A 54,234-nucleotide genomic window follows, 5' to 3' on the forward strand; every position below is an offset into this window, starting at 1 on the left:
GTGCAGGCCTGGAGCTCTTCGAAGCCGCGGCCGAAGACGAAGGGGTCCCCGCCCTTGAGGCGGACGACGCGGCGGCCGGCGCGGGCGTGGGTGATGAGGAGGTCGTTGATGGTCTCCTGGGCCATGGAGCGGCCGCGGGGGAGTTTGGCGGCGTCGATGATCTCGACCTCGGGGGGCAGGGAGGCGAGCAGGGGTTGGGGGCCGAGGTGGTCGGCGAGGACGACGTCGGCGGTGGCCAGGGCCTGGCGGCCGCGCACGGTGATCAGCCCGGGGTCACCAGGGCCCCCACCCACCAGCACCACGCTGCCCGCGGGAGCCGGCCGGGCCGCGCGGTCGCGGATGCTGCCGTCGGTCAGCCCGGCGACGATCGCGTCCCGCACCCCGATCGCCCGCTGCGGGTCGCCGCCCCCGTGCACCCCCACCACCAGGTCGCCCTGCCGGCCGATCGCCGGGGTCCACACGCTGGAGGCGGCGCGGTCGTCGGCCCGCGCGCAGAAGATGCGGGCGTGCTCCGCCTCGTCGGCCACCGCGGCGTTCACCGCGGGGTCGTCGGTGGCGGCGACGGCGTACCAGGCACCGTCCAGGTCTCCGGGGCGGTAGGTGCGCCGGTGCCACGTCGTCCTGCCCGCCGCGGCCAGCGACTCGAGGGCCGGCGTGACCTCCGGGCTGACCACCGTCACCCGGGCGCGGGCCTCCAGCAGCCCGGCGACGCGCCGGTGGGCGACCCGGCCGCCGCCCACGACGACGACCGGCCGGTCGCGCAGTCGCAGGCCGACGGGGTAGACCGTGCCCGACTCGGGGGGCACCGGGGTGGCGTTCAGCGGATCTCCTCCGGGATGCCGGTCGGGATCTCCTCCGCGGAGCCCGGTCGAGGTGTCCGGGACAGGATCCCAGCGAGGTCCGCGGCGAAGGCCTGGGAGGTGCCGGGATCGCGCACGGCCACGCGCAGGTGGTCCGGGGTCAGGCCGGGGAACGAGTCGCCGCGGCGGACCGCCCAGCCGGCGGCGCGCAGGTCCGCGCGCACCCGGGCGCCGTCCGGTACGCGCAGCAGGACGAACGAGGAGCGGGGGTCGCCGAGGACCGCCACCTCCGGGGGCAGCACGGCGAGCAGCGTCGCCCGGTGACCGGTCAGCGCGACCGCCGCGTCGTGCGCCTCCGCGCGGGCCGCCGGGGTGGTGCAGGCGATCAGCGCGGCCAGCGCCGGGGTGCTCACCGGCCACGGGGGCTGCTGCCCGGCCAGGGCCGCGACGAGCTCCGGCGGCCCGAGGGCGTAGCCCACCCGGAGCCCGGCGAGGCCCCAGGTCTTGGTCAGGCTGCGCACCACGAGCAGGCCGGGCAGATCGGCCCGGCCGGCCAGGGACTGCGGTTCCCCGGGCACGGTGTCGGCGAACGCCTCGTCGACCACGAGCACCCGCCCCGGCCGCGCCAGCGCCGCGAGGTCGGCCGCCCGGTGCAGCACCGACGTCGGGTTGGTCGGGTTGCCGAGCACCACGAGGTCGGCGTCGTCGGGGACGACCGCGGGGTCCAGCCGGTAGCCGTCGGCCTCGCGGAGCAGCAGTCGGGTGACCGGGTGCCCAGCGGCCCGGAGCGCGGCCTCGGGCTCGGTGAACGAGGGGTGGACGACGACGGCGTGGCGGGGCCGCAGCGCCCGCGCCAGCAGCACGAACACCTCCGCGGCGCCGGCGGCCAGCAGCACCTCGGACGGGTCGCGGCCGTGCGCGGCGGCCACCGCGGCGCGGGCGGGGGAGAGGACGGGGTAGCCCGCGCTGTCGTCCAGCGCCTCCCGAAGCACCGCGCGCAGCCACGCCGGCGGGGTGCCGGCCCGCACGTTGACGGCGAGGTCGACGAGGCCGGGCGCCAGTTCGGCGTCGCCGTGGTGCCGCAGATCGGTCACGTCTCCTCTTCGCTGTCGCAACGGGCTCGGCGGCCATGAGACCACGTCGCGTGTAACAGGCGTGTGGCGTCGCGTGACCGACGCGTTCCTGCTCTTTGCGCCGTGCTCGTTCGCCTCCCCGTGGCTGACGCTCGGTGTGCTGTGGTCCACCCGGCCGGCTCCGCGGCTGATGGCGGTCGACCGGCGGCGGCGTCGCACGTGCGCACCGGCCTGGCGCTGACGCAGGCCGGGCGGGCGGCCTTCGACGCCCACGTCGCCGAGCTGCGGCGCATCACCGGGGGGTGACCGCCCGCACGCGCGCCCCGGCGCCCCGGCAGAGTGGTCGCCGACGGGTGGGCGGAGCGGGGGGCTGATGCGGGGCCGGTGGGGTGCGCTGCTCGACGCGGCCGCCGTCGTCGCCGGCGCCGTCGGGCTGGCCCTGCTGCTCGGGCTCGCCGGCCTGCCCTCGCCCGCCCTGTTCGGGGGCCTGGTCGCCGGGCTCGTCCGGGCCCTGGCGGTGCGCGCACCGGCCCGGGTGCCCGAGGGCCCGGGCACCGCTGCCCAGGCCGTCATCGGGGTGTCGATGGGTGCGCTGGTCGACGTCGGCACGCTGCGCGCGGTGGCCGCCGACTGGCTGCCGGTGCTGCTGGTCACCGTCGCGACGCTGCTGCTCAGCCTGGTGGCCGGGCTGGTGCTGCGGCTGCACCCGGGCATCACGCCGGTGACCGGGGCCTTCGCCATGATCGCCGGCGGCGCGTCCGGGATCGTCGTCATGGCCCGCGAGCTCGGCGCCGACGAGCGGATGGTCGCGGTGCTGCAGTACCTGCGCGTGCTGCTCATCGTCCTGCTCATGCCGGTCGTGGCCACCACCGCCTACGGCGCCGCCGCCGGGGCCGGGCCGGCCCCCGAGGGCTCCGGTGGGCCGGGGTGGCCGGCCGGCCTGGTGTTCACCGCGGCCTGCGCGGTGGTGGGCCTGGTCACGGGCCGGCTGCTGCGGGTGCCCGTCGCCGCGCTGCTCGGCCCGCTGGTGGTGGCCGCGGTGGCCGACCTGACCGGTCTCGCCGCCGGCGCGAGCGTGCCGGTGCCCGTGGAGAGCGCGGCCTTCCTCGTCATCGGCCTGCAGGTGGGCGTCAGCTTCACCCGCGGCAGCCTGCGCACCATCGGGCGGGTCCTGCCGCTGGCGCTGGCCATCGTGCTGGTCCTGGTGCTGGCGTGCGCCGGGCTCGGCGGCCTGCTGGCGGCGGCCACCGGGGCGAGCGCGCTCGACGGGTACCTGGCCACCACCCCCGGTGGTCTCTACGCGGTGCTGGCCACCGCCCGCGACACCGGCGCGGACACCACCTTCGTGCTGGCGGTGCAGGTGCTGCGGCTGTTCGTGATGCTCTTCAGCGCCCCGCTCGTGGCGCGCCTGCTCCGGCGGCCGGCGCCGGGCTGACCGGCCGATTCCCCGGTCCGCCGGGCGGGGGCCCTGACGTGCGCCGGTGACGCGCCTACCCTCGTGGACCGGCGCACGAGCGGGAGGAGAGCGGAGCTGTCCGAGGAGAACGCGGCCACCACGGGGGGCGGGGCCGACGACGCGGTGCTGCTGTTCGTCGGCGGCCCGCTCGACGGGCGCGTGCAGATCCGGGAGGCCCGGCACGGTGACCCGCTGCCGACGGTCACCCACGTCCACCTCCACGACGGGCCCAAGGTCGTGCACCGCTACGACCTCGAGCCGATCGGCGACGGCGTCGGCGTCTACAACCTGCGGCCCCCGGTGCGGCGGCCGGCGCGGGACGAGTCGGTCGCGGACTGACCCCGCGTCACCAGCGCTGTGCGCGGCGGGCCTCGGCCACGACGCGGTCGAACCGGGCCCGGTCCAGCGCGGCGCCCTCGCGGCGGACGGTCGCCGGGTCCAGCACCAGCAGCCGGTCCAGCCGCACCTCGCTGGGGCGGCCCTGCGGGTCCCAGCCGCCGGTGCCGATGTCGGTCCACGACCGGCCGTGGCGCGCCTCGTCGGTGGCGTCCCGGTCGTGGTCGCGGCTGGTGAGCATCAGGCCCAGGAGGTCGTCGTCCCGCCGGCCGATGACCAGCACCGGCCGGTCCTTGCCCCGGCCGTCGTCCTCCTCGTAGGGCACCCACGCCCACACGACCTCCCCGGGATCGGGGCGGCCGTCGTCGCGCGGGCGGTAGTCGACGTCGGGCGCGCCGGTGCGTCGTGGCCGGGCCGACGTCGCCGGGCGCCGGCGCACCTCGCCGGGCGTAGGGCTGCGCAGCAGGCGCAGCACGCGTCCGGCGGTCCGCGCCGCCGTCCGCCCGAGCCGCCGGAGAGAGGCCATGCCGAGCACCGTACGGAGCCCGCGCCGCCGCCGCGGGACGTGGCCGAGGACACAGGAGCATCACCGCTCGTCCCATGTGACCCATCGGCACCAATCGGTCACAGTCGGGGTTGGCCGGGGCGGTCCGGGGGCAACCATGGAGCTGCGGGAGCGTGGCGGCGCCCCGGGAGAGGGGGGCTCCACATGACTTCGGCCGAACCGGCGCGCCCCGCTGCCCCGCGGGCGCGGGAGGTCAAGGCGAGCGTGCTCGCGGCGTTCCAGCTGGTGGAGGACGCGCGCTACCTCGGCTCGAGCCGCAGACGACGCCGCCTGCGCATGCGCGCGATGGCCGAACGCGCCGTCGCCGACCGGAAGCTCGCCCGGGATCTGCGCGCCGGCTGAGGTCGGCTCCTCCTCACAGCTCCTGGGCGAGCTCCGCCCGGATGGTGGCGTCGTCGGGCAGGTCGTCGGCCAGCGCGCAGTGGTCCTTGAGCACCCGGCCGAACGGGGTGAGCACCTTGGGATCGATCCGCTTCGCCGGGTCCCACAGGCCCGAGCGCATGACCGACTTCGGGCACTGGAAGTACGCCCGCCGGACCTCCAGGACCAGCACCGACAGCGGCGCGCGCCCGAACTCGGCGAGGTCCAGCGGGAGGTCGCCGGGCGGGACGAGCGACGCCGTCCCGTACACGCGCAGCGTCTGCTCGACGCCGGGCACCAGGAACATCAGCGCGGCGCGCGGGTTCACCGCCACGTTGCGCAGGCTGTCCACCCGGTTGTTGCCCGGCCGGTCCGGCAGCACGAGCCGGTGCTCGTCGAGGACGTGGACGAACCCCGGGTCGCCCCCGCGAGGGGAGACGTCCGGCCAGCCCTCCGCGTCGGCGGTGGCCAGCGTCGCGAAGGGGGAGTGCGCGATGAACTCCCGGCAGTGGGTGTCCAGGCGGTCGATCACCTTGTCCAGCACCAGGCCACCCGGCGTCCGGTAGCCGGCGAGCACCGGGTCGTCGGTCGGCGGCGGAGGCAGCGGGGCGGCGGGCACGCGACGACGGTAGACGGTCGCCCGGCTAGCGTGGCGCCTCGTGCCGCAGGTGTGGAGCTCTCCCGTCCGATACGTCGAGTGCGACCAGCAGGGCGTCGTCTTCAACGCCCACTACCTGACGTGGGCCGACGAGGCGTCCAACAGGTGGTGGGCCGCGCACGGGCTCGACTGGGACGACCTGGTCGCCCGTGGCGTGGACCCGCTGGTCAAGGCGAGCTCGCTGGAGTGGATGTCGTCGGCCCGCTGGGGCGACACCGTCGTGGTGGACGCCGAGACGGAGAAGGTGGGCCGCACCAGCGTGACGGTGCGCTTCACCGTGCGCGTGGGCGAGCGGGTGTGCTGCGTCGTCCGCACCACCTACGTCGCGATCGCCGACGGCCGCGCCACCCCGTGGCCGGACGACGTGCGGGCGCGGCTCACCGAGGGCTGAAGCCCGAGCCCGGCGGAAGCAAGGGGAGGTCCGCGGGCGGCCCGTCCTCGATGAGCCGCCACAGCGCGTCGGTGTCGGCGTGCTCGGCGACGAGGTCGCCCAAGCGGTCCAGCCGGGCCTCGCGCACCGCCGCGAACTCCGTCGCCGGCGCCGGCACGAACCGGCGGCCGGTGATCCGGGCGACCTCGGTCAGGAAGGCGCGGCGGAAGCCGTCGTTCTCGAGCGCGCCGTGCCACGTCGTCCCGAAGACCGCGCCCACCCGGGCTCCGTCGAGGAAGGGCTCGGCGTCGCCGTCGACGGTGACGACCCCGTGGTGGATCTCGTAGCCGTGCACCGTCTCGCCGAGGGCGCTGCCCACCGGGCGGGCCAGCGTCTTCCCCGGGGCGAAGCGGACGTCCGCGGGCAGCAGTCCGAGCCCCGCCACCGTGCCCGCCCGCGACTCGACCTCGTCGGTGATCGTGCGCGCCAGCATCTGGTGGCCGCCGCAGATGCCGAGCACCGGCGTACCGTCCGCCGCCCGGCGCAGCACCGCGTCGGCGAGGCCGGTGCTGCGCAACCAGGCCAGGTCGGCGACGGTCGCGCGGCTGCCCGGCAGCACCACCAGGTCGGCGTCGGCGAGCTCCTCCGGACGGGTGGCGTACCGCACCAGCACCCCGGGCTCGGCGGCGAGCGCGTCGAGGTCGGTGAAGTTCGACAGGCGGGGCACGCGCGCCACCGCGACGCGCAGCACGTCCTCGCCGACGGGCGCCGTCCCCGACGGCGCCGTGGGCACGTTCAGCGAGTCCTCGACGTCGATCTCCAGCCCGGCGGCCCAGGGCAGGACCCCGAGGGTCGGCCGGCCGGTGAGCGCCGCGAGCTGGTCCAGCCCGGGGCGCAGCAGGCGGACGTCGCCGCGGAACTTGTTGACCAGGAAGCCGGCGACCAGCCGCTGGTCGGCCGGCGGCATGAGCGCCACCGTGCCGTGCAGGGCGGCGAAGACGCCGCCCCTGTCGATGTCGCCCACCACGACGACGGGCAGGCCGGCGGCGGTGGCGAGCCCCATGTTCGCGATGTCGTCGGCCCGCAGGTTGATCTCCGTGGGGGAGCCGGCGCCCTCGCAGACGACGACGTCGAACCTCGACCGCAGGTCGGCCAGCGACTGGAGCACCTGCTCCAGCAGGGCGGCCTTCATCGGCCGGTAGGAGAGCGCGGTCACGTCGGCCACGGGGCGGCCCAGGACCACGACCTGGCTGGAGTTCTCACCGCCTGGCTTGAGCAGCACCGGGTTCATGGCCGCCTCGGGCTCGACCCGGGCCGCCGCGGCCTGCATCACCTGGGCGCGCCCGATCTCGGCGCCGTCGAGGGTGACCATGGAGTTGTTGCTCATGTTCTGCGCCTTGAACGGGGTCACCGACACGCCCTGGCGCACCAGCCACCGGCAGATCCCCGCGGTGACGACCGACTTGCCGGCGTCGGAGGTCGTGCCGGCGACGAGGAGCGCCCCGCTCACGCCGTCTCGCGGGGGGCGTCCCAGCCGGCCTTCTCCTGCCCGGAGAGCTCCGCGATCGCCAGCATGATCCGGTCGGTCACCTCGCGGCGGGCGCGGTTGCGGTTGGCCTGGCCCGCGAACTCCGGGAAGGTCAGCGGCTCGCCGAAGGTGATGGCGATGCGGTGCGGCCGGGGCCAGCGGGCGCCGACCGGCTGCACCCGGTCGGTGCCGCGCACCGCGACCGGGACGACCGGGCAGTCGGCGGTCAGCGCCAGCCAGGCCACGCCGGTCTTGCCGCGGGCCAGTCGGCCGTCCTTGGAGCGGGTGCCCTCGGGGTAGAGGCCGAAGGCGGTGCCGCCCCGCAGGATCCCCAGGGCGGTGTCCAGGGCGGCCTGCGCGGCCCGGTGGGTCTCCCGCTCGACCGGGTAGGCGCCGAGGGCGGTGAACAGCGTGCGGGTGAGCCACCCGCCGACCCCCCGGCCGGTGAAGTACTCGGCCTTGGCCAGGTAGGCCACCCGGCGCGGGGCGGCCAGCGGGATCGCGATGCTGTCGATGAAGGACAGGTGGTTGCTGGCGAGGATCACCGGGCGGTCGAGCGGCACGTTCTCGCGGCCGGTGATGCGCGGCCGGCACAGGATGTGGAACAGCGGTCGCAGCACGAACGTGGCCAGGACGTAGAACATCGCGGGCTCCCCTCCTCGGCGGCTCCGGGAGCCGCGACCCCGGACACCGCGGGTTGGCCCCGATCCTGCCGGAACCCGGCCGGCGGCAGGTGGGCGGCTCCCTAGGCCGGTGGGCAGGCGTCGCGGAGGATGGCGCGCACGTCGTCGGGCAGGCCGCAGCGCCCCGTGGCCGAGTCGGTGATCGTCTGGGCGACGTCCCGCACCTTCCGGTGGGTGTTGCTGGAGATGTGCGCCAGCAGGTCGAACGCCGCCTGCTCGGCGCAGCCGGTGAGCAGCATGAGGATGCCCTTGGCCTGCTCGATGACCGCCCGGCTGACCATGGCCACCCGCAGCTGCTCGACCTCGGTCAGGAGCGCGTCCCTCCCGGCCGGGTCGGGTGCGGGGGGACGCGCGCCGGTGAGGTCGACGCAGAGGCCCTCCACCGCGCGCACCTCACCGGCGTCGTCCCGGTCCGGCTCGCCGACCAGCAGCACCGGCCGCGGCGTCCCGGTGGGGCGCCGCACGTGCGTCTCGACGGCGAACGGATGCCCGGCGGAGAGCGCGGCGAGCACCCGGGCGCCGTCGTCGGGCTCCTGGACGGCGAGCAGGGCCTCGGTGGAGGGCGCGGCGTCCGCGCCGATCAGCGCCTGCATCTCGGGGGACCACCACCACTGCCCGGTGTGCCGGTCGAAGCGGTAGCGGCCGGCGACCGGGGAGGACCGCGCGGGGTGCCGGGTGACGGTGCGGCGGGTGTCCTGGCCCCGGGCGTGGGGGGACCGGGTGTCGGGACGGGAACGGGGGAGCGCCGGTGACGACATGGTCGACCTCCTCGGCAGAGGCGTGCCGTTGCCGGCAGGCCCGGGCTGCCGGAGTCTCGACACCCCGGGGCCCCGGCCCCGCGAGGGGGACCGGACCTCCCGAATGCATGGACGGTACGTCCCCTCGGCGGTGCCTGCAGCAGCTGGGCTCAGACGACGGTGAGCGGGCGCGGCGGCGCGGCGGTGCGGGTGGTGGCGCGGGACTGCTGGTCCAGCCGGGCCAGCACGCCGACGGCCGCGCGGAGGCGCTCCGGGGGCAGCGTGAACGGCAGGCGGAGGTGGTCGTCGAAGGCGTGCCCGGTGCCGAACGCCCGGCCGTCGGCGAGGAGGAGGCCGACGTCGGCGGCGGCCGAGGTCAGCGCCGCCGAACTGGTCCCCGGCGGCAGGCGGCACCAGGCGGAGAGCCCGCCGGCGGGGGACGGCGCGGTCCATGCGGGCAGCTGCGCCGCCAGCTCGGCGAGGAGGACGCCGCGCCGCTCCCGGAGCTGGGCCCGCCGGTGCTCGAGGATCTCGTCCAGCTGCCGCACGAGCACGGTGGCCGCGAGCTGGTCGAGCACCCCGACCGAGAGCTGGCGGCGGCTGAGCGCCTGGCCCAGCCGGGCGGCGAGCGCCGGCTCCGTCCGGAGCCAGCCGATGCGCAGCCCACCCCACACCGCCTTGGACAGCCCGCCGACCGTGACCGTCGCCGCGTCGGGGACACCGGCGGCGAACGGCGGCGGGGGCGGGCCGTCCAGCTCCAGCCCGGCGGCGACCTCGTCGACCAGGGTGAGGACCCCGTGCTGCCAGAGGGTCGCTGCCACCCGTCGGCGGCCGGCCGCCGAGAGGCCCGCGCCGGTCGGGTTCGAGCAGTCGGGCATCAGGTAGGCCATGCGCGGGCTGCTCTGCCGCGCGACCAGCTGGGCGGTGCCGACGAGGGCGTCCGGATCGGCGGGATCGACCGCCGCGGGGACGCAGCGTCCCCCGGCCGCGGTGACCAGCCCCACCGCGCCGGGGTAGGTGGGGTGCTCGACCAGGACCCGGTCACCGGCCTCCAGCAGGGTGCCGAGGACGAGGGCGGCCGCGTCCCCGACGCCCGCGGTGATCACCACCTGCTCCGCGTCGGTCGGCAGGCCGCGCCCGGTGAACCAGGCGGCCACGGCCGACCGCAGCTGCGGCAGCCCGCTGGGCGCGTAGCCGTGGGCGCCCACGTGCGCCGGCAGCTCGCCGAGCGCCTGCTCGTAGGCCGGCAGGAGCTGCGGCGCCGCCTCTGGAGCGGCGTGCGCGAGGTCCAGCACCCCGGGGGTGGTGCTGGGCGGCGTCCAGCCGGACCGGACGTCGGGCAGCGCGGTCACCGTCCCCGACCCGTGCCGCGTGCGGGCGAACCCCTGCTCGCGCAGCACCCGGTAGGCCGAGGCGACGGTGACGCGGCTGAGGTCCAGCGCGGCGGCGAGCTCCCGCTCGGCGGGCAGCCGCACCCCGGCGGGGAGCGAGCCGGCGGCGAGCAGGTCGCGGACGCGGTGGGCCAGGCCCGTGTACCGGGGGGTGGTCAGCCCCTCCACGGGGCCGACGAGCGCGGCCAGCTCGCGGGCACCGGTGGACCGCTCTGGACCGGGTGGCATGCGGCCACCATGCCGGATTGGCCTGCCGAACGCCAGCCCGGGTAGTGCCACTGTGGGCGGCATGGATGAAGGTGGAACCGTCGCGTCTGTGCTCGTCCTGCTGGGGCTGGGACACCTCTCGGTGTCCACGCTCCTCGTGACGCTGCGGGGTGGCCGCGGACCGGGTGATCCGCCGGCCAGCCACCCCCGGGTGGACCCGGCCGGCTTCCCGGTGGTGCCCGCGCCCCGCGGCGCGGTGCGCGGCCGCCGTCAGGGGCGCGATCGGCGGGCCAGCGTCGCCAGGACCGCCGCGGCGGTCCACACCGCGCGGGAGAGGGCCACCGCGCGCGGGATGTCCGCGGTCGCCGGCGGCCGGCCGTCTCCCAGCGCCGGCCGCTCCTCGACCCGGCTGCCGTAGACGTTGCGGCCGCCCAGGCGCAGGCCCAGCGCGCCGGCCAGCGAGGCCTCGCAGCGCCCCGAGTTGGGGCTGGGGTGGGCGGCGCCGTCGCGCCGCCACACGCGCAGCGCTCCGGCGGCCGACCCGCCCACCAGCGGGGCGCAGCCGACCGTCAGCGCCGCCGTCAGCCGGGCGGGGACCCAGTTGGCGACGTCGTCCGCGCGGGCCGCGGCCCAGCCGAACCGGGCGTACCGCGCCGACCGGTGCCCGACCATGGCGTCGAGGGTGTTCACCGCCCGGTAGCCCAGCAGTCCCGGCACGCCCGCCACCGCTCCCCAGAACAGCGGGGCGACGGCGGCGTCGGAGGTGTTCTCGGCGACCGACTCCACCGTCGCGCGGGCCAGTTCGCCCTCCCCGAGCCCGCGCGGGTCGCGCCCGGCCAGCCCGGGCAGCGTGGCGCGGGCCGCGGGCAGGTCGCCGGCGGCCAGCGCCGCGTGCATGGAGCCGGCCACCCGCCCGAGCGACGTCCCGCCCAGGACGGCCCAGGTCGCGGCCGCCGTCACCACCGTGCGCAGAGCCGGGGAGGAACGGGTGGCGCGGTCGGCGGCCACGCCGAGCGCGGTCGCGCCCCCGACGACGACGGCCCAGTGGCCGAGGCCTGCGGCGCGGGAGTCGCGCCACGCGCGCCGCTCCAGCGCGGCGGCGGCGCGGCCCAGACCGGCCACCGGGTGACCCCGCCGGGGATCGGCGAGCGCCAGGTCGGCCAGCGCGCCGAGGCCCAGCCCCAGCGCGGTCGCGGGATCGGGGGTCGGGCGCACCCCGGCATCGTGCCAAGCGCCCGGCGGGGCCCGTCCGCCGGTGGGGCGTCCCTAGGATCGCCGCATGCGCTTGTTCGGCCGTTACGACGGCGTCGCCCGGCCGATCGTGACCTACGGCAGCGACCCCGTCCTGCACCGCCGCTGCACCGAGGTCACCGTCTTCGACGACGCGCTGCGGCGGCTGGTGCTCGACATGTTCGCCAGCATGGAGGCCGCCGACGGCGTCGGGCTGGCCGCCAACCAGATCGGCGTGGACGCCCGCGTCTTCGTCATCGACTGCCCGGACGCCGACGGCGAGGACGTCATCGGCTACGTGGTCAACCCCGTCCTGACGACGCTCCCGCCGGTCGGCGACGACCCGGCGGAGGAGGTGACCGAGGAGGGCTGCCTGTCGGTGCCCGGCCCCTACGCCGAGCTGCCACGTGCCTTCCGGGCACGGGTGGACGGCGTCGACCTGCACGGCGACCCGGTGACGATCGAGGCCACCGGCATGGCCGCCCGCTGCCTGCAGCACGAGGTGGACCACCTCGACGGCACCGTCTACGTCGACCGCCTCCCTGCCGAGCAGCGCGACCGGCTGCTGGCCGAGGCGGCCGGCCCGGGCGGTGAGCTCCCCGCCTGAGCGGCCTGCCGAAAACCAGGTGAGCGCGCGGGGCCGATCACCGAAGATCCTCGGTCGGCACCCGCACCACCAGAGAGAGGCACCACCGGTGACACCGCTGTCCGAGGCCGAGGTCCGGCGCTCGTTCGTCAACTGCTCGCGCGGCGAGGCGAGGACCCTCACGCTCCCGGAGGACTTCTGCGAGCTCGACTGGGCCGAGCACGAGGTGCTCGGCTGGCGCGACCCCAGGGCGCCGCTGCGGGGCTACCTGGTGGCGCAGGTCGACGACGGGACCGTCGGCATCGCCGTCCGGGCCGCCGAGAGCCGCATGTCCGGCCGGACGGCGGCGATGTGCCTGCTCTGCCAGACGGCGCAGTCCGGCGACGCCGTCTCGCTGTTCACCGCGCGCCGCACCGGGGACGCCGGCCGCAACGGCAACACCGTGGGCACCTACATCTGCGCGGACCTGCGCTGCTCCCCGCGGGTGCGCACGGAGATCCCTCCGTGGCTGCGCGACCGCGACCCCGGGGAGGTGGTCGCCGAGCGGGCCGCGCAGCTGCACGAGCGGATCGCCGGGTTCGTCGGCTCCGTACGGGGGCGCTGACAGCCGCGGGTGCGCGGCCCGGCGACGGGGTAGCGAGCCGCGCATGGCGCTCCCCAAGGTCCTCGTGCTCGTGCTCGCCGGTGGCAAGGGCAACCGGTTGGAACTGCTCACCGAGCAGCGGGCCAAGCCCGCCGTCCCGTTCGCCGGGGTCTACCGGCTGATCGACTTCCCGCTGTCGAACTGCGAGCACTCGTCGATCGCCGACGTGTGGGTGTCGGTGCAGTACCAGCCGCAGTCGGTGAACGAGCACCTGGGCGGCGGTCGCCCCTGGGACCTGGACCGCACGAACGGCGGCCTCATGATGCTGCCGCCGTTCCAGGGCAGCGAGCGGGGCGGTTTCACCGAGGGCACCGCCGACGGCTTGTGGCGGCAGTCCGAGCTGATCCGGCAGTTCGCGCCCGACGCGCTCGTGGTCGTGAGCTCCGACGCCGTCTACAAGTTGGACTACCGCGACGTCGTCGACAGCCACCTGGGCTCCGGTGCCGAGGTGACGATGGTGACCACCGAGGTCGAGGCGGACGACGCCTCCCGCTACGGCATCGTCGAGGTCGGTGAGGGGGGCCGGGTGACCGGCTACGCCTACAAGCCCGACGACCCGGCGACGACGACGGCGACCAACGAGGTGTTCGTCTTCTCCCCGGAGCCCACGCTGGACCGGCTGGAGGCGCTGAGCCGCGATGTCGGCGAGGACGGCCTGGAGGACCTCGGCGACCACCTGCTGCCGGCGCAGACCGAGGACGGGCTCGCCCGCGCCTACCCGCTGGACGGCTACTGGCGCGATGTCGGGACCATCGAGTCCTACTGGCGGACGAACCGCGAGTTCCTGGACGAGAAGCCGCCGCTGGACCTCGACGACCCGCGCTGGCCCGTGCACACCCGGGGCGGGCGGCACAGCGCCGCCCGGGTGCTCGACGACGGGAGGATCGAGAACAGCCTGCTCTCCGGCGGCACCCGGATCTCCGGCAACGTGCGCGGCTCGGCTCTCTCCCCGGGCGTGGTGGTCGAACGCGGCGCCACCGTCGTCGACTCGGTGCTGCTGCCGGGCGTCCGGGTCCGGGCCGGGGCGACCGTGACCCGCGCGGTGCTCGACGACGGGGTCGACGTCGGGAGCGGCGCGTCGGTCGGTGGGGACGGCGAGATCACGCTGGTCGGGCGCCGGGCCCGGGTGGCCGACGGCAGCGAGCTGGCCGCGGGCGCCCGCTACCCCGAACCGGAGGAGTGAGCGGGAAGTGCTCCTGCCCCGCCCGCGTTGCGCGGGGCATGATCCACCCCATCGACCTGCACTCGGAGTTCCTCCGCGCCGACCTGCTGCTGAACATGGGGCAGCCCGACGCGGCCGCGCGGATCCTGCAGCCGGTCGTCGACGCCGAGCCGCGCAACCAGGCGGCGCTGGAACTGCTCGCCCGCGCCTACTACGGCTCCGCGCAGCTGCGCCCGGCCGAGGACGCGCTGGCCCGGCTGGTGGAGCTCGCGCCCAGCAACGGCTGGGCGCGCCGCGCGCTGGCCCGCACCCTCGAACGGCAGAGCCGCGGCCAGGAGGCGGCGGTGCACCACCGTCTGGCCGACGCCCTCGGCGTCGCCTGACCGCGGTCCGCGAGCGGCCCGGGCGGTTCTGGGACGATGGCTCCCGGGGCCCGAGCCGCCCCGCCGCCCTGCCCGCGGCGAGCGCCCACCGCCTCGCCGGCCCGACACGAGCACCCGCTCGGCCAGGAGTACCGATGACCCGCCGCACCGTCCCGGGGGCGCTGCTCGCCCTCGCCCTGTCCGTCGTCCTGACCGCCTGCGGTGGGGAGGACGCGGCGCCGTCGGCGTCCGAGGACCCGACGTCGGTGGTCGCGGAGCAGATCAGCACCGACCTCTCGGAGGCCCCCGGGGTGCCCGCCTCCGACGCCCCCGCGCCGACCGAGCTCGTCGTCGAGGACGTCGTGCGGGGGAACGGGGCGGAGGCCGTGGAGGGCAGCACCGTCGCGGTCAAGTACGTGGGCGGGTTCTACGAGACCGGCGAGGAGTTCGACTCCTCCTGGAGCCGCGGGGCGGACGAGACGCTGCCGGTCACCCTCGGCGCCGGCCAGGTGATCCCGGGCTTCGACCAGGGGATCACCGGCATGCAGGTCGGTGGCCGGCGGGTCATCACCATCCCCAGCGAGCTCGGCTACGGTGACGCCGACCGCGGCCCCATCCCCGGCGGCTCGACGCTGGTGTTCGTGGTCGACCTGGTGGAGGTCAGCAGCTGACCAGCGGATGGCCTCGGACCTGCGCGCAGTGACGACACGCCGCGCCACGCCGGGAGGACACGCCGTCGTCGCGTCGGCCGGTGAGCCGGTGGGCACCTGCTCGCCATGAGCATCCTCGGAAAGTTGATGGGCACGGCGCAGAGCGCGACGCGGGGTGGGCGCGGCACGGGCAGGGCGGCGGCCGGGCGCGGCATGGGCCGCGCCACGAGCGCGCGCAGGGGCACCGGACGCGGCCGCCCGGCCCCCACCTCCGGCGGGGGCATCGGCCGCCTGGTGCAGGGTTTCCTGCGCCGCCGCTGAGCGGGGCGACGGGGCCCGGCCGCACGGCCGGGCCCCGTGCTCACTCGCAGATCTCCAGGCGGGTCACCGTGCCGTTGTGCGGGGTGACCGCCGGCATCGCGTCGGGCCCGAGCCCGGCCGCCACCGCCTGCGCGGCGCGGATGGTGTCGCCGTGGGTCACCAGCGCCACCACGTCGGCCGGGGGCTCGGCGCAGAGCTGGGTCAGGTAGGCGGCCACGCGCGCGTGCAACTCGGCAAGGCTCTCGCCGCCCTCGGCGGACCAGTGCGCGTCGGACCAGTCGACGACGTCCCACAGCTCCCGCGACGGCCGGCCCTCCAGCACCCCGTAGCCCTGCTCGCGCAGCGCCGGTGTCGTGGTGAAGGGCAGGCCCGTGGCGCGGGCGCAGTGCTCGGCGGTCTGCACCGCGCGCAGCAGGTCGCTGGAGAGCAGCACGCCCGGCCGCAGCCGGGCCAGCTCCGCGGCGGCCGCCTCGGCCTGCGTGTGACCCAGGGGGGTCAGCGGCACGTGGGCCACCTGGCCCTGCATGCGCCCGGCCGCGTTCCACTCGCTCTGCCCGTGGCGCACGAGCAGGAGGGTCAGCGGTCGGGCCATGGCAAGGAGGCAGCGTAGGGCAGGGGCCCGCGGACTCGCGCGGCCCGCCTCGTACCGTCGTGGTCGTGAGCATCCCCCTGCGTCCCGGCGCGGCCCGTGTCGCGACCGGGGCCGGTGCCCCCGACCCCCTCGTCCCGCTGCTCGAGCTGCCGGGCGTCCGGGACGCCGCCGACGCGGCGCGCGCGGGCGTCGACCGGCTGCTGAGGCACAAGGTGCTGCGCCGGGAGTCCGCGGGCGTGAGCACCGAGTCGGCGCTGCGCGGGGCGCGGGCCTCCGCGGCCCTGGCCGGCGTCGACGTGCCGCTCGCGGAGCTGCGGGCCGGTGGCGTCGACGACCCGGTGGTGCAGGGTGCGCTGCGCGTCTCCGCGGCGCTGGGCTCGATGGTCGAGACCTGGCCGCGGGCCCCGGGGCAGGTGATCGCCCGCCTGCACGTGCTGGCCGCCGCCGACCTCGCCGACCGGGCCGACCTCGGCCGGCCGGCCGCGCACGCCGGCCCCCGGCTGTCCGGCCTGTTCACCCTCGCCACCGGGACCACCACCGTGCCCGCCGTCCTGGTGGCCGCGCTGGTGCACGGCGAGCTGGCGGCGCTGGCCCCGTTCGGCGTGGCCGACGGCGTCGTCGCCCGGGGTGCGGCCCGGCTGACCGGCATCGCCCGCGGGCTGGACCCCAAGGCCGTGTCGGTGCCCGAGGTGGGCTTCGCCGAGCTCGGCCGGGACGCCTACGGCGAGGCGCTCGCCGGCTACGCGACCGGCACCCCCGAGGGCGTGGCCGCGTGGCTGGTGCACTGCTGCCGCGCCACCGAGCACGGGGCGCTGGAGGGCCTGGCCATCTGCGAGAGCCTCCTCCGCGGCTGAGACTGGGGGCATGCGCACCCTCGACGTCCCGGGGCTCGGCCCCGTCAGCCGCATCGGCCTGGGCACCTGGCAGTTCGGCTCCCGCGAGTGGGGGTACGGCGACAGCTACGCCGACGGCGCCGCCCGCGACATCGTGCGCCGGGCCCGTGAGCTCGGCATCACCCTGTTCGACACCGCCGAGATCTACGGCTTCGGGCGCAGCGAGCGGATCCTCGGCGAGGCGCTGGGGGAGGAGCGCGACCGCGTCGTCGTCGCCAGCAAGATCTTCCCGGTCGCGCCGTTCCCCCGTGTCGTCCGGCAGCGCTGGGCCGGCAGCGCCCGCCGCCTGGGCGTGGACCGCATCCCGCTCTACCAGGTGCACCAGCCCAACCCGGTGGTCCCCGACACGGTGACGATGCCGGGCCTGCGCGAGCTGCTGGACGAGGAGCGGATCGGCGCGGTCGGCGTCTCGAACTACTCGCTGGACCGCTGGCGGGCGGCGGACGCCGCGCTCGGCGCCCCGGTGGTCGCGAACCAGGTGCAGTTCTCCCTGGCTCACGCCGGCCCGCTGGAGGACCTGGTGCCCTTCGCCGAGCGCGAGGACCGGCTGGTCATCGCCTACAGCCCGCTCGCGCAGGGGCTGCTCGGCGGGAAGTACTCGGCCGACCACCGGCCCGGGGGCGTGCGCGCGGTCAACCCCCTGTTCGGCACGGAGAACCTACGCCGGGTCGCGCCGTTGCTCGACGTCCTCCGCCAGGTGTGCGACGCCCACGACGCGACGCCGGCGCAGGTGGCGCTGGCGTGGCTGGTCGCGCAGCCGCGGGTCGTGGTGATCCCCGGTGCCTCCAGCGTCGAGCAGCTGGAGTCCAACGCGGCGGCCGACGAGCTGGAGCTGGCCGGCGACGAGGTGGCGGCGCTGACCGCGGCCGCGCGCGCGTTCACGCCGGTGTCGGGGGTGCGGACCCTCGTGGACGGGCTCCGGGAGCGGTTCGGGCGCTGAGCGTCAGGCGCCGCGGTGGCGCCGCCGGCCGGGCACCGGGGCGGGACCGTCGGCGGGCAGCAGGCCGGCGCGCACGGCGCGGTGCCGGGCGTACCAGGCCAGCCCGACGACGGCGGCGCCGACGCCCATGGCGGCACCGGTGACCACCGGCGCGGGCGGCACGGAGAACCGGGCGCGCATGCTCACCGGCCGCTCGAAGCGCAGGACCGGCCAGCCGTGCTGGAGCGCTGCCTTGCGCAGCCCGCGGTCGGGGTTGACCGCCGTGGGGTGGCCGACCACGGAGAGCATCGGGAGGTCGGTGATCGAGTCGCTGTAGGCGTAGCAGTCGGCCAGGTCGTAGCCGCCCTCGGCGGCCAGCCGGCGGATCGCCTCGGCCTTGTTCTCGCCGTAGGCGTAGAACTCGATCTCGCCGGTGTAGCGCCCCTCCTCGGTGACCATCCGGGTGGCGACGACGCGGTCGACGCCGAGCATCTCGCCGATCGGCTCGACCATCTCCGCCCCGCTGCTGGAGACGATGACGATCTCCCGGCCGGCGGCGCGGTGCTCCTCGATCAGGTCGGCGGCCTCGGCGTAGACCAGCGGGTCGACGATCTCGTGGAGCGTCTCGCGGACGATCTCGTGCACCGTGCCGGCGTCCCAGCCGGTCACCATCGCGGTGAGCTGGGCGCGGAGGCGCTCCATCTGCTGGGCGTCGGCGCCGGCGAGGGAGAAGACCAACTGCGCGTACGCCGTCTTGAGCACCGCGCGGCGGTTGATCAGCCCGCCGTGGAAGAAGGGGCGGCCGAAGGCGAGCGTGCTGGACTTGGCGATGACCGTCTTGTCGAGGTCGAAGAACGCCGCGGAGCGGGACACGTCAGTCACGGTAGCTGGATCGGCAGGTAGCGCACCGGTGTGGACGGTGTCCACACCCGATGGGGTCATCCACAGTTCCGCTCGCGTTCTGGTGCCGTACGCCGGCCGTCCGATGGGCTCGCCCGGTGCCCGTCCCGACGCCGTCCCGGCCGCCCCGTCCCCTCGTGATCAGCAGCGACGAGGAGCTGCTCGACGAGCTGCTCCGGCTGATCGCGGCCGCCGGCGCCGAGGCCGAGCTCGCCACCGGTGGTCCCGCCCTGCGGCGCGCCCACCGGGAGGCGCCGCTGGTGCTGGTCGGCGCCGAGGCGCTGGGCGCCGGGGCGCTGCGGGCGCTGCCCCGCCGGCCGGGCGTGGTCGTCGTCGCCACCGCCGAGCTGCCCGCGGCCGGGTGGGCGGCGGCCGTCGAGGCCGGGGCGGAACGGGTCGCGGTGCTCCCTGCCGACGAGGGGTGGCTGCTCTCCCGCTGCGCCGCCGCCGTCCGGGCGCCGGCCGAGCGGGGGCGCCTGGTCGCGGTGGGCGGGGCCTGCGGTGGCGCGGGCGCCAGCACGGTGGCCGCCGCGGTCGCCCTCGCCGCCCCCGGGGGAGCGGTGCTGGTCGACGCCGACGCCTGGGGCGGCGGGCTCGACCTGCTGCTGGGGGCGGAGCTCGCCGAGGGGCTGCGCTGGCCCGAGCTCTCCGGCCTCCGCGGCGAGGTGGCGGGGGACGCGCTGCTGGCCGCGCTGCCCGGTCTGGGTGGCGTCCACCTCGTCTCGGTGGACCGCCGGGGCGCGGCGCCGATCCCCGATGCCGCGCTGACCGCGGTGGTCGGCGCCGGTCGCGCCACCGGCCGCTCCGTCGTCGTGGACCTGCCCCGCCCCGGGTGCGCCGGCCCGGGGCGCGGGGTGCAGGAGGTGCTGGCCGACGCCGACCTCGCCGTGCTCGTGGTGCCGGCCCGGCTGCGCGCTGCCACGGCCGCCCGGCAGCTGGTCGGGGCCGACGGCTCGCCGTGGTCGGCGGCGCGCCTGGTGGTGCGCACCCAGCCCGGCGGGCTGGCCCCCGGCGACGTCGCCGAGGTGGTGGGCCGGCCGGTGGTGGCCGAGCTGCCGCACGACCGGGGCGCGGTCGCGCGGGCCGAGCGGGGCCAGCCGCCGGGCGCCCAGCCCCGGTCGCCGGTCGCCGCCGTCGCCCGGCGGGTGCTCGCGGCGCTGTCCGGGGAGGTCGGCCGGTGAGCGAGCCGTCGCTGCTGGACCGGGTGCGGGCGCGGCTGGCCGTCACCGAGGAGGTCCCCTCGCAGGCGGGGGTCGCCGCGCTCGTCCGCGCCGAGTCCGGCGGCCTGCTGGGCGACCGCGACGTCCTGCTGGCGGCGCGCGACGCCGTCGACGAGCTGGCCGGGGCCGGGCCGCTGGAGCCGCTGCTGCGGCTGCCCGGGGTCACCGACGTCCTGGTCAACGGGCCCGGCGAGGTGTGGCTGGACCGCGGGGCCGGCCTGGAACGGGCCACCGGTGTCCGCTTCGCCGACGACGACGCGGTGCGCCGCCTGGCGGTGCGGCTGGCCGCGTCGGCCGGCCGCCGACTCGACGACGCCTCGCCGTGGGTCGACGTCGGCCTTCCCGGGGGCACCCGGCTGCACGCGGTCCTCCCGCCGGTGTCCGCCGGCGGCACCTGCCTGTCCCTGCGGGTGCTGCGCCGGTGCGCGCAGGCGCTGGCCGACCTGGAGGCGCGCGGAGCGCTGCCCGGCGAGAGCGCGGCGCTGGTGCGCGCGGTGGTGGCGCGGCGGGCGGCGTTCCTCGTCACCGGCGGGACCGGCTCGGGCAAGACCACCCTGCTCTCGGCGCTGCTGGGCGAGGTCGACCCGGCCGAGCGGCTGGTGCTCTGCGAGGACGCCGCCGAGCTGACCCCACCGCACCCGCACGTCGTGCGGCTGCTCACCCGGCCGCCGAACGTCGAGGGCGCGGGCGCGGTCGGCCTGCGGGACCTCGTGCGGCAGGCGCTGCGGATGCGGCCGGACCGGCTCGTCGTGGGGGAGGTGCGCGGGCCCGAGGTCGTCGACCTGCTGGCCGCGCTGAACACCGGTCACGACGGCGGCTGCGGCACCCTGCACGCCAACCGGGCCACCGAGGTGCCGGCGCGCCTGGAGGCCCTCGGGGTGGCGGCCGGGCTGGGGCGCGCGGCGGTGCACAGCCAGACCTCGGCGGCCCTCGACGTCGTGGTGCACCTGCGCCGGACGCCCGGTGGCCGGCGGGTGGCCGAGATCGGGCTGCTGCGCCGGGACGGGGAGCACGTCGTGGTCGAGCCGGGGTGGCGGGCCGACGGCGGGGCGTGCCCGGCCGGCGATGCGCTCCGGCGGCTGCTGGCCGGCCCGTGACCGCCGCGCTCCTGGCCGCGGCCGCCGCGGTGCTGCTGTGGCCCGACGGCCGGGCGATCGCCCGGCGCCGGCTGCTCCGGACCACCCGGGCCGCGGGGGCCCGGGGCCTCGGGCGGGTGCCGCTGCCGCTCGCCGCCGCGGTGGCCGCGGGCGGCGCGGGCGCGGCTCTCGGCACCCCGCTGGTGGCGGTGCTCGCCGCCGGCTGCGCCGCGCTCGCGGCGGCTGCCCGGCTGACCGGCCGGAGGGCGGCCGAGGACCTCGCGCGCCAGGCCGTGCTCGCCGACGCGCTGGCCGCCGTGGCGGCGGAGCTGCGCGCGGGCCGTGCGCTGGCGGAGGCGGTGCGCACGGCGGCGGCCGACTGCCCCGACCCCCGCTGCGCCGCGGGGCTGCTGCGCGCGGCCCGCGCTCCCGGGCCCGACGCCGCTGCAGGCGGCGACGGAGTGGGCGCGGCCCTGGCCCGGACGTCGGCCGCCATCGCGCTCAGCGCCCGCACCGGCTGCTCGCTCGCCGCGGTGGTCGCCGCGGTCGAGGACGACCTGCGGGCCCGGCTGCGCCGCCGCCGCGAGCTGCTGGTGGCCACCGCCGGCCCCCGCGCCAGCGCCAGGCTGCTGGCCGGCCTGCCCCTGCTCGGCCTGGCGATGGGCAGCGGGGTCGGGGCCGATCCGTGGCACGTGCTCACCCGGACCGGTGCCGGGCAGGGGCTGCTGGTGGCCGGGGTGCTGCTCGAGGTGGCCGGCATCGCCTGGACCGGCCGCCTGGTGCACCGGATCGCGCGGTGAGCGCCGCCCTGCCGGTGCTGCTGCTGGCCGCGGCGCTGGTGGTGTGGGCGCCCGGCGCGGCCGTGGCCGGCCGGCGGGTGCGCCGGCTGACCGCGCCCGGCCCCCCGGTCGCCGGCGCCCGGGACGCCCCGCCCGGGGCCCGTCGCTGGCTGCTCGCCGGGGCGGCGGGGGTGGCCGCGGGCCTGCTGCTCGACGGCGCCGTGGGCGCCTGCGCGGCGGTGGTGGTGACCGGCGCGGGGGAGCGGCTGCTGCGTGCGGCATCCCCCGACCGCGACGCCGAGGAGCGGGCGGCGCTCCTGCGGGAGCTACCGGTCGCCTGCGAGCTGCTCGCGGCCTGCCTGGGCGCGGGGCTACCCCTCTCCGGAGCGCTCGCCGCCGTCGCGGGGACGGTGCCCGAACCGCTCGGCCGCCGGCTGCACGGCGTCGCGGGGATGCAGCGCATGGGGGCCGAGCCGCGCCGGGCCTGGGCCGGGCAGCCGGCCGAGCTCGACGGCCTGGCCCGCGTGCTGGTGCGGGCGGGGGAGTCCGGCACCGCCGCGGTGCCGGCGCTGCACGCGCTCGCCGAGGAGACCCGGTCCGCGGCGCGCACGGAGGCGCAAGCGGCCGTGCAGCGGGCCGGGGTGTGGGTGCTCGCCCCGCTCGGGCTCTGCTTCCTCCCCGCCTTCGTCTGCCTGGGCGTGGTCCCGCTGGTCCTCGGCATCGCCGGCGACGTCTTCGGCTGACCGTCCACACCCACCGGCGCCGTCCACAGATCGCCCGCGGACCTGGGACCCGTCCCGCCCCGGACGGAGGCTTCGGGCACCGCCCCGCCGGGGCCCGACCGAGAGGACCGCCATGACCGTCGACCAGCCCGCCGACCAGCCCCTTCCCGACCCCGAGCCCGTCGCCGTTCCCGTTCCCGAGCCCGGGCGACGGCCCGGCCGTCTGGCCCGCCTGCGGAGCCGGGCGGAGGCCGGGATGAGCACCGCCGAGTACGCCGTCGGCACCGTGGCCGCGTGTGCCTTCGCCGCGGTCCTCTACCGGGTCGTCTCCGGCGACAGCGTCGTCGCCGGCCTCACCGAGCTGGTCGACGCCGCGCTGGCCACCCTCTCCTGAGCGTGGACCACCCAGCGGCCCGGCGGGCGGAGACCGGGATGGTCACGGCCGAGACCGCGGTCGTGCTGCCGGTCCTGCTGCTGGTGCTGGCCGGTGCCGTCGCCGCGGTCACCGTGGTCGGCGCCCAGCTGCGGTGCGTGGACGCCGCCCGGGAGGGCGCCCGGGCGGCGGCGCGGGGGGAGGACGCCGCGGTCGTCGCCGAGTGGGCGGGCCGGGCCGCGCCGCCCGGCGCCCGCACCGCGATCGCCGCCGGTGGCGACGAGCTCCGGGTCACGGTGGCGGCGGAGATCCGGCCCCTGGGGCCGCTGCCCTGGCGGGTCACCGTCACGGCGGAGGCCGTCGCGCGGCTGGAGCCGGCCGCAGGGTCCCCCGGATGAGCGGTGAACGGGGATCGGCCACCGCGTGGGTGCTCGTGCTCTCCGCCGTCCTGGTCGCGGTCACCACCGGGACGGTGCTGGTCGGCCTGGCCACGGTGGCCCGCCACCGGGCGGCGACGGCGGCCGACCTCGCCGCGCTGGCCGCGGCCGGGCAGGCGGTGTCCGGGGACCCGTCCCCGTGCACCGTGGCCGCCGAGGTCGCCCGAGCCAACGGCGCCGTGCTGATCACCTGCCGCGTCGAGCCGGGATCGGTCGTGGCGGTCGAGGTCGGCGTCGCCCTCCGGCTGGGCCGGCTCGGCGTGCACGACGCCGTCGGCCGGGCACGCGCCGGCCCGGTCGCCGCCGGGTCAGAAGACGCCGGGTCAGAAGACGCCGGGTCAGAAGACGAGGTCCTCCTCGGCCGGTCCGGGAACGCCGACGGCCGGCGCGGCGGCGGCCGGCCCGGCGTCGTCCTCGTCGTGGTCGGGGTCGTCCGCCCCCCGCTCGTCCGCGGCGGCCAGCTCGTCGAGCACGACGTCGAGCACCCGGACCGCGCCGGCCTTGTCGAGGGGGTCGTTGCCGTTGCCGCACTTGGGCGACTGCACGCACGAGGGGCAGCCGGCCTCGCACTCGCAGCTGGCGACGGTCGCCCGCGTGGCCTGCAACCACCGGCGCAGCGCCGCGTACCCGCGCTCGCTGAAGCCCGCGCCGCCGGGGTGCCCGTCGTAGACGAACACGGCCGCGGTGCCGGTGTCGGGGTGGACCGCCGTCGACAGCCCGCCGAGGTCCCACCGGTCGCACGTCGCCAGCAGCGGGAGGATGCCGATCGCCGCGTGCTCGGCGGCGTGCAGCGAGCCGGGCAGGGCCGCGTCGTCGACCTCGGCCCGCTCCACGGCGCGGTCCTCGAGGGTCAGCCACACCGCCTTGGTGCGCAGCTGGCGCGGCGGCAGGTCCAGCGGGAACTCCGCCAGCACCTCCCCGCTGCCCAGCCGGCGCCGCTGGTAGGCCACCACCTGGTTGGTCACGTCCACCACGCCGGTGTGCGCCGTGACCGTGCCCAGCCGCCGGGTCTGCTCGACCGAGACGATGGACAGGTCGGTCACGTCGCGCGCGACGGTGGTCCAGTCGGGGCTCTCGGGGTGCACGACCGCGCAGGCGTCCTCCACGTCGAACTCGTCGACGACGAAGGTGTCGCCGCGGTGCACGTAGAGCGCGCCCTCGTGCACCGTCGAGTGCGCGGCTCCGCCGTCCACGGTGCCCAGCAGCCGCCCGGTGCCCGCCTCGATGATCGCCACCGGCTCGTCGCCGCTGCCGCGGATGTCGACGTCGGGGCGGCCGCGCCCGGCCCAGTACCAGCCGGCCGGGCGCCGGCGCAGCTGGCCGGCGGCCACGAGCTCCTCCAGTTGCGCCTCGGCCACCGGACCGCCGAAGTCGGCGAGGTCCGCGGGCACCAGGGGGAGCTCGGCCGCGGCGCAGCACAGCTGCGGGCCGAGCACGTAGGGGTTGGCCGGGTCGGTGACGGTGGCCTCGACGGGACGGCCGAACACCGCCCGCGGGTGGTGGGCCAGGTAGTGGTCCAGCGGGTCGTCACGGGCGACGAAGACCACCAGCGACTCGCGCTGCGCCCGCCCGGCGCGGCCCGCCTGCTGCCACAGCGAGGCCAGCGTGCCGGGGTAGCCGGCGAGCACCACGGCGTCCAGCCCGGCGATGTCGATGCCGAGCTCGAGGGCGTTGGTGGTCGCCACGCCCAGCAGGGTCCCGGCCGAGAGCGCCCGCTCCAGCTCCCGGCGCTCCTCGGGCAGGTAGCCGCCGCGGTAGGAGTCGACCCGGCCCACCAGGTCGGCGCGGCCGCGGTCGTGCAGCAGCCGGCGGGCCTGCTCGGCCACCGACTCGGCGCTGCGGCGGGAGCGGACGAACGCCAGTGTGCGCGCGCCGCGCTCGACCAGGTCGGCGAGCAGCCCGGCGGCGTCGGCGGCGGCCGAGCGGCGCAGCGGCGCCCCGTGCTCGCCCGTCCGCTCCGTCAGCGGCGGCTCCCACAGCGCGAAGGTGGCGCCCGGGCGCGGGGAGCCGTCGTCGGTGACGGCGAGGACCTCCTCGCCGACCAGCCGGGTGGCCGCGGCGGCCGGGTCGGCGACGGTGGCCGACGCGAGCACGAACACCGGCTCGGCGCCGTAGCGCCGGCAGATCCGCCGCAGCCGGCGCAGCACGTGGCCGACGTGCGAGCCGAAGACGCCGCGGTAGGCGTGGCACTCGTCGATGACCACGTAGGCGACCCGCCGCAGCGTGCTCGACCAGCGCTGGTGGGCCGGCAGTATCCCGCGGTGCAGCATGTCGGGGTTGGTGACGATCCAGCGCGAGTGCCGCCGGACCCAGTCCCGCTCCTCCGCCGGGGTGTCGCCGTCGTAGGCGGCCGGCCGCACCGACGGGTCGGCGAGCGCCGCCACCGAGGCGAGCTGGTCCCTGGCGAGGGCCTTGGTGGGCGCCAGGTAGAGCACGCAGGCGCGCGGGTCCTCGGCCAGCCTGGTCAGGGCCGGCAGCTGGTAGGCAAGCGACTTCCCCGACGCGGTCCCGGTAGCGACGACGACGTGCCGGCCGTCGCGGGCGGCCTGCGCGGCCGCGACCTGGTGCTGCCAGGGGGCCTGCACGCCGCGGGCGACGAGCCGGTCGCGGAGACCGGGCTCCACCCACTCCGGCCAGCCGGCGGTGCGGCTCTCGCGCACCGGCAGGTGGTGGACGTGGGTGACCGGCTGCTCGTCCTCGGCCGTCCCGGCCAGCAGGGCCGCCAGCAGCTCCCCGCCGTTGGGTACCGGGCCGCCCGGCCCCCAGCCGCCCCCGGACCGGTCGTCCGTGCCGGGAGGGGGAGCCGACCGGACCGGGTGGAGCGTGGTCACGCGTCCCACTGTCACACCCGCGCGCAACTTGCCGTCGTCCCCGGGGGCCCGTGGACCCCGCGGGACGAGAAGGGGGTCGCAGAAAGTGTGATCTGCCTTACACTTCGCCGCGTTCCTGCTCCGGCGGTCCCGTCGGGGCGTCGCACGCCGACCTGCGCCCCGACCGGGAGCACGGTGCCTCCCGGGTGGCCGCCGATGCCTGGAGGATCCATGCCCGAGGGTTCGCTGTCCGGCGGGGAGACCGCGCTCGTCGCCGTCGTCCTCGTCATCTCCCTGGCCGCCCTGGTCTTCGCCGCCTACCTGGTCCGCGCGGTCCTCGCCGCCGACCAGGGCACGGAGAAGATGCAGGAGATCGCGCGGGCGGTGCAGGAGGGAGCGGCGGCGTACCTGCGCCGGCAGTTCCGCACCCTCGCGGTCTTCGCCGTCATCGTCTTCGCGGTGCTGCTGGTCCTCCCGGTGGCCGAGGGCGGTCTGGGCACGCGGCTGGGCCGGGCGGTGTTCTTCCTCGTCGGCGCGCTGTTCTCGGCGCTGGTGGGCTTCATCGGGATGACGCTGGCCACCCGCGGCAACGTGCGGATGGCCGCGGCGGCGCAGGGTGGCGGCTACCGCCCGGCCTTCCGCATCGCGTACCGCACCGGCGGTGTGTGCGGGATGATCACCATCGGGCTGGGCCTCTTCGGTGCGGCGCTGGTGCTCCTGCTCTTCGACGACACCGCGCCGGTGGTCCTGGAGGGCTTCGGCTTCGGCGGTGCGCTGCTCGCGATGTTCATGCGGGTCGGCGGCGGCATCTTCACCAAGGCGGCCGACGTCGGCGCCGACCTGGTCGGCAAGGTGGAGGCCGGCATCCCGGAGGACGATCCGCGCAACGCCGCGACCATCGCCGACAACGTGGGGGACAACGTCGGCGACTGCGCCGGGATGGCCGCCGACCTCTTCGAGTCCTACGCCGTCACGCTCGTCGCCGCGCTGATCCTGGGCCAGGTCTTCTTCGGGTCGATCGGCATGGTCTTCCCGCTGGTCGTCGCCGCCATCGGTGTCATCGCCTCGGTCGTGGGCGTCCTGGCCACCAACCCGGGCAAGAACGACCGCAACGGCCTGGCCCCCATCAACCGCGGCTTCTTCGTCTCCGCCGCGGTGTCGCTGCTGCTGGTCGCCGTCGCCTCCTTCACCCTGCTCCCCGGCACCGGCGGAGGCGCCGACCTGCCGGTCAGCCCGCAGGTGCTCGGCTTCGTCGCCGTGCTCGTCGGCGTCGTCCTGGCCGCGGCCATCCAGCAGCTCACGGGCTACTTCACCGAGACCAGCCGCAAGCCCGTCCAGGACGTCGGCCGCAGCTCGCTGACCGGGCCGGCCACCGTGATCCTGTCCGGTATCTCGCTCGGGCTGGAGTCGGCGGTGTACGCGGCCCTGCTCATCGGCGGCGCGGTCTACGGCGCCTTCCTGATCGGGGGAGGGGCGGCGCTCTACGCCGTCGCGCTCGCCGGCTGCGGGCTGCTCACCACGGCCGGCGTCATCGTCTCGATGGACACCTTCGGTCCGGTGAGCGACAACGCGCAGGGCATCGCCGAGATGTCCGGCGACATCGACGAGGAGGGCGCACGCGTCCTCACCGACCTCGACGCCATCGGGAACACCACCAAGGCGATCACCAAGGGGATCGCGATCGCCACCGCCGTCCTCGCGGCCACGGCGCTCTTCGGGTCCTACAACGCCCAGGTCGCCGTCGCCCTCGACGAGGCCGGCGCCACGCTCGGCGACGCCTTCAGCCTGGTGAACCCGAACAACGTCGTCGGCGCGGTGCTGGGCGCCGCGGTGGTGTTCTTCTTCTCCGGGCTGGCCATCAGCGCGGTGTCCCGGGCGGCCGGGCGGGTGGTGTTCGAGGTGCGCGAGCAGTTCCGCACCCATCCCGGGATCATGACCTTCACCGAGCGCCCCGACTACGGCGCCGTGGTCGACATCTGCACGAAGGACTCGCTGCGCGAGCTGGCCACCCCGGGCCTGCTGGCCGTGCTCGCCCCGGTGGCCGTGGGCTTCGGCCTGGGGATCGGGCCGCTGGCCGCCTACCTCGTCGGCGCGATCGCGGCCGGCACCCTCATGGCGGTGTTCCTCTCCAACTCCGGCGGCGCCTGGGACAACGCCAAGAAGATGGTGGAGGACGGCAGCTACGGCGGGAAGGGCAGCGAGGCCCACGCCGCCACCGTCATCGGCGACACCGTCGGCGACCCGTTCAAGGACACCGCCGGCCCCGCGATCAACCCGCTGATCAAGGTGATGAACCTGGTGGCGCTGCTCATCGCGCCCGCGGTGGTCGCCCTGTCGGTGGGCGAGGACGCCAACACCCCGGTGCGGGTCGCGATCGCGCTCGGCGCCGTGGCGGTGGTCGTGGCCGCGGTCGTCGTCTCCAAGCGCCGCTCGATCGTCGTCGGTGGGTCAGCGGCGAGCCCGACCGGCTCCGAGCTGACCACCAGCGCTCCGTGAGCGGCGCCTGACCCCTTGGCGGTACGCCGTCTTCCACCTGCGGGAACACCGCCGCACCATCCACGTTGGTCGGGGTGGCGGCACGCCCACGGACAGGTCGCGCCCGGCGCACCGGCGCCGGCGTGGCCTACCGTGGCCCGCCGAGGGGCGTCCGCGGTGACGCCCGCCCGGTCCCGGACCCCCGGGGCCGGCGTACCGGGTCGCCCGGCCCGGACCAGGCGCGCCGCATCCGCACCACCTCAGCACCACCGACAGGAGTCCCGTGCCCACGAAGACCACGCAGCCCGGCACCGAGAACGAGCCCACGACGGACGACGCCGCCAAGGCGCCCACCCGCCGGGGCTCGGCCGCGCCCGGCGGCCGGCCGCTGGTCATCGTCGAGTCGCCGACCAAGGCCAACAAGATCGCCGGCTACCTGGGCAGCGGCTACGTCGTCGAGGCCAGCGTCGGGCACATCCGCGACCTCCCGCGCAACGCCGCCGACGTGCCGGCCGAGCACAAGGGCGCGGCCTGGGCCCGGCTCGGCGTCGACGTGGACAACTCCTTCGAGCCGCTCTACGTGGTCAGCCCCGACCGCAAGCAGCAGGTGACCCGGCTCAAGCAGCTGGTCAAGAACGCCAGCGAGATCTACCTGGCCACAGATGAGGACCGCGAGGGCGAGGCCATCGCCTGGCACCTGATCGACACCCTCAAGCCGCGCGTCCCGGTGCGCCGGATGGTCTTCCACGAGATCACCCCCGAGGCGATCGCCCGCGCCGTGGCCAACCCGCGCGACCTGGACACGCACCTGGTCGACGCCCAGGAGACCCGCCGCATCCTCGACCGGCTCTACGGCTACGAGGTCAGCCCGGTCCTCTGGAAGAAGGTGCTGCCCAAGCTGTCGGCCGGGCGCGTCCAGTCCGTGGCCACCCGCATCGTCGTCGAGCGCGAGCGGGAGCGGATGGCGTTCACCTCGGCGGACTACTGGTCGCTGGAGGGCACCTTCGCCGTCGCCGGCCAGCGCACCGGCGCCGACGCCGGCGAGCCCACCACCGTCCGCGCGAAGCTGGTCAGCGTCGACGACAGCCGGGTCGCCACCGGCAAGGACTTCGACGCCGCCACCGGGCGGGTCACCGGCGACGTCGTCCACCTCGACGAGGCCGGTGCCCGCGGTCTGGCCGCGCGGCTCGAGGGGCGTCAGGTCAGCGTCAGCCGGGTCGACGAGAAGCCCTACCGCCGTCGCCCGTACGCGCCGTTCACCACCTCGACGCTGCAGATGGAGGCCGGCCGCAAGCTGGGCTGGTCCTCGGCGCAGGTCATGCGGGTCGCGCAGCGGTTGTACGAGAACGGCCACATCACCTACATGCGGACCGACTCGACGAACCTGTCGAACGAGGCGATCAACGCGGCCCGAACCCAGGCCCGCGAGCTGTACGGCGACGCCTACGTCCCGGCCGAGGCGCGGCGCTACGCGAAGAAGTCCAAGGGCGCCCAGGAGGCGCACGAGGCCATCCGCCCCGCCGGTGACAGCTTCCGGACCCCCGGCCAGCTCGCCGCCGGCCTGGCGCGGGACGAGTTCCGGCTCTACGAGCTGATCTGGCAGCGCACCGTCGCCTCCCAGATGGCCGACGCCGTCGGACAGACCGTCAGCGTCCGGCTGGCCGGCCGCAGCACCACCGACGAGGCGGTCGAGTTCACCGCCAGCGGCCGCACGATCACCTTCCCCGGCTTCCTCCGGGCCTACGTCGAGTCCCGCGACGAGGGCGCGGCGAAGGACGGCGACGAGGACCACGGCAGCGACGACGCCGAGCGCCGGCTGCCCCGCCTCGAGCGCGGCCAGCAGCTGGACACCCGGTCGCTGGACGCCAAGGGGCACACCACGCAGCCGCCGTCCCGCTACACCGAGCCCAGCCTGGTCGCCCGGCTGGAGGAGCTGGGGATCGGCCGGCCCTCGACCTTCGCGTCGATCATGCAGACCATCCAGGACCGCGGGTACGTCTGGAAGAAGGGCAACGCCCTCGTCCCGTCGTTCGTCGCCTTCGCCGTGGTGAACCTGCTGGAGCAGTACTTCGCCCAGCTCGTCGACTACGACTTCACCGCGTCGCTGGAGGAGGAGCTCGACGAGATCGCCGGCGGCACCCTCCAGCGGGTCACCTGGCTGACCGAGTTCTACTTCGGCGGTGAGGGCCGGCACGCCGGCGCGATCGCGCAGTCCGGTGGCCTCAAGCACGTCATCGGCCAGCGGCTCGAGGAGATCGATGCCCGCGGCATCAACTCCATCCCGCTGCGCGCCACCGACGAAGCCGGCCGGCCGGTCGTCGTCCGCGTCGGCCGCTACGGCCCGTACCTGCAGGTCGACGGCGAGGAGGGCGCGCGGGTCAGCATCCCCGAGGACCTCGCGCCCGACGAGCTGACCACCGAGAAGGTCCGCGAACTGCTGGCCGCGCCGTCGAGCGACCGGGAGCTGGGCACCGACCCGGAGTCGGGCCACCCGGTGGTGGTGAAGGCCGGCCGCTACGGCCCCTACGTCACCACCGTCGTCCCCGAGGGCAGCAAGGAGTCGCCGCGCACGGCCAGCCTGTTCTCGTCGATGTCCCCGGAGACGGTGACGATCGAGGACGCGCTGAAGCTGCTCACCCTGCCGCGCACCGTGGGGACCGCGCCCGACGGCGAGGAGATCCAGGCGCTCAACGGCCGCTACGGGCCATACCTCAAGAAGGGCACCGACTCCCGCTCGCTGGACGGTGAGGAGAAGCTCTTCACCACCACGCTGGAGGAGGCGCTGGCGATCTTCGCGCAGCCCAAGCAGCGTGGCCGGGCGGCCGCCAAGCCCCCGCTCAAGGAGCTCGGGCCCGACCCGGTCACGCAGGGCCAGGTCACCGTCCGCGAGGGCCGGTTCGGCCCCTACGTGACCGACGGCGAGACCAACGCCAGCCTGCGCAAGGACGACGACGTCGAGTCGATCACCATCGAGCGGGCCGCGGAGCTGCTGGCCGACCGGCGCGCCCGCGGGCCGGCGACCAAGAAGAAGGCCGCCAAGAAGACCACGGCCAAGAAGACGGCGGCCAAGAAGACCACCGCGAAGAAGGCGACCGCCAAGAAGACGACGAAGCAGGCCGCGGACCCGGTCTCGGCCGGCTGATGGAGGACCCCGCCCCCCTCACCCCTCGCGAGCGCGGGGCGAGGCTCCGGACGGGGCCGGAGGACGTCGCCCTGCAGGCCCGGGCGCGTTCCTTCGGGGGAGTCGCGGGGAGCTACGCCGCGCTGCGGCCGACCTACCCGGCCGACGCCGTGGAGTTCCTGGTCGGCCGGCGGCCGCTGGAGGTGCTGGACCTCGGCGCGGGCACGGGCCTGCTCACCGAGGTGGTGCTCGGCCTCGGGCACCGCGCCCGGGCGGTGGACCCTTCCCCGGAGATGCTGGCCGAGCTGCGCAGCCGCCGGCCGGGGATCGAGACGGCGGTGGGCACCGCCGAGGCGATTCCCGTGGAGGACGCCTCGGTCGACGCGGTGGTGGCGGGTCAGGCCGCGCACTGGTTCGACCCGGGCCCGGCCGCCCGCGAGCTGCGCCGGGTGCTGCGCCCCGGCGGAGTGCTCGGGCTGGTCTGGAACACCCGCGACGAGCGCGTTCCCTGGGTCGCCGCGCTCGGTGAGGTCGTCTCCGACGAAGCCCGCGGGCACGAGGCCGACCAGCGCGTCGTGGACCGCTTCGCCGCGGAGCTCGGGGCCGACGTCGAGGTCGTGGAGTCGGCGGTCGTGCAGCGCGTGACCCCCGAGGACGTCGTCGGCGGCGTCGCCACCCGCAGCTACGTCGCTGTCATGGACGACGCTCGGCGTGAGGAGTTCCTCTTCGCCGTCCGGGCGCTGCTGGCCGGGCACCCGGACACGCGCGGCCGCACCGAGCTCGAGCTGCCCTACCGGACCCACGCCTACCGGCTCACCCCGCGCTGAGGTCGCTGCCCGTCGATCTGCGCCGGCGCCCAGGTCCGGGCGCCAAACCCGAGCACCCGCGCCCGACGTCTACGGGATCAGGACGGGCGGGTGCCGACGGCGAAGACCCGCCGGAAGGGCAGCAGCGTGGTGCCGTCGGGGCGCTGCGGGTAGGCCTGCCGCAGGGCGGCGGCGTAGGCGTCGGTGAACGCGGTCGCGGCGGCGTCGTCCAGCCGGGCGAGCACCGGGCGCAGCACCGTCGAACGCACCCAGGTCAGCACCGCGTCGGGCCCGGTCAGCACGTGCAGGTACGTGGTCTCCCAGACGTCGGGCAGGAGTCCGGCGGCGGTCAGCACCTCGGCGTACCCGGCGGGCTCGAGGACGGTGTCCGCCCGCGGCGCGACGTCGGCGGTGCGGTCGGCCCACTCCGGGCTCCGGCACAGGTCGGCGAGCAGCGCGTGGGTGGGGGCACGGAAGTTGCCCGGCACCTGCACGGCCAGCCAGCCGCCCGCGGGGAGCGCCGCGGCCCAGCGCCCCATCAGCTCCGGGTGCCCGGGCACCCAGTGGAGGACGGCGTTGCTGACGACCACGTCCACCGGACCGGGGGGCGCCCAGTCGCGCACGTCGCCGAGGCGGAACTGCACGCCGTGCCCGGTGGCGGCCTCCGCGGCGGCGAGCATCTCGGGGGAGGAGTCGACACCGGTGATGCCGGCCCCGGGCCAGCGCCGGGCCAGCGAGGCGGTCAGCGAGCCCTCGCCGCAGCCCAGGTCGACGACGCTCCGCGGGGCCTCGGCGCCGACCCGGGCGAGGAGGTCGACGAAGGGCCGCGCCCGCTCGCCGGCGAAGCGCAGGTAGGCGTCGGGCCGCCATGGACCGGCCGCGCCGCCCGCCGAGCCCGCTGTACCCGTCACCGGCCGCACCCTAGTCCGCGGCGTGGACGTCGGTGGGACCGTGCGGATCAGTTCGACCCGACCGGGCAGGAAGGAGCCGGAATCGTCTCGGCCGACCGGTACCGTTGCCCCGCTGGGGCCCGCTCCGTCCCGGTGCCCTCCGACCTTGGGAGCCCGCGATTCCGGTCGAGCCGACGCCCCCGGTACCCCCGTCCGACGGGGCTGCCGGTGCTGCCCCGGGTGACGGTCTGCCGCCCGCCGGCACGCCGGTGCCGCCGTCGGCGGGGCCGCCGCTGACCGAGGTCGCCGAGGACGGCGGACCCTCGGGTGCGTCCGCCTCGGGCGCGGACGGCTCCGGCGCGGTGGGTACCGCGGCCAAGATCCGCGCGGTGCTGCGGGTGCGCGACTTCCGCAAGCTCTGGCTGTCGACGCTGCTGTCGAGCTTCGGCGACTGGCTGGGCCTGCTGGCCATCACCGTGACGGCGACGCTGACCTTCGACGACTACGCCGCGCAGAACTTCGCGCTGGCCGGCGTCCTGCTGTTCCGGCTGCTCCCGGCCATCGTGCTCGGTCCGGTCGCCGGTGCCTTCGCCGACCGGTTCGACCGGCGCAAGACGATGGTGGTCACCGACATCTTCCGCTTCGGGCTGTTCGCCTCGATCCCGATCGTCGACAACCTGATCTGGCTGTTCATCGCCCAGTTCGTCATCGAGGCCTTCAGCCTGTTCTGGATCCCGGCCAAGGACGCCGCCGTCCCGAACATGCTCCGCAAGGACCAGCTGGAGGCGGCCAACCAGCTCTCGCTGGTCACCACCTACGGGTTGACGCCGGTGATCGCGGCCATCGTCTTCGCGGTGCTCACCAGCGTGGGCGGCCAGGTCAGCACCCTGCTGCCCGGGGTGAACGAGGTGGACCTCGCCCTCTACCTGAACGCCCTCACGTTCCTGGTCGCCGCCGTGGTCATCTGGAACCTGCCGTCCATCAGCGGCCGCCGCGCCGCCGGTGAGGTCGTCGGCCAGCAGGAGAGCTTCCTGGGCTCGCTGGTGAAGGGCTTCTCCTTCGCCGGCCACACCCGGCTCGTCCGGGGCCTCGTCGTGGGCATCACCGGGGCGTTCGTCGCGGCGGGCGCGATCATCGCCACCGGCCAGGCCTACGTCGAGGTGCTCGGCGGCGGGGAGGCGGCCTACGGGCTGCTGTTCGGGGCGGTCTTCATCGGCCTGGGGCTCGGTATCGGGATCGGCCCGAGCGTCGCCCGGGACCTGGCCCGGGAGCGGATCTTCGGGGTGGCGATCGTCGGCGCCGGCATCGCGGTGCTGCTGCTGTCCTGGTCCTTCGCGCTGTGGATCTCGCTGCTGCTCGTGGTCCTCATGGGGTTCTTCGCCGGCATGGCCTTCCTGGCCGGCATCACCCTGATCGGCACCGAGGTGGAGGACGAGATCCGGGGCCGCACGTTCGCCATCGTGCAGTCCCTGGTGCGGGCGTCGCTGATCGTCTCCCTCGCCCTGGTCCCGATCGGGGTGGGCCTGATCGGGCGGCAGGAACTCGACCTCGGCGCCTTCGCGCTGCCGCTCTCCGGCGAGCGGATCATGCTGTTCGCGGCCGGGCTGCTCGCCGTGGGCGTCGGGTTGGCGGCCTACCGGCAGATGGACGACGGCCGTCCGGTGCCGCTCCTCGCCGACGTCGTCACCGCGCTGCGCCGCGACACCACGGCCCGGCGACGGCTGGCCGGAGGCGGGGTGCTCATCGCCTTCGAGGGCGGGGAGGGCGCCGGCAAGTCCACCCAGGTGCGCCGGCTGCAGGAGTGGCTCAGCGACGAGGGGCTGACGGCCCGGGCCTCCTTCGAGCCCGGCGCGACCCCACCGGGCGCGGGCATCCGCTCCATCGTGCTCGACCGGGCCCAGGTGGGCATCGCGCCGCGGACGGAGGCGCTGCTCTACGCCGCCGACCGCGCGCAGCACGTGCACGAGGTGCTGCGGCCTGCGCTCGACGCCGGCGAGGTCGTCATCACCGACCGGTTCATCGACAGCTCGCTGGCCTACCAGGGGGCCGGGCGCACCATCCCGCTCGACGACGTCCGCATGCTCTCCCGCTGGGCCGCGCAGGGGCTGCGCCCCGACCTGACCATCCTGCTGGACCTCCCGCCGGAGGTGGGGCTGGCCCGCGCCCGCGGCCGGGCCGCCGCCGACCGGCTGGAGTCGGAGTCGCTGGAGTTCCACCAGCGCGTGCGGCGGACCTTCCAGGAGCTCGCCGAGGCCGACCCCGACCGATACCTGGTGCTCGACGCGCGGCGATCGCCGGACGAGCTCGCGGCGGCCATCCGGGTGCGGGTGGCCGAGCTGCTCTCCGGCCTGCCCCTGCAGACCCCCGCCGCGCCGGCCACGAGCCCGGAGGCCCAGCCGGAGCCGGAGCTCCGGGATGACGGCCGGGTCGAGCCCGCGTCCCGCCACCCGCACGCCCAGACCGGCGCCACGCCGCAGCTGCACCCGTGACGGCCCCGGTGGTGGCGCCCGACGAGGGCGTCTGGACGCAGGTGATCGGGCAGCCGGCGGTGGTGGCCGAGCTGCGGGCGGCGATCGCCGACCCGACCGCGATGACGCACGCCTGGCTGTTCACGGGCCCGCCCGGTTCGGGCCGTTCGGTGGCTGCCCGGGCCTTCGCCGCGGCGCTGCAGTGCCCCGCGGGCGGCGACGGCACCTGCCACGCCTGCCGCACGGTGCTGACCGGCACGCACGCCGACGTGCACGTCATCGTGCCCGACGGGCTCTCCATCGGTGTGCTCGAGGCGCGCGAGCTGGTGCGGGTGGCAGGGCGGGCGCCGTCCCAGGGGCGCTGGCAGATGATCATCGTCGAGGACGCCGACCGGATGAGCGAGGCGGCCGCGAACGCCGTGCTCAAGATGATCGAGGAGCCACCGCCGCGGACGGTGGTGATGCTCTGCGCGCCGAGCCTGCACCCGGACGACGTGCCGGTCACCATCCGGTCCCGCTGCCGGGTGGTCGCGCTGCGCACCCCGACGGTGGACGCGATCGCCGAGGTGCTGGTCCGGCGCGACGGCGTCGCCCCGGCGCTCGCCGCCTGGTCGGCGGCCGCCTCGGGCGGGCACGTCGGCCGGGCCCGGCGGCTGGCCCGCGACGAGGAGGCGCGGATGACGCGCAAGGCCGTGCTGGACGTCCCGCTCCGGCTGGTCTCGCTCGCCGCCTGCCTCGACGCCGCCGACGACCTCGTCGGTTCGGCCAAGGAGGAGACCGAGGCCGCTACCGGGGCGCTGGACGGCGCCGAGACGGAGGCGCTGAAGACGAGCCTCGGCATGGGTGCGCGGGGGCCGGGCGTCGTCGCGGCCAGCCGGGGCGGTGCCGGCCAGCTCAAGGAGCTCGAGCGCCGGCAGAAGTCCCGGGCCACCCGGATCGGGCGGGATTCGCTCGACCGGGCCCTGGTGGACCTGGCGGGGCTCTACCGGGACGCGCTGGTCCTCGACTCCGCACCGGCGGAGCAGCTCCCGCTCAACCACCCGGACCGCCGCGCCGACGCCGAGGAGCTGGCGCGCCGGATCGGCGCCGAGGGAGCGCTGCGCCGCATCGACGCGATCCTGGCCTGCCGCGAAGCGCTGGAGCAGAACGTGAAGCCGCAGGTGGCCGTGGAGGCGCTCACCGTCGCGCTGCGCCTGCCCTCCTGACACCGCGGACCCTGCGCGGAGCGCGCGGAAGGGTGTCGTACGCTAGGCGGGCAGTTCGCCGCCTTAGCTCAGTCGGTAGAGCATCTCACTCGTAATGAGAAGGTCGTCGGTTCGATTCCGACAGGCGGCTCTCGCTCGGAGAGCGGGCTCTCACCAGGGCCGTCCCGTACCGAGGTCAGAGCCCCTCCCACCGGTATGCCGATGGCTAGAGTCGCCGTCAGTGTCAGGGTGCTGACGCCGCACCGGCTGGTTGCGGTGGTTGGGATCCTGGCCGGTGGTGGTCTGGCTCGTAGGGTCGCTTTCGCTCTTCGGGGTTGGCGATTATGCGTTGTGCCGATCACCGCTGGTCAGGGCCGACCGGCGTGACTTAATAGCGCCTCTATGTGTCAAGCGTGGTGCTGCGGGATGCGCTGCTGGTCGGCGAGCAGGCGCTTGTAGATCACGTTGGTCAGCTGCCGGTTGAGGCTTCGCCGAGCCTCGGCGGGGGCGTCTTGGCCTGGGTGAGCTTCCGCCTGTAGTGGTCACGGCCCGCTCCATCGTCGCGAGCCTGGTAGACCGCCACGACGTGGATGGCGGCGTTGAGTTGGCGGTTGCCAGCGCGGGAGAGCCGGTGTCGACGAAGGTCGCCACTGGAGGCCTCAATCGGTGCGGTGCCGCAGTAGCTGGCGAAGTGATGCCGGCTGGGAAACCGACTGACATCGCCAGTGTGCGCGACGATCTTGGCGGCCGTGACCGGGCCGAGTCGTGGATCCCGGTCAGCGAGCTGCCGTTCTCCTGCAGTGCAGCGGTCAGCGTTTTGGTTGCTCCCTTGATCGCCAACTCGAGTCGACGGACGTCGGCGAGCAGGTCGCGGGCCAGACTCTTGCGTAGCTGGTCGGGCGCGGTCAGGGGGCGGATCGTTCGCAGGAGGGCGCCGGCCTGCCGCGTGCTGAGGTCACGCTTGGCGCCCCCGGGATGCAGGTCGCGCAGCAGCACGTGCAGCCGGTTCATGGTGCGAGTGCGCTCGGCGACCAGGTCGTCGCGACGGTCAGACAGCAGCCGCATGATCACCGTGTGGTCCTCCGCCCGAACCGGCCGCAACCACACGTTGCGCTGGGCGACCGCGGCCACCGATGCGGCGTCGGTGACGTCGGTCTTTCGTGCGCTACCCGAACCGAGCAGACGGGCACGGGCGGCGAGCTTGGCCGGTACGTCCAGTACCTGCTCCTCGGCGGTGGCCAGCAGCTGCGCGACACCACGGACCAGATCGGTGGCACCGTCCACGGCCCAGTGACGGTCCTGCCAGCTCTGCGCCCAGGCGAGCAGCTGAGCCCCGAGGTTCTCAGTCACCGGCAGGCGCACCGTCCCGAGGTCGCGGCCGGTCGGGTCCACCGCGACCGCGGTCAGGGAGCTCTCATGCGGGTCGATCCCGATCGTGATCACGTGCTGCCTCTCGTCGCGAATGCAGGAGTCTCCGCGGCGGGCAGCTGACTTCAGGATGGGGTCACGCCTCTGTTGAGCCACGCCACGGCGAGTGCCGGGCGGGCGCGGCAAGCTATCAGTGAGCCAGCCCGTAGGCGGCAAGGAGCACTGCCAGCCAGCCCGCCCGGCATTCTTGGACGCCAGAGCTGCAGACCCAGCGACCTGCGGCTATCCAACAAGTCAGGAGCGTGGCAGCGTCCCCACTGAGGTGTGTCCGCCGGCCGGCCCGACCGTCCCTTTTCGGACTGGAGAGGAGGCCCCTTCATGGTGGTCATGGTTGGGATCGACGTCCACAAGCAGACCCACTGCGCGGTCGCGGTCGACCAAGCCGGGCGGCAGGTCGGTGGGCCGCTGACGGTGCGGGCGACCGACGCCGGGCACCGGCAGCTGCTGGGCTGGGCCGTCAGTGAGTTCACCGCTGCCGTGGTGTTCGCGGTGGAGGACTGCCGGCATGTCTCCGCCCGGCTGGAGCGGGCCCTGCTGGACGCCGGTGCCGCGGTGGTGCGGGTGCCGCCCAAGCTGATGGCCCAGACCCGCACCAGCGCCCGCACCCGGGGCAAGTCCGATCCGATCGACGCGCTGGCGATCGCCCGTGAGGCGCTGCGCGAGCCGGATCTGCCGCGCGCCCAGCACACCCACGCCTCCCGGGAGCTCAAGCTGCTGGTCGACCACCGCGAGGACCTGGTCGCCACCCGCACACGGCTGCAGAACCGGCTGCGCTGGCGGCTGCACGAGCTCGACCCGGAGTTCGACGTGCCCGCCCGTGGATTAGACCTGAGCCGGCACCAGGACCGGGCGCAGGCCCGACTCGAGGAGCTACCGGCCAGCACGCTGCGACGGATCGCGCTGGAGGAGCTGGCCGACATCCGGACTCTCACCGGCCGGATCAGCGCGCTAGATAAGGACCTCACCACGCTGGTGCGGGCGCAGACCCCGCAGCTGCTCGTACTGCCCGGCTGCGGGCCGCTGATGGCGGCCAAGCTGCTGGGTGAGACGGCCAACCCGGCCCGATTTTGATCCGAGGCCTGTTTCGCCATGCACGCCGGGGTCGCTTCCATCCCGGCGTCCTCGGGCAAGACCGACCGGCACCGACTGGCCCGCGGTGGTAACCGGCAACTCAACGCCGCCCTACACCGCTTCGCGGCCACCCAGATCCGCCTCGACGGTCTGGGCGGGCCTACTACCAGCGCCGACGCGCCAACGGAGACACCAGCATGGGACCCCTACGAGCCCTCAAACGACGCCTCGCCCGGGTGGTCCTCCACCACCTCCGACCCACCGACCAGCTCGCCGCGGCGCCCCTGCCGCAGGCGGCTTGAGATAGGAGCAACGCATGCCCGATCGACTCGCGCCCGAACATCTCTCCGTCCAGGAGGTTCTCGGGTTGCCTCCCATGAGAGGGGCCTCCGTGGTCGCCGGTGCCGCTGGACTCACCGCCGAAGTCGTGCGCATGAACATGATGGAGGTGCCGGACGTGCTGCCCTGGGTGAGGGCGGGGGAGATCCTGGTCACCTCGGGGTACCCGATGCAGGACTTCGACGACGAGCAACTGGTCGCCCTGATCGAGGGATTGAAGCGCAAGGGCGTCGCTGCCCTGGTCGTCAAGATCGGCGGGAGATACATCGGCGGCTTTTCCCCGGTGGTGACCAGGCGTGCGGACGAACTGCACTTCCCCGTCGTCGCCATGCCTCTCGACCTGGCCTTCACCGATCTGCAGGAGACCTACTTCTCGGAGGTGATCGACCGCCACCGGCAGGCCCTGGCGAGCCAGGCCCGGGTCCGTGAGTTCGGGGAGTACCTGCGCCAACTCGTGAACGAGCGATCATCGGCTTCCGAGCTGGAACTCGCTGCGGTCTTCGAGCTGCTGGCGGTCCCGATCGGCACATCGGTCCACGTCTGCGTGCTGAGGGCAGACAGCGCGCTCACGCTGAGCTCCTACCAGCTGCTCAGCGAGCGCATCACCAGATCGATGGACACGGCTGCACACCGTGTCCTGATCTTCCCTTATGCGGATCACATCCTGCTTGTCGTGCCGCAGCGCTGCGCGCAGGATGTGCTGGCTTCGCTCCGGGGCGTCCTGGAAGCGCTGGCACGCGGCGATCAGGCGATCAGGTGTGGCGTCGGCAACCTGGCCGAGTCCCTCGTCGAGTGGCGACGCTCGTTCGGCCAGGCGAACCGGGCGCTCCAGGTCACAGCAGGAGATCCGCGTGCCCGCACGGAGCGGATCCAGTGGTTCTCCGACACGGGGATCCACCAGCTGGTCGATGCGCTGGTCAGCCAGGGACTGGCGCCGGCCTTCGTCCAGAACGCCCTGGGAGTCCTCCATCATGACGACGAACTCCTGGGCACGTTGCACGTCTTGTTGATGAACAATTGCTCGATCACCAGAACCGCCACCGAGATGACGTTCCACTACAACACCATTCGGAACCGCCTGGCGCGTCTGGAGTCCCTGGTCGGCCCCTTCGTCGACAGCGGGCACCGCCGAGCCGAACTGCTGCTGGCCTGCGAGACCAGGAGTCGCCTCACGGGGGAGGTCGCCGGCTCGCTGGATCAGAATGGCAGCGGCTGACATTCTGGCGCCGTGAGAGTGGCTGGAATGAACATTGCCTGCCTCTTGGCCGGGTCCTACGTTCGACGCGCGTGACGTCCCTCACATCCAGCGGACGGGTCTGGGAGACGGGTCGTCGCACGACAGCTCATTCGGATGATCAGGAGATCTTCATGCCCATCGGATTCTGGATCGCAATCGCCCTGCAAATCTCGATCCTCCTGGCCGCGTTCCTCCTGAGCGGCAGGTTCCTCGCCCGAGTGCTCGACGACGAGGAGAGGCTGGGGGTCGACCGATGAGCTGGACAGTCGCCACCGTGTTCATCGTCTACTTCCTCGCCGTCTTCGCGGTCGGGCTCTTCGCGGGGCGCAAGACGAAGGGGACCACGGAGTCCTTCTATCTCGGTGACCGCGGCATCTCCGGCCCCCTCACCGCGCTGACGTACCTGGCCAGCATGGTGAGCGCCGGCGCCCTCATCGGCTGGACGTCCCTCTCGATGCTCTGGGGGCCCTTCTTCGTCTGGGTCGCCGTGTTCTTCACCCTCGCCATCTTCCTGACCTGGTACCTGCTGGGGCCGCGGGTCATGGTGCTGGCGAAGCGGACCGGCGCGGTCACCATTCCCGACTTCATGCACGCGCGGTTCTACGGGAAGTCTCCCCGACTGGCCTCGGCTCTCGTCCTGCTCGTGTTCCTGGTGCCGCTGCTGGCCGCCAACTACTTCGCAGCCGGCCTCCTGATCGAGCACTTGACGCCGTTCGGCTACACGAGTGGTGTCTGGGTGTTCGGCGCTCTGGTCTTCCTCTACGTGGCGTTCGGTGGCTTTCGCGCGGTCGTGTGGACCGACGCCATCCAGGGTCTGATGCTGGCCATCGGAGCGTCCATCCTGCTCGCCGTCGCCGTCTACGAGGTCGGCTTCGGGGGCCTGGGTGGCGCGCTGTCGGAGAACAACCCGGCGGGAATGGTGTCCTGGCCCACCGACATAGAACCGGGTAGCTCCTACTTCGTCTCGTTCATCATGCTGAGCTTCTTCGGAGCCTTCGGTGCGCCGTACTTCATCGTGCGGTTCTTCTCCGTGCGGAACGGGCGCTCCCTGAGGCACGGGTTCCTGCTGGTGATGTCGTTGGTTGCCGTCCTGGAGATCGTCATCGTCCTGATCGGCCTGTACGCGCGATCGCTGTTCCCCGAGCTGACGGAGGAGCCGGACAGCACGTTCCTCGTGATGACGGAGGAGTTGCTGCCGGTATTCGTCAGCACGATCGTCCTCGCTGCTCTTGCGGCCGCCATGATGTCGACGATCGACTCGATCCTCCTGGTGCTGGCATCGACGGTCGAGAACGACATCCTGACGAAGACTCTCGACCTCTCGCTGAGCAATCACCAACGGGTGCTCGTTGCCAGGGGGACGACACTCGTCATCGGCGTGCTCAGCATCATCTACGCGCTGAACCCGCCCGAGCTGCTCGCTTTCCTGCTCTACCCCGCTTTCGGCGTGCTGGGCTTGGTCTTCGGGCTTCTCTTCGTCGGCTCGGTGTTCTGGCCCCGCTTCAACAAGCAGGGGGCGCTGACCGTGATGATCGTGGCGCCGGTCTCCTTTATCGTGTGGAACCAGCTCGGCAACCCGATGGGGCTATACCACATCCAGGTGGCCTTGCTGTGCACCCTGCCGGCCATGGTGGCGGTGACCTACCTGACTCCTCCACCGCCGGCTCGGGTGATCGAGCAGTTCTTCCCGGCCCCGCGCGCCCGCGAGGGCGCTCGATCGGGGAGCCCGGATGCCAGGTAGTTCGCCATCACCTCTGCCGACGGCCGGAGACATCACCGGTCTCGATGCATCGACACTGGCCGAGCTCATGCGAGACGGTGATGTCTCCGCCGCCGAGGTGATGCGCGCCTGTCTGACCAGGATCTCCGAGAGGAACGGGGAACTGAACGCCCTCGTCACCGTCCAGGAGGAGGACGTCCTCCTGCAGGCGGCGGCCGAGGCGGACGCGCAGTTGCGGCGTGGCGAACACCGGCCACTAACCGGGATCCCGGTGGTGGTCAAGGACAACATCGCGACCGCCGGCATGCGGACGACCTGGGGCAGCAGACTGCTCGCCGACCACGTTCCGCGGGCCGACGCCTCGGCGGTCGCGCGGTTGCGAGAAGCGGGCGCCATCGTGCTCGGCAAGGGGAACACTCCGGAGTTCGCGTCAGACATCCAGACGGACAACGACGTCTTCGGGCCGACCCGTAACCCGCTCGATCCCGCGCTCACGCCAGGCGGCTCGAGCGGGGGTGTCAGCGCTGCCGTGGCAGCCGGTTTCGCGCCGCTCGGTATCGGGACCGACTACGGTGGCTCGGTCCGCTGGCCGGCCCAGTGCGTCGGGCTCGCGGGGATGAGGCCCACCTGCGGATTGATCCCGGGGACGGGCCAGTTCGCCCACTCCTATCGCGACCAGGGGCTGCCCAACTCGCTCGGTTTCCAGGCGAGGCTGCAGACGATCGGGCCGCTCACTCGTTCGGTGGACGACCTCGAGCTGGCGCTGGAGGTCATGTCCGGTCCGGACGGCAAGGATCCGCACGCGGTGCCGGTGCCCCTCGTCCCGTCCGCCGCGGTGGAACTGTCGCGTCTCCGGGTCGGCTGGTTGCCGGGTGAAGGAAGCCATCCGGTGCGGGCGGACATCCTCGACGTGCTCCGCGAACTCGTCGACACGCTGCAGGCCTCGGGCTCGAGCGTCGAGGAGCGAGATCCCGGCGTGCTCCGGACAGCGGAGGAGGTCTTCACCCGGGTCCGGGCGATCGAGGGCATGGCCGACATCCGCCCGCTCGTGGAAGGGAGGGAAGCCCAGCTCAGTCCTCAGCTCAGGGAGGTGCTGGCGGCGAGGCCCGGCCACGTCGACGAGTACCTGGAGGCGATGGCCGAGCGTGACTACCTGCGGATGCGGCTGCTCCAGATGCTGGACGAGTTCCCGATCCTCCTGATGCCCGTCTCACTGACCCTCTCCTTCCCCCTCGGAGTTCGTGAACTGGCAGTCGACGGGAACCAGGTGGGCTACTGGAAGCTCCTCGCTCCGTGCCGCGCGATCAGCCTCTTCGAAGTACCTGTGGCATCGGTCCTGTGCGGGCGGTCACGGGAAGGGATGCCCGTCTCCGTGCAGGTCATCGGCCGCCCGTTCCACGACCACGAGGTGCTCGCGATGGCACGCCGGATCGCGGGTCTCGTCCCGGATCCACTGGGCGCCGCCGGCCTCGGCACGTCCGGAGCCGGTCGGGGGTGGCGGCCGGAGAAAGCGCGCTCGCCCCGGATCTGACCGAGCCGCCGAACGGTCGCGGGGTCGGCTGACGGCGGCACGCCCCTCAGGGGTGTGCCGCCGTCGGTGCGTCCGGCGCGGGAAGACGGCCCTCCTGCAGGGTCCCGCCGCGGGCGGTGGGGGCGAGAGGGTCCTTCCTCAGTGGTGCGCCGAGCTGTTCTTGGCGCGCTCGATCGAAGCCAGGATCTCGGCCTCCGCGGCCTCGCGGCCGACCCACTCGGCGCCCTCGACCGACTTGCCGGGCTCGAGGTCCTTGTAGGTCTCGAAGAAGTGCTGGATCTCGAGGCGGTCGAACTCCGACACGTCCTCGATCTCCTTGAGGTGCGCCACCCGCGGGTCCGTCGCCGGCACGCAGAGGACCTTGTCGTCCCCTCCCGCCTCGTCGGTCATGCGGAACATGCCGATGGCCCGGCACGTGACCAGGCATCCCGGGAACGTCGGCTCCTCGAGGATCACCAGGGCATCCAGCGGGTCGCCGTCCTGCCCCAGGGTGTTCTCGATGTAGCCGTAGTCCGCCGGGTAGCGGGTGGAGGTGAACAGCATCCGGTCCAAGCGGATGCGTCCGGTCTCATGGTCCAGCTCGTACTTGTTCCGCTGGCCCTTCGGGATTTCTACCGTCACGTCGAACTGCACGAACGTAGTGTGGCCCACGGGGGCTGGTCCGGTCGGCGGAGGCCCCCCTGTAGGGGGTGGGCACCATCTCGTCGAGCGGCTCGACGATCGTCACGGCCAACTACGGCCGCTTCCGGCGGCGCGTCACGATCGGCATCGTCGCGCTCGTGCTGCTGCTCGCCGGCGGTGGCGTCGGTCTGGGCGTCGTCCTGGGTCCCGACGCCGGTGCCGGGGGTGACGCCGTGGCCGTCCCCGACGCCGTGCTGCCCGACCTCGGTGCGGCCGATCCGGTGCTGGCCGGGCTGTCCTCGGACGCCCCCGTGCCCGACCCCGCCGTCCTGGAGGTCGCGCTCACCCCGCTGGTCACCGGACCCCCGCTGGGTCCGGGGACGACGGCCCAGGTGGTCGACGTCGCCACCGGTGCGGTCCTCTACGACCGGGACGCCGGGGCCCCGCTGACGCCCGCCTCCACCGCGAAACTGCTCACCGCCACCGCCGCGCTCACCACCCTCGACCCGGCCGAGACGTTCGAGACCCGCGTGGTCGCCGGCTCCGCTCCCGGCGAGGTGGTGCTCGTCGGCGGCGGCGACCCGACGCTGTCGCGCACCGAGCCGTCGCTGACCTACCCCGGCGCCCCGACGATGTCCGACCTGGCCACCCAGGTGGTCGCCGCGCTCCCCGCGGGCACCGCCGTCTCCCGCGTGGTGGTCGACAGCTCGCTGTTCAGCGGCCCGCTGACCGCCAGCGGCTGGGGGCCCGGTGACGCGCCCTCCAGCTACGCCGCGCCGATCACCGCGACCGCCGTCGACGGCGCCCGGGTGAGCCCGGGTGCGACCGCGCGCAGCGGGCAGCCCGGGCTGGACGCGGGCGTCGCCCTCGCCGACGCCCTCGGCGCCCCCGGCGCCGCCGTGGTCCTCGGCCAGGCCCCCGCCGGCGCGCGCACCCTCGGCTCCGTGGAGTCCGCGCCGGTCGCCCGCCTGGTCGAGCAGGCGCTGTCCCTGTCCGACAACGTGCTGGCCGAGGCGCTGGCCCGGCACGTGGCGCTGACTCGCGGGGAGCCGGCCACCTTCGAGGGAGCCGCGCAGGCCGTCCTCGCGGCGCTGGACGAGGCCGGGCTCGACGTCACCGGGGTCACCCTGGCCGACGGCAGCGGCCTGTCCCGCGAGGACGTCGTCACCGCCGAGCTGCTCACCGCCCTGGTCGCCGGCGCCGCCGACGGCAGCCTCGGCGACGCCGCGGGCCTGCTGACCGGTCTGCCGGTCGCCGGCTACGACGGCACGCTCGCCGACCGGGGCGACGACGACCCGGCGACCGCGCCCGGCACGGTGCGCGCGAAGACCGGCACCCTCCTGGGGGTCAACGCCCTGGCCGGCACCGTGGTGACGGCGGACGGCCGGCTCCTGGCCTTCGCCGTGGTGGCCGACGAGGCGACCGGCAGCGAGGTGGCCGCGGAGGCGGCGCTCGACGACTTCGCCGCGACCCTCGCCGCCTGCGGCTGTTGAAGGACCCCGTGCTCCTCACCGCTCGCAGGCTCGCGGCGAGCGTCTCGACCAGGCCGGAGGATTGGCGCCCGCGCGTAGGGTGAGCCAATGAGCAGCGCCTCCTCGATGGTCGACTGGGACCTCGCCGGACGCACGGCCCGCCGGCTGGTCAGCAGCGGTCCGAGCACCACGCGGGAGGAGGCTGCCGCGGTCGTCGCGGAACTGCACCGCGCCGCCGCCACCGCCGTCGCGCACGTCGAGGCCCTGACCGGGCTGCGGCCGGTGCCCGGGGGCCCGGTCCCCGAGGTCGCCGTCGTGGACCGCCCGGGCTGGTCGGACGCCAACGCCCGCGGCATGGCCGCCCTGCTCGACCCGCTGGTCGACAAGCTCGCCGAGCGCACGGGCAACCGCCCCGGCCCCCTCGCCACCGCGATCGGCTCGCGCGCCACCGGGGTCCAGGCCGGCGCGCTGCTGGGCTTCCTCTCCTCGCGCGTGCTGGGCCAGTACGAGGTCTTCGGCACCGGTGGCCGGCTGCTGCTGGTGGCGCCGAACATCGTGGCGACCGAGCGGAAGCTGGGCGTCGACCCGTCGGACTTCCGGCTGTGGGTCTGCCTGCACGAGGTCACCCACCAGCTGCAGTTCACCGGCGTCCCCTGGCTCACCGGCTACCTCGAGGGGCAGATCGAGGAGTTCGTCGCCGCCACCGACCTGGCCCCCGACGTGCTGCGCGAGCGCCTGCAGGACCTGCTGCGCAGCCTCGGCGACGCCGTGCGCGGCGGTAGCGGGGACGGCGCCCCCGAGGGGTTGATGGCGCTGGTGCGCGACCCGGCGCAGCGGGCGGTCCTGGACCGGGTGACCGCGGTGATGAGCCTGGTCGAGGGCCACGCCGAGTACGTGATGGACGGCGTCGGGCCCGAGGTCGTCCCGTCGGTGCGCACGCTGCGCAAGCGGTTCGCCCAGCGGCGCAAGGGCCGGGGCCCGCTCGACCGCGTGCTGCGCCGGCTGCTGGGCCTGGAGCAGAAGATGAAGCAGTACGCCGACGGCCGGCACTTCGTCGGCGGCGTGGTGGAGCTCGCCGGCATGGAGGGCTTCAACCGCGTCTGGGAGGGCCCGGCGAACCTGCCGCTGATCGAGGAGCTCACCGCGCCCCACCTGTGGGTCGAGCGCGTGCTCGGGCGCCCGGCGCTGCCCGCCTGAGAGCGGTGAGCGGGCCACCCCGCGCGGTCGCGGAGCTGCGGCGCGCGGTCCGCGAGGGGCTGCACGCCGACGACCGGCCGGTGCTCGCCGCCTGCAGCGGGGGAGCGGACTCGGTGGCCCTGGCCGCCGCCCTCGCCTTCGAGGCACGCCACGCCGGCGCGCGGGTCGGCGGGGTCACCGTCGACCACGGCCTGCAGCCGGGCTCGGCCGCGCGCGCGGAGGGCACCGCCGCGGTGCTGCGCGGGCTCGGGCTCGACCCGGTCCTCGTGCTCACCGCCCGGGTGGGCGCCGGCGGTGGCCCGGAGGCCGCCGCCCGCGCCGCCCGCTACACCACGCTGGGCGCCGCGGCGCGGGAGCACAGCGCCCGCGTCGCCCTCGGCCACACCCTCGACGACCAGGCCGAGACCGTCCTCCTCGGCCTGGGCCGTGGCTCGGGCCCCCGCTCGGTGGCCGGCATGGTGCCCGAGCGCGCCGCCGACGGCGTCCGCTGGTGGCGCCCGCTCCTCGGCGTGCGCCGGGCCACCACCCGGCAGGCCTGCGCCGACCAGGGCCTGCCCGTGTGGGACGACCCGTGGAACGCCGACCCCGCCTACACCCGGGTGCGGCTGCGCACCGAGGCCCTGCCGCTGCTGGAGGAGGTCCTCGGGGGCGGCGTCGCCCCGGCGCTGGCCCGCACCGCCCAGCTGCTGCGGGAGGACCTCGACGCCCTCGACGACCTGGCGGCCGCCGAGCTGGCGCGGCTGGCCGCGGAAGCCGGGGACGGCGGGCTGCCCGCCCGGCCGCTCGGGGCGCTGCCGGCCGCGCTCCGCCGGCGGGTGCTGCGCGGCTGGCTGCGCGGCGCCGGCGTCCCCGACCTGCAGGCGGTCCACCTGAGCGCGGTCGAGAGCCTGGTCACCCGCTGGCGGGGGCAGGGGGTGGTCGACCTACCCGGCGGCGCGGGCGTCGACCGGGCGTCTGGCACTCTGGTGCTGCTGCCGCCGGAGCACCGGCGGAGCACCCCCGGACCCGCACCCCACGAGGAGCACACTCCGTGACGGAGCCTGCCAGCATGCCCGGCGCACTCGGTCCCGACCACGGCTACGGCCCGGACATCGACCACGTCCTGCTCAGCGAGGACGAGATCCGCGGCAAGATCGCCGAGCTCGCCGCCGCGGTCGCCGCTGACTACGCCGGCCGGGAGGTCCTCCTCGTCGGTGTGCTCAAGGGCGCGGTGCTGTTCATGAGCGACTTCGCCCGCGCGCTGCAGCTGCCCACCCAGATGGAGTTCATGGCGGTCTCCTCGTACGGGTCGTCCACCAGCTCCTCCGGCGTCGTGCGCATCCTCAAGGACCTCGACCGCGACATCACCGGCAAGCACGTGCTGGTGCTCGAGGACATCATTGACTCCGGGCTGACGCTGTCCTGGCTGCTCAAGAACCTCGGCGGCCGGGCGCCGGCGTCACTCGAGGTCTGCGCCCTGCTGCGCAAGCCCGACGCGGTCAAGGTCGACGTCCCGGTCAAGTACATCGGCTTCGACATCGCCAACGAGTTCGTCGTCGGGTACGGCCTGGACTACGCCGAGCGGTACCGCGACCTCCCCTACATCGCCACGCTCAAGCCGGCGGTCTACTCCTCCTGAGGGAAGCGCCGGAGCTCCCAGCTCGCACGCAGGAGATCCCCAGGTCCACCGGTGTACCGTCGATCCCGACGACGCTGCCCGAGCGCCGGGGTCCCTGCCCGGGCCGTTTGGCGGCGTCCCCGGGACGATCAGGAGGGTCGACGGGCGCCCACGGGCGCCCGGCATCGGTGTATGGAACGTAAGAAGATCTTCCGCTCGGTGTGGTTCTGGGTCGTCCTGGTCATCCTGCTGGCCCTGACCGTCTCGTCGCTGTTCAGCGGCGAGGGCAGCAGGCAGGAGATCACCACCTCGACGGCCCTCGAGCAGATCGAGACCGGCAACGTCGAGTCGGCCACGCTCAACACCAAGGAGCAGACCCTCGACCTGGACCTCGCCGACGAGGTCGAGGGCAGCACCGAGGTGACGACGTCCTACCCGGTGGCGGTCGAGGGCGACATCGTCGACCTCCTGCGCGCCCAGGAGGGCGAGGAGTTCGACACCAACGTCACCCAGGACAGCCTCCTGGTGAGCCTGCTGGTCAGCTTCCTGCCCTTCCTGATCCTGCTCCTGCTGCTCTTCTGGCTGTTCAACTCAATGCAGGGCGGCGGCCGCGGCGTCATGGCCTTCGGCAAGTCCAAGGCCAAGCAGATCACCAAGGACATGCCGAAGACGACGTTCTCCGACGTCGCCGGCGCGGACGAGGCGATCGAGGAGCTGCACGAGATCAAGGACTTCCTCGCCAACCCGGTCAAGTTCCAGGCCGTCGGCGCGAAGATCCCCAAGGGTGTGCTGCTGTTCGGCCCGCCCGGCACCGGCAAGACCCTGCTGGCCCGCGCCGTCGCCGGCGAGGCCGGCGTGCCGTTCTTCTCCATCTCCGGGTCGGACTTCGTCGAGATGTTCGTCGGCGTCGGCGCCAGCCGGGTCCGCGACCTGTTCAACCAGGCCAAGGAGAACTCCCCGGCGATCATCTTCATCGACGAGATCGACGCCGTCGGTCGTCAGCGCGGCGCCGGCATGGGCGGCGGCCACGACGAGCGCGAGCAGACGCTGAACCAGATGCTCGTCGAGATGGACGGCTTCGACGTCAAGGGCGGGGTCATCCTGATCGCCGCCACCAACCGGCCCGACGTCCTGGACCCCGCGCTCCTGCGCCCGGGCCGCTTCGACCGGCAGATCGCCGTCGACCGCCCCGACCTGGAGGGCCGCAAGCGGATCCTCGAGGTGCACGCCAAGGGCAAGCCGCTCGCGCCTGACGTCGACCTCGAGACCGTGGCGCGCCGCACGCCGGGCTTCACCGGCGCCGACCTCGCCAACGTGCTCAACGAGGGCGCGCTGCTCACCGCCCGCAACAACGGCTCGCTGATCACCGACGCCACCCTCGAGGAGGCGATCGACCGCGTCATCGCCGGCCCCGAGCGCAAGACCCGGGCGATGAGCGAGAAGGAGAAGAAGGTCACCGCCTACCACGAGGGCGGGCACGCCCTGGTGGCGCACGCGTTGCCCAACCTGGACCCGGTGCACAAGGTGACGATCCTTCCGCGCGGGCGCTCGCTGGGGCACACCCTCGTGCTGCCGACCGAGGACAAGTACACCCAGACCCGGTCGGAGATGATCGACACCCTCGCCTACGCCCTCGGCGGGCGGGCGGCCGAGGAGCTGGTCTTCCACGAGCCGACCACCGGTGCCGGCAACGACATCGAGAAGGCCACCTCCATGGCCCGCGCGATGGTCACCCAGTACGGCATGAGCGCCAAGCTGGGTGCGGTGAAGTACGGCAGCAGCAACTCCGAGCCGTTCCTCGGCCGGGACATGGGTTCCCGCCCCGACTACTCCGAAGCCGTCGCCGCCGACATCGACGCGGAGATCCGCGCGCTCATCGAGGCTGCGCACGACGAGGCGTGGGAGATCCTGGTCGAGTACCGGCACGTCCTCGACCAGCTGGTGCTGGAGCTGATGGAGAAGGAGACGCTGTCCAAGGACGACATGGCGCGCATCTGCGCGCCGGTCGCCAAGCGGCCGGCGCTCGCCCCCTACAACGGCTTCGGCAAGCGCACCCCGTCCAACCAGCCGCCGGTGCTCACGCCGGCGGAGCGGGCCGGGCAGAACGGGTCGGGGCACGACACGACCCCGGTCGGCGACGTCGGGGCCCCGGTCCAGAGGTGAGCGAGCTCCCGAGCTCACCCGGGGGCGGAGCAGCGCCGCGAACGCGGACGACGACCGCCGACGAGGAGGGGCAGTGAGCGAGATCCCGGCCGAACCCGAGGACCTGCTGCTGGCACCGGCTCGCGGGGTCGACCAGGAGCGGGCGGCCGCGGCGGTCCGCGAGCTGCTCATCGCGGTGGGCGAGGACCCCGACCGGCCGGGGCTGCAGGAGACCCCCGCGCGGGTCGCGCGGGCCTACGCGGAGACCTTGGCCGGGCTCTGGCAGGACCCGTACGACGTCCTCGCGACGACGTTCGAGGAAGATCACGACGAGCTCGTGCTGGTCAAGGACATCCCGATGTACTCGACCTGCGAGCACCACCTCGTGCCCTTCCACGGGATGGCGCACGTCGCCTACATCCCCGGCGAGGACGGCCGCGTCACCGGGCTCTCCAAGCTCGCCCGGCTGGTCGAGGTCTACGCCCGCCGCCCCCAGGTGCAGGAGCGGATGACCCGCCAGATCGCCGACGCCCTCGACGACGTGCTCAAGCCACGCGGCGTGCTGGTCGTCGTCCAGGCCGAGCACCTGTGCATGGCCATGCGCGGCATCCGCAAGCCGGGCTCCTCGACGGTCACCTCCGCGGTCCGCGGCATCTTCCGCGACAACGCGGCGACCCGCAGCGAGGCGATGGGCCTCGTCCTCGGCCGGTGAGCGGGGCCCGTCGATGACCGCCGCCGCGCTGCCACGACCGGGCCGCTGCCTGGTGATGGGCGTCCTGAACGTCACGCCGGACTCCTTCTCCGACGGCGGCTGCTTCGCCGACCCGGACACCGCCATCGCGCACGGTCTGGCGATGCACGCCGCGGGCGCGGACTACGTCGACGTCGGCGGTGAGTCCACCCGCCCGGGCGCCGACCGGGTGGACGCCGACGAGGAGTGCCGCCGCGTGCTCCCGGTGATCCGCGAGCTCTCCGCCGCGGGCGTGCGCACCAGCGTCGACACCACCCGCGCCGAGGTGGCCGAGGCCGCGCTGGTCGCCGGGGCGGTGCTGGTCAACGACGTCAGCGGCGGGCTGGCCGACAAGAACATGGCCGACCTGGTCGCCGACGCCGGGGTGCCGTGGGTGCTCATGCACTGGCGTGGCCACAGCCGGGAGATGTACGCGGCCGCGCAGTACGGCGACGTCGTCACCGAGGTCTGCGCGGAGCTCACCGCCCGGGTGGAGGACGTCGTCGCCGCGGGCGTGCGCCCCGACCAGCTGGTGATCGACCCGGGCCTGGGCTTCGCCAAGCGCGCCGAGCACAACTGGGCCCTGCTGGCCGGGCTCGACCGGCTCGTCGCCGTGGGGCTGCCCGTGCTCGTCGGCGCCTCCCGGAAGACCTTCCTGGGTCGGCTGCTCGCCGCGTCCGACGGCCGGCCCCGTCCCGCCGAGGAGCGCGACGCCGCGACCCTGGCGACCACGGTGCTCGCCGCGGAGGCCGGTGCGTGGGGCGTGCGCGTCCACGACGCCGGCGCTTCGGTGGACGCCGTCCGAACCGTGGCCGCGGTCCGCGCGGCGAGAGGAGCCGGCCGTGGCCACCCCTGACCGCATCGCCGTCCGCGGCGTCCGCGCGCACGCCCACCACGGCGTCTACGCCTTCGAGCGCGAGCGGGGGCAGGTGTTCCGCGTCGACGCCGTCCTGGAGCTCGACACCTCCGCGGCCGCGGCCGACGACGACCTGGCGCGCACGGTGAACTACGCCGACATCGCGCAGCGGCTGCACCGCGTGCTCGCCGGCGAGCCGGTGCACCTGCTCGAGACGCTCGCCCAGCGGCTGGCCGACGTCTGCCTCGCCGACGAGCTCGTCGACGCCGTCGAGATCACCGTGCACAAGCCGGAGGCCGAGCTCGGGGTGCCGTTCGACGACGTGACGGTGACCATCCGGCGCGAGCGCGCATGAGCCGGGCCGTCCTCTCCCTGGGCGCCAACCTCGGTGACCGCGCCGGAGCGCTCCGCGCCGCGATCACCGCGCTGAAGGACGACGGCGTGCTCGTCGCCCGCTCCACGCTGTACGAGACCCCGCCGTGGGGCCCGGTCGAGCAGCCGCCCTACCTGAACGCCGTCGCCGTCGTCCGCGGCGATCGGGACGCCCGGGGCTGGCTCGCGCGGGCCCGGGAGCTCGAGGAGGCGGCCGGCCGGACCCGCGAGCTGCGGTGGGGTGCCCGCACCCTCGACGTCGACGTGGTCACCGTGACCGGCGACGACGGCGCGCCCGTGCTCTCCGACGACCCCGCGCTGACCCTGCCGCACCCCCGGGCGCACGAGCGCGCGTTCGTGCTGGTGCCGTGGGCGACCCTCGACCCGACCGCCCAGCTCCCCGGCCGCGGCCGGGTCGCCGACCTGGTGGCCGCGCTCGACCCCGCCGACGTGGCGGCGGTCGTGCGCTGGGACCACCTCCACTAGGCCGCCCCGTGACCCCCGTCCGCCGCCGCGACCTCGTCGTCCTCGCCCTCGGGCTCACCGTGGCCGCGTGGCTGCTGGTGCGTGCCTGGTACGGCGAGCTGCCGCCGCTGCGCTGGTGGCTGCCCGCGCCGCTGGCGGTCCTGGCCCTCGGCGAGGCCCTGGGAGCGCGGGTGCTGACGACCCGGCTGCGGGCGCTGCGCGAGGCGCGGGCCGGGCGGGGCCCCACCGGGCGCGACGCCGCGGGCGTCCGCCCGGTCGAGCCGATGCTGGTCGCGCGGCTCGCGGTGCTGGCCCAGGCGAGCGCCTACGTGGGCGCCGTCGTCACCGGGGTCTGGCTGGGCGTCCTCGCCTACACCGGCCCCGCCGTGGGCCGGCTGCAGGCGGCCGGCAACGACACGGTCACCGCGCTGCTGGGCCTGCTGGCCTCCCTCGCACTGGTCGCCGCGGCGCTGTGGCTCGAGTCCGCCTGCCGGGTGCCGCCCGGCTCGACCGACGACGAGCCGGCCCCCGGGGTCAGCGCCTAGCTGTACCCGGCCAGGACGTTGGTGACGGCGGCCGGACTTGAACGCAGGAGAACCTCCGAGTGGGGTGTGGCTTCCTAAGGCCCACATCCGCCCGGAGGTTCTCGTGTCCCACGGTAATGCCCGCACCA

53 protein-coding genes, 1 tRNA gene and 3 pseudogenes are annotated in these 54,234 nt (G+C 75.1%); 41 read left to right on the top strand and 16 right to left on the bottom strand.

The annotated features are described in order from the left end of the window. Positions 1-806, bottom strand: an 806-nt coding sequence (locus tag ACI79P_RS19230) for a siroheme synthase family protein (RefSeq protein ID WP_456582668.1), incomplete at its 3' end; no start/stop codon positions are given. A gap of 11 nt (positions 807-817) precedes the next feature. Then, the gene (gene cobC / locus ACI79P_RS19235; RefSeq protein ID WP_456582669.1) at positions 818-2,092 is read right to left on the bottom strand and encodes an Rv2231c family pyridoxal phosphate-dependent protein CobC; all 1,275 of its coding nucleotides are present in this window, start codon (positions 2,090-2,092) and stop codon (positions 818-820) included. Here cobC and ACI79P_RS19240 point away from each other — a divergent pair. The 3 genes from ACI79P_RS19240 (at position 2,036) to ACI79P_RS19250 (ending at position 3,668) form a co-directional block, all read left to right on the top strand. Further along, positions 2,036-2,179: a hypothetical protein gene (locus ACI79P_RS19240; protein ID WP_456582719.1), complete on the top strand. Its 144-nt coding sequence runs from the start codon at positions 2,036-2,038 to the stop codon at positions 2,177-2,179. The two genes, cobC and ACI79P_RS19240, sit on opposite strands and share 57 nt — an antisense overlap. 67 nt (positions 2,180-2,246) lie before the next feature. After that, positions 2,247-3,308, top strand: a complete 1,062-nt coding sequence (locus ACI79P_RS19245; RefSeq protein WP_456582670.1) for an AbrB family transcriptional regulator — start codon at positions 2,247-2,249, stop codon at positions 3,306-3,308. A 63-nt stretch (positions 3,309-3,371) separates the two neighbouring features. Continuing rightward, entirely contained in the window at positions 3,372-3,668 is a 297-nt protein-coding gene (locus ACI79P_RS19250) for a hypothetical protein (protein WP_456582671.1), read from the top strand. 7 nt (positions 3,669-3,675) lie between these two features. Here ACI79P_RS19250 and ACI79P_RS19255 read toward each other — a convergent pair whose 3' ends face one another. Next, on the bottom strand, positions 3,676-4,191 hold the full coding sequence (locus tag ACI79P_RS19255; RefSeq protein WP_456582672.1) for a type II toxin-antitoxin system PemK/MazF family toxin: 516 nt from the start codon (positions 4,189-4,191) through the stop codon (positions 3,676-3,678). Between the two features lie 183 nt (positions 4,192-4,374). Between ACI79P_RS19255 and ACI79P_RS19260 the strand changes: the two genes are divergently transcribed. Next, a complete protein-coding gene (locus ACI79P_RS19260; RefSeq protein WP_456582673.1) occupies positions 4,375-4,572 on the top strand; it encodes a hypothetical protein in 198 nt (65 codons plus the stop codon). Between the two features lie 13 nt (positions 4,573-4,585). Here the strand turns inward: ACI79P_RS19260 and ACI79P_RS19265 are convergent, their stop codons facing one another. After that, entirely contained in the window at positions 4,586-5,209 is a 624-nt protein-coding gene (locus tag ACI79P_RS19265; RefSeq protein ID WP_456582674.1) for an MSMEG_1061 family FMN-dependent PPOX-type flavoprotein, read from the bottom strand. Between the two features lie 40 nt (positions 5,210-5,249). On the opposite strand from ACI79P_RS19265, the gene ACI79P_RS19270 reads away from it, so the two are divergent. Next, positions 5,250-5,639 (top strand): acyl-CoA thioesterase, encoded by a 390-nt coding sequence (locus tag ACI79P_RS19270; protein WP_456582675.1) that lies wholly within the window; start codon positions 5,250-5,252, stop codon positions 5,637-5,639. Here the strand turns inward: ACI79P_RS19270 and ACI79P_RS19275 are convergent. The 5 genes from ACI79P_RS19275 to ACI79P_RS19295 all read right to left on the bottom strand — a co-directional run bounded on the left by ACI79P_RS19275 (position 5,626) and on the right by ACI79P_RS19295 (position 11,379). Beyond that, entirely contained in the window at positions 5,626-7,128 is a 1,503-nt protein-coding gene (locus ACI79P_RS19275; protein ID WP_456582676.1) for a cobyric acid synthase, read from the bottom strand. The genes ACI79P_RS19270 and ACI79P_RS19275 overlap by 14 nt on opposite strands. Further along, complete coding sequence (locus ACI79P_RS19280) at positions 7,125-7,790, bottom strand: lysophospholipid acyltransferase family protein (RefSeq protein ID WP_456582677.1); 666 nt, start codon at positions 7,788-7,790, stop codon at positions 7,125-7,127. The genes ACI79P_RS19275 and ACI79P_RS19280 overlap by 4 nt, the downstream gene beginning before the upstream one ends. Before the next feature lie 101 nt (positions 7,791-7,891). Beyond that, on the bottom strand, positions 7,892-8,587 hold the full coding sequence (locus ACI79P_RS19285) for an ANTAR domain-containing protein (protein WP_456582678.1): 696 nt from the start codon (positions 8,585-8,587) through the stop codon (positions 7,892-7,894). Between the two features lie 149 nt (positions 8,588-8,736). Continuing rightward, positions 8,737-10,185 carry a MocR-like transcription factor YczR gene (gene yczR, locus ACI79P_RS19290; protein WP_456582679.1) on the bottom strand — a complete coding sequence of 483 codons (1,449 nt, stop codon included), beginning with the start codon at positions 10,183-10,185 and terminating at the stop codon, positions 8,737-8,739. A gap of 249 nt (positions 10,186-10,434) precedes the next feature. Further along, the gene (locus ACI79P_RS19295; protein WP_456582680.1) at positions 10,435-11,379 is read right to left on the bottom strand and encodes a cobalamin biosynthesis protein; all 945 of its coding nucleotides are present in this window, start codon (positions 11,377-11,379) and stop codon (positions 10,435-10,437) included. Between the two features lie 64 nt (positions 11,380-11,443). On the opposite strand from ACI79P_RS19295, the gene def reads away from it, so the two are divergent. The 5 genes from def (at position 11,444) to ACI79P_RS19320 (ending at position 14,818) form a co-directional block, all read left to right on the top strand. Continuing rightward, complete coding sequence (gene def, locus ACI79P_RS19300; protein ID WP_456582681.1) at positions 11,444-12,001, top strand: peptide deformylase; 558 nt, start codon at positions 11,444-11,446, stop codon at positions 11,999-12,001. Between the two features lie 88 nt (positions 12,002-12,089). After that, entirely contained in the window at positions 12,090-12,584 is a 495-nt protein-coding gene (locus tag ACI79P_RS19305) for an FBP domain-containing protein (protein WP_456582682.1), read from the top strand. Between the two features lie 43 nt (positions 12,585-12,627). Further along, a complete protein-coding gene (locus ACI79P_RS19310; protein WP_456582683.1) occupies positions 12,628-13,806 on the top strand; it encodes a glucose-1-phosphate adenylyltransferase family protein in 1,179 nt (392 codons plus the stop codon). A gap of 38 nt (positions 13,807-13,844) precedes the next feature. Continuing rightward, on the top strand, positions 13,845-14,168 hold the full coding sequence (locus tag ACI79P_RS19315) for a tetratricopeptide repeat protein (protein WP_456582684.1): 324 nt from the start codon (positions 13,845-13,847) through the stop codon (positions 14,166-14,168). A 134-nt stretch (positions 14,169-14,302) separates the two neighbouring features. Further along, positions 14,303-14,818 (top strand): FKBP-type peptidyl-prolyl cis-trans isomerase, encoded by a 516-nt coding sequence (locus tag ACI79P_RS19320; RefSeq protein ID WP_456582685.1) that lies wholly within the window; start codon positions 14,303-14,305, stop codon positions 14,816-14,818. Between the two features lie 340 nt (positions 14,819-15,158). Here ACI79P_RS19320 and ACI79P_RS19325 read toward each other — a convergent pair whose 3' ends face one another. Beyond that, a complete protein-coding gene (locus tag ACI79P_RS19325) occupies positions 15,159-15,710 on the bottom strand; it encodes a histidine phosphatase family protein (RefSeq protein WP_236830529.1) in 552 nt (183 codons plus the stop codon). 65 nt (positions 15,711-15,775) lie between these two features. On the opposite strand from ACI79P_RS19325, the gene ACI79P_RS19330 reads away from it, so the two are divergent. Then, positions 15,776-16,564 carry an oxidoreductase gene (locus ACI79P_RS19330; RefSeq protein WP_456582686.1) on the top strand — a complete coding sequence of 263 codons (789 nt, stop codon included), beginning with the start codon at positions 15,776-15,778 and terminating at the stop codon, positions 16,562-16,564. 10 nt (positions 16,565-16,574) lie between these two features. Continuing rightward, the gene (locus ACI79P_RS19335; RefSeq protein ID WP_456582687.1) at positions 16,575-17,543 is read left to right on the top strand and encodes an aldo/keto reductase; all 969 of its coding nucleotides are present in this window, start codon (positions 16,575-16,577) and stop codon (positions 17,541-17,543) included. A 3-nt stretch (positions 17,544-17,546) separates the two neighbouring features. On the opposite strand, the gene ACI79P_RS19340 is transcribed toward ACI79P_RS19335, so the two are convergent. Then, positions 17,547-18,395, bottom strand: coding sequence for an HAD family hydrolase (locus tag ACI79P_RS19340; protein WP_456582688.1), 849 nt, complete (start codon positions 18,393-18,395; stop codon positions 17,547-17,549). Positions 18,396-18,559: 164 nt separating this feature from the next. Here ACI79P_RS19340 and ssd point away from each other — a divergent pair, with 164 nt between their 5' ends. The 7 genes and pseudogenes from ssd to ACI79P_RS19375 all read left to right on the top strand — a co-directional run. Beyond that, complete coding sequence (ssd, locus tag ACI79P_RS19345; protein WP_456582689.1) at positions 18,560-19,603, top strand: septum site-determining protein Ssd; 1,044 nt, start codon at positions 18,560-18,562, stop codon at positions 19,601-19,603. Further along, on the top strand, positions 19,600-20,739 hold the full coding sequence (locus tag ACI79P_RS19350; RefSeq protein ID WP_456582690.1) for a TadA family conjugal transfer-associated ATPase: 1,140 nt from the start codon (positions 19,600-19,602) through the stop codon (positions 20,737-20,739). The genes ssd and ACI79P_RS19350 overlap by 4 nt, the downstream gene beginning before the upstream one ends. After that, positions 20,736-21,518, top strand: coding sequence for a type II secretion system F family protein (locus ACI79P_RS19355; RefSeq protein ID WP_456582691.1), 783 nt, complete (start codon positions 20,736-20,738; stop codon positions 21,516-21,518). The genes ACI79P_RS19350 and ACI79P_RS19355 overlap by 4 nt, the downstream gene beginning before the upstream one ends. Next, the gene (locus ACI79P_RS19360; RefSeq protein WP_456582692.1) at positions 21,515-22,240 is read left to right on the top strand and encodes a type II secretion system F family protein; all 726 of its coding nucleotides are present in this window, start codon (positions 21,515-21,517) and stop codon (positions 22,238-22,240) included. Before ACI79P_RS19355 ends, ACI79P_RS19360 begins: the two co-directional genes overlap by 4 nt. A gap of 112 nt (positions 22,241-22,352) precedes the next feature. After that, positions 22,353-22,613, top strand: a complete 261-nt coding sequence (locus ACI79P_RS19365; RefSeq protein WP_456582693.1) for a DUF4244 domain-containing protein — start codon at positions 22,353-22,355, stop codon at positions 22,611-22,613. 2 nt (positions 22,614-22,615) lie between these two features. Continuing rightward, positions 22,616-22,990, top strand: coding sequence for a TadE family type IV pilus minor pilin (locus tag ACI79P_RS19370; RefSeq protein WP_456582694.1), 375 nt, complete (start codon positions 22,616-22,618; stop codon positions 22,988-22,990). Next, positions 22,987-23,313, top strand: a pseudogene (locus ACI79P_RS19375) (Rv3654c family TadE-like protein); the annotation flags it as partial. The gene ACI79P_RS19370 and the pseudogene ACI79P_RS19375, both read left to right, overlap by 4 nt. A 54-nt stretch (positions 23,314-23,367) precedes the next feature. Here the strand turns inward: ACI79P_RS19375 and ACI79P_RS19380 are convergent. Further along, entirely contained in the window at positions 23,368-25,860 is a 2,493-nt protein-coding gene (locus tag ACI79P_RS19380; protein WP_456582695.1) for a DEAD/DEAH box helicase, read from the bottom strand. A gap of 210 nt (positions 25,861-26,070) precedes the next feature. Between ACI79P_RS19380 and ACI79P_RS19385 the strand changes: the two genes are divergently transcribed. The 3 genes from ACI79P_RS19385 to ACI79P_RS19395 all read left to right on the top strand — a co-directional run bounded on the left by ACI79P_RS19385 (position 26,071) and on the right by ACI79P_RS19395 (position 32,262). After that, the gene (locus tag ACI79P_RS19385; RefSeq protein ID WP_456582717.1) at positions 26,071-28,335 is read left to right on the top strand and encodes a sodium-translocating pyrophosphatase; all 2,265 of its coding nucleotides are present in this window, start codon (positions 26,071-26,073) and stop codon (positions 28,333-28,335) included. Between the two features lie 262 nt (positions 28,336-28,597). Beyond that, positions 28,598-31,456, top strand: coding sequence for a type I DNA topoisomerase (topA, locus tag ACI79P_RS19390; protein ID WP_456582696.1), 2,859 nt, complete (start codon positions 28,598-28,600; stop codon positions 31,454-31,456). Further along, entirely contained in the window at positions 31,456-32,262 is an 807-nt protein-coding gene (locus tag ACI79P_RS19395; RefSeq protein WP_456582697.1) for a class I SAM-dependent methyltransferase, read from the top strand. Before topA ends, ACI79P_RS19395 begins: the two co-directional genes overlap by 1 nt. 77 nt (positions 32,263-32,339) lie before the next feature. Here ACI79P_RS19395 and ACI79P_RS19400 read toward each other — a convergent pair whose 3' ends face one another. Further along, positions 32,340-33,152: a trans-aconitate 2-methyltransferase gene (locus ACI79P_RS19400; protein ID WP_456582698.1), complete on the bottom strand. Its 813-nt coding sequence runs from the start codon at positions 33,150-33,152 to the stop codon at positions 32,340-32,342. A gap of 248 nt (positions 33,153-33,400) precedes the next feature. Here ACI79P_RS19400 and tmk point away from each other — a divergent pair, with 248 nt between their 5' ends. The 3 genes from tmk (at position 33,401) to ACI79P_RS19415 (ending at position 36,934) form a co-directional block, all read left to right on the top strand. Next, on the top strand, positions 33,401-35,620 hold the full coding sequence (tmk, locus tag ACI79P_RS19405) for a dTMP kinase (protein ID WP_456582699.1): 2,220 nt from the start codon (positions 33,401-33,403) through the stop codon (positions 35,618-35,620). Continuing rightward, positions 35,617-36,804: a DNA polymerase III subunit delta' gene (locus ACI79P_RS19410; RefSeq protein WP_456582700.1), complete on the top strand. Its 1,188-nt coding sequence runs from the start codon at positions 35,617-35,619 to the stop codon at positions 36,802-36,804. Before tmk ends, ACI79P_RS19410 begins: the two co-directional genes overlap by 4 nt. 57 nt (positions 36,805-36,861) lie before the next feature. Continuing rightward, a tRNA-Thr gene (locus ACI79P_RS19415) sits at positions 36,862-36,934 on the top strand. Positions 36,935-37,252: 318 nt separating this feature from the next. On the opposite strand, the gene ACI79P_RS19420 is transcribed toward ACI79P_RS19415, so the two are convergent. Next, a complete protein-coding gene (locus tag ACI79P_RS19420) occupies positions 37,253-37,522 on the bottom strand; it encodes a transposase (protein WP_456582718.1) in 270 nt (89 codons plus the stop codon). Between the two features lie 245 nt (positions 37,523-37,767). Next, positions 37,768-38,307, bottom strand: a pseudogene (locus ACI79P_RS19425) (IS110 family transposase); the annotation flags it as partial. 222 nt (positions 38,308-38,529) lie between these two features. Here ACI79P_RS19425 and ACI79P_RS19430 point away from each other — a divergent pair. The 6 genes and pseudogenes from ACI79P_RS19430 (at position 38,530) to ACI79P_RS19455 (ending at position 44,109) form a co-directional block, all read left to right on the top strand. After that, positions 38,530-39,282 carry an IS110 family transposase gene (locus ACI79P_RS19430; RefSeq protein ID WP_456582701.1) on the top strand — a complete coding sequence of 251 codons (753 nt, stop codon included), beginning with the start codon at positions 38,530-38,532 and terminating at the stop codon, positions 39,280-39,282. 18 nt (positions 39,283-39,300) lie between these two features. Next, positions 39,301-39,369 (top strand): annotated as a pseudogene (locus ACI79P_RS19435) (hypothetical protein); the annotation flags it as partial. 229 nt (positions 39,370-39,598) lie between these two features. Then, positions 39,599-40,837 carry a PucR family transcriptional regulator gene (locus tag ACI79P_RS19440; RefSeq protein WP_456582702.1) on the top strand — a complete coding sequence of 413 codons (1,239 nt, stop codon included), beginning with the start codon at positions 39,599-39,601 and terminating at the stop codon, positions 40,835-40,837. A gap of 152 nt (positions 40,838-40,989) precedes the next feature. Continuing rightward, a complete protein-coding gene (locus tag ACI79P_RS19445; protein WP_456582703.1) occupies positions 40,990-41,115 on the top strand; it encodes a hypothetical protein in 126 nt (41 codons plus the stop codon). 17 nt (positions 41,116-41,132) lie between these two features. Continuing rightward, positions 41,133-42,599 (top strand): sodium:solute symporter family transporter, encoded by a 1,467-nt coding sequence (locus tag ACI79P_RS19450; RefSeq protein WP_456582704.1) that lies wholly within the window; start codon positions 41,133-41,135, stop codon positions 42,597-42,599. Beyond that, positions 42,589-44,109, top strand: coding sequence for an amidase (locus ACI79P_RS19455; RefSeq protein WP_456582705.1), 1,521 nt, complete (start codon positions 42,589-42,591; stop codon positions 44,107-44,109). Before ACI79P_RS19450 ends, ACI79P_RS19455 begins: the two co-directional genes overlap by 11 nt. Positions 44,110-44,247: 138 nt before the next feature. On the opposite strand, the gene ACI79P_RS19460 is transcribed toward ACI79P_RS19455, so the two are convergent. Continuing rightward, positions 44,248-44,742: an inorganic diphosphatase gene (locus ACI79P_RS19460; RefSeq protein ID WP_456582706.1), complete on the bottom strand. Its 495-nt coding sequence runs from the start codon at positions 44,740-44,742 to the stop codon at positions 44,248-44,250. Positions 44,743-44,798: 56 nt separating this feature from the next. Between ACI79P_RS19460 and dacB the strand changes: the two genes are divergently transcribed. The 10 genes from dacB (at position 44,799) to ACI79P_RS19510 (ending at position 54,106) form a co-directional block, all read left to right on the top strand. Continuing rightward, positions 44,799-46,223 (top strand): D-alanyl-D-alanine carboxypeptidase/D-alanyl-D-alanine endopeptidase, encoded by a 1,425-nt coding sequence (gene dacB, locus ACI79P_RS19465; protein ID WP_456582707.1) that lies wholly within the window; start codon positions 44,799-44,801, stop codon positions 46,221-46,223. Positions 46,224-46,310: 87 nt separating this feature from the next. Then, on the top strand, positions 46,311-47,399 hold the full coding sequence (locus ACI79P_RS19470) for a zinc-dependent metalloprotease (protein WP_456582708.1): 1,089 nt from the start codon (positions 46,311-46,313) through the stop codon (positions 47,397-47,399). Between the two features lie 5 nt (positions 47,400-47,404). After that, positions 47,405-48,433 carry a tRNA lysidine(34) synthetase TilS gene (gene tilS / locus ACI79P_RS19475; protein ID WP_456582709.1) on the top strand — a complete coding sequence of 343 codons (1,029 nt, stop codon included), beginning with the start codon at positions 47,405-47,407 and terminating at the stop codon, positions 48,431-48,433. 14 nt (positions 48,434-48,447) lie between these two features. Then, positions 48,448-49,017, top strand: a complete 570-nt coding sequence (gene hpt / locus ACI79P_RS19480) for a hypoxanthine phosphoribosyltransferase (protein ID WP_456582710.1) — start codon at positions 48,448-48,450, stop codon at positions 49,015-49,017. 171 nt (positions 49,018-49,188) lie between these two features. Then, positions 49,189-51,159: an ATP-dependent zinc metalloprotease FtsH gene (gene ftsH, locus ACI79P_RS19485; RefSeq protein WP_456582711.1), complete on the top strand. Its 1,971-nt coding sequence runs from the start codon at positions 49,189-49,191 to the stop codon at positions 51,157-51,159. Positions 51,160-51,232: 73 nt separating this feature from the next. Then, positions 51,233-51,850 carry a GTP cyclohydrolase I FolE gene (gene folE / locus ACI79P_RS19490; protein ID WP_456582712.1) on the top strand — a complete coding sequence of 206 codons (618 nt, stop codon included), beginning with the start codon at positions 51,233-51,235 and terminating at the stop codon, positions 51,848-51,850. A gap of 13 nt (positions 51,851-51,863) precedes the next feature. Beyond that, positions 51,864-52,724 carry a dihydropteroate synthase gene (gene folP, locus ACI79P_RS19495; RefSeq protein ID WP_456582713.1) on the top strand — a complete coding sequence of 287 codons (861 nt, stop codon included), beginning with the start codon at positions 51,864-51,866 and terminating at the stop codon, positions 52,722-52,724. Beyond that, positions 52,711-53,079, top strand: coding sequence for a dihydroneopterin aldolase (gene folB / locus ACI79P_RS19500; RefSeq protein WP_456582714.1), 369 nt, complete (start codon positions 52,711-52,713; stop codon positions 53,077-53,079). The genes folP and folB overlap by 14 nt, the downstream gene beginning before the upstream one ends. After that, complete coding sequence (gene folK, locus ACI79P_RS19505; RefSeq protein WP_456582715.1) at positions 53,076-53,582, top strand: 2-amino-4-hydroxy-6-hydroxymethyldihydropteridine diphosphokinase; 507 nt, start codon at positions 53,076-53,078, stop codon at positions 53,580-53,582. The genes folB and folK overlap by 4 nt, the downstream gene beginning before the upstream one ends. An 8-nt stretch (positions 53,583-53,590) precedes the next feature. Beyond that, a complete protein-coding gene (locus ACI79P_RS19510) occupies positions 53,591-54,106 on the top strand; it encodes a DUF3180 domain-containing protein (RefSeq protein WP_456582716.1) in 516 nt (171 codons plus the stop codon). The last annotated feature ends 128 nt before the right edge of the window (positions 54,107-54,234 follow it).

The sequence above is a fragment of the Blastococcus sp. SYSU DS0510 genome (assembly GCF_054050835.1).

Coding starts and splice junctions, on each gene's coding strand:
- ACI79P_RS19245 (WP_456582670.1), top strand. CDS start 2,247: ATGCGGGGCCGGTGGGGTGCGCTGCTCGACGCGGCCGCCGTCGTCGCC.
- ACI79P_RS19255 (WP_456582672.1), bottom strand. CDS start 4,191: ATGGCCTCTCTCCGGCGGCTCGGGCGGACGGCGGCGCGGACCGCCGGA.
- ACI79P_RS19260 (WP_456582673.1), top strand. CDS start 4,375: ATGACTTCGGCCGAACCGGCGCGCCCCGCTGCCCCGCGGGCGCGGGAG.
- ACI79P_RS19280 (WP_456582677.1), bottom strand. CDS start 7,790: ATGTTCTACGTCCTGGCCACGTTCGTGCTGCGACCGCTGTTCCACATC.
- ACI79P_RS19285 (WP_456582678.1), bottom strand. CDS start 8,587: ATGTCGTCACCGGCGCTCCCCCGTTCCCGTCCCGACACCCGGTCCCCC.
- yczR (WP_456582679.1), bottom strand. CDS start 10,185: ATGCCACCCGGTCCAGAGCGGTCCACCGGTGCCCGCGAGCTGGCCGCG.
- def (WP_456582681.1), top strand. CDS start 11,444: ATGCGCTTGTTCGGCCGTTACGACGGCGTCGCCCGGCCGATCGTGACC.
- ACI79P_RS19310 (WP_456582683.1), top strand. CDS start 12,628: ATGGCGCTCCCCAAGGTCCTCGTGCTCGTGCTCGCCGGTGGCAAGGGC.
- ACI79P_RS19315 (WP_456582684.1), top strand. CDS start 13,845: ATGATCCACCCCATCGACCTGCACTCGGAGTTCCTCCGCGCCGACCTG.
- ACI79P_RS19320 (WP_456582685.1), top strand. CDS start 14,303: ATGACCCGCCGCACCGTCCCGGGGGCGCTGCTCGCCCTCGCCCTGTCC.
- ACI79P_RS19325 (WP_236830529.1), bottom strand. CDS start 15,710: ATGGCCCGACCGCTGACCCTCCTGCTCGTGCGCCACGGGCAGAGCGAG.
- ACI79P_RS19335 (WP_456582687.1), top strand. CDS start 16,575: ATGCGCACCCTCGACGTCCCGGGGCTCGGCCCCGTCAGCCGCATCGGC.
- ACI79P_RS19365 (WP_456582693.1), top strand. CDS start 22,353: ATGACCGTCGACCAGCCCGCCGACCAGCCCCTTCCCGACCCCGAGCCC.
- ACI79P_RS19385 (WP_456582717.1), top strand. CDS start 26,071: ATGCCCGAGGGTTCGCTGTCCGGCGGGGAGACCGCGCTCGTCGCCGTC.
- ACI79P_RS19395 (WP_456582697.1), top strand. CDS start 31,456: ATGGAGGACCCCGCCCCCCTCACCCCTCGCGAGCGCGGGGCGAGGCTC.
- ACI79P_RS19430 (WP_456582701.1), top strand. CDS start 38,530: ATGGTGGTCATGGTTGGGATCGACGTCCACAAGCAGACCCACTGCGCG.
- ACI79P_RS19440 (WP_456582702.1), top strand. CDS start 39,599: ATGCCCGATCGACTCGCGCCCGAACATCTCTCCGTCCAGGAGGTTCTC.
- ACI79P_RS19445 (WP_456582703.1), top strand. CDS start 40,990: ATGCCCATCGGATTCTGGATCGCAATCGCCCTGCAAATCTCGATCCTC.
- ACI79P_RS19455 (WP_456582705.1), top strand. CDS start 42,589: ATGCCAGGTAGTTCGCCATCACCTCTGCCGACGGCCGGAGACATCACC.
- ACI79P_RS19470 (WP_456582708.1), top strand. CDS start 46,311: ATGAGCAGCGCCTCCTCGATGGTCGACTGGGACCTCGCCGGACGCACG.
- hpt (WP_456582710.1), top strand. CDS start 48,448: ATGCCCGGCGCACTCGGTCCCGACCACGGCTACGGCCCGGACATCGAC.
- ftsH (WP_456582711.1), top strand. CDS start 49,189: ATGGAACGTAAGAAGATCTTCCGCTCGGTGTGGTTCTGGGTCGTCCTG.
- folP (WP_456582713.1), top strand. CDS start 51,864: ATGACCGCCGCCGCGCTGCCACGACCGGGCCGCTGCCTGGTGATGGGC.
- folK (WP_456582715.1), top strand. CDS start 53,076: ATGAGCCGGGCCGTCCTCTCCCTGGGCGCCAACCTCGGTGACCGCGCC.